The 57671-nt window shown below is 35.2% G+C and carries 43 protein-coding genes and 3 riboswitches; of the genes, 13 read left to right on the forward strand and 30 right to left on the reverse strand.

Annotation, left to right across the window (positions count from 1 at the left end):
• Window positions 1–545: 545 nt before the first annotated feature.
• Window positions 546–1862, reverse strand: a complete 1317-nt coding sequence (locus ACQKM9_RS15750; RefSeq protein ID WP_427735306.1) for an NCS2 family permease — start codon at window positions 1860–1862, stop codon at window positions 546–548.
• 126 nt (window positions 1863–1988) lie between these two features.
• Window positions 1989–2090: riboswitch (purine riboswitch) on the reverse strand.
• Window positions 2091–2289: 199 nt separating this feature from the next.
• Here ACQKM9_RS15750 and ACQKM9_RS15755 point away from each other — a divergent pair.
• Complete coding sequence (locus ACQKM9_RS15755; RefSeq protein WP_427735307.1) at window positions 2290–2913, forward strand: pentapeptide repeat-containing protein; 624 nt, start codon at window positions 2290–2292, stop codon at window positions 2911–2913.
• 53 nt (window positions 2914–2966) lie between these two features.
• Here ACQKM9_RS15755 and ACQKM9_RS15760 read toward each other — a convergent pair whose 3' ends face one another.
• From ACQKM9_RS15760 to ACQKM9_RS15800, 9 genes are all read right to left on the reverse strand, one after another.
• Complete coding sequence (locus tag ACQKM9_RS15760; protein WP_427735308.1) at window positions 2967–3641, reverse strand: YqeB family protein; 675 nt, start codon at window positions 3639–3641, stop codon at window positions 2967–2969.
• A 21-nt stretch (window positions 3642–3662) separates the two neighbouring features.
• Window positions 3663–4250, reverse strand: coding sequence for a TetR/AcrR family transcriptional regulator (locus ACQKM9_RS15765; RefSeq protein ID WP_427735309.1), 588 nt, complete (start codon window positions 4248–4250; stop codon window positions 3663–3665).
• Window positions 4251–4772: 522 nt separating this feature from the next.
• Entirely contained in the window at window positions 4773–4922 is a 150-nt protein-coding gene (locus ACQKM9_RS15770; protein WP_427735310.1) for a hypothetical protein, read from the reverse strand.
• 399 nt (window positions 4923–5321) lie between these two features.
• The gene (gene guaA / locus ACQKM9_RS15775; protein ID WP_427735311.1) at window positions 5322–6878 is read right to left on the reverse strand and encodes a glutamine-hydrolyzing GMP synthase; all 1557 of its coding nucleotides are present in this window, start codon (window positions 6876–6878) and stop codon (window positions 5322–5324) included.
• 139 nt (window positions 6879–7017) lie between these two features.
• Window positions 7018–7119: riboswitch (purine riboswitch) on the reverse strand.
• 33 nt (window positions 7120–7152) lie between these two features.
• Window positions 7153–9381 carry a DUF4129 domain-containing transglutaminase family protein gene (locus ACQKM9_RS15780; protein WP_427735312.1) on the reverse strand — a complete coding sequence of 743 codons (2229 nt, stop codon included), beginning with the start codon at window positions 9379–9381 and terminating at the stop codon, window positions 7153–7155.
• A complete protein-coding gene (locus tag ACQKM9_RS15785; protein WP_427735313.1) occupies window positions 9378–10547 on the reverse strand; it encodes a DUF58 domain-containing protein in 1170 nt (389 codons plus the stop codon). Before ACQKM9_RS15785 ends, ACQKM9_RS15780 begins: the two co-directional genes overlap by 4 nt.
• Window positions 10548–10591: 44 nt before the next feature.
• On the reverse strand, window positions 10592–11542 hold the full coding sequence (locus ACQKM9_RS15790; protein WP_427735314.1) for an AAA family ATPase: 951 nt from the start codon (window positions 11540–11542) through the stop codon (window positions 10592–10594).
• Between the two features lie 398 nt (window positions 11543–11940).
• Window positions 11941–12768 carry an ammonia-dependent NAD(+) synthetase gene (gene nadE / locus ACQKM9_RS15795; RefSeq protein WP_427735315.1) on the reverse strand — a complete coding sequence of 276 codons (828 nt, stop codon included), beginning with the start codon at window positions 12766–12768 and terminating at the stop codon, window positions 11941–11943.
• Window positions 12769–12781: 13 nt separating this feature from the next.
• Window positions 12782–14251 carry a nicotinate phosphoribosyltransferase gene (locus ACQKM9_RS15800; protein WP_427735316.1) on the reverse strand — a complete coding sequence of 490 codons (1470 nt, stop codon included), beginning with the start codon at window positions 14249–14251 and terminating at the stop codon, window positions 12782–12784.
• A gap of 423 nt (window positions 14252–14674) precedes the next feature.
• On the opposite strand from ACQKM9_RS15800, the gene ACQKM9_RS15805 reads away from it, so the two are divergent.
• Entirely contained in the window at window positions 14675–15220 is a 546-nt protein-coding gene (locus ACQKM9_RS15805; protein ID WP_427735317.1) for a phosphoribosyltransferase family protein, read from the forward strand.
• Between the two features lie 258 nt (window positions 15221–15478).
• Here ACQKM9_RS15805 and ACQKM9_RS15810 read toward each other — a convergent pair whose 3' ends face one another.
• The gene (locus ACQKM9_RS15810; protein ID WP_427735318.1) at window positions 15479–15976 is read right to left on the reverse strand and encodes a methylated-DNA--[protein]-cysteine S-methyltransferase; all 498 of its coding nucleotides are present in this window, start codon (window positions 15974–15976) and stop codon (window positions 15479–15481) included.
• Window positions 15977–16344: 368 nt separating this feature from the next.
• Between ACQKM9_RS15810 and ACQKM9_RS15815 the strand changes: the two genes are divergently transcribed.
• Both ACQKM9_RS15815 and ACQKM9_RS15820 read left to right on the forward strand, forming a co-directional pair.
• Window positions 16345–17076, forward strand: coding sequence for a phosphate ABC transporter ATP-binding protein (locus ACQKM9_RS15815; RefSeq protein WP_427735319.1), 732 nt, complete (start codon window positions 16345–16347; stop codon window positions 17074–17076).
• A complete protein-coding gene (locus ACQKM9_RS15820; protein ID WP_427735320.1) occupies window positions 17073–17828 on the forward strand; it encodes an ABC transporter permease in 756 nt (251 codons plus the stop codon). Before ACQKM9_RS15815 ends, ACQKM9_RS15820 begins: the two co-directional genes overlap by 4 nt.
• Before the next feature lie 76 nt (window positions 17829–17904).
• On the opposite strand, the gene ACQKM9_RS15825 is transcribed toward ACQKM9_RS15820, so the two are convergent.
• From ACQKM9_RS15825 to ACQKM9_RS15860, 8 genes are all read right to left on the reverse strand, one after another.
• Window positions 17905–18459: an NADPH-dependent FMN reductase gene (locus ACQKM9_RS15825; RefSeq protein WP_427735321.1), complete on the reverse strand. Its 555-nt coding sequence runs from the start codon at window positions 18457–18459 to the stop codon at window positions 17905–17907.
• A 348-nt stretch (window positions 18460–18807) separates the two neighbouring features.
• Window positions 18808–19413, reverse strand: coding sequence for a response regulator transcription factor (locus tag ACQKM9_RS15830; protein ID WP_193737584.1), 606 nt, complete (start codon window positions 19411–19413; stop codon window positions 18808–18810).
• Window positions 19406–20545, reverse strand: a complete 1140-nt coding sequence (locus ACQKM9_RS15835; RefSeq protein WP_427735322.1) for a sensor histidine kinase — start codon at window positions 20543–20545, stop codon at window positions 19406–19408. The genes ACQKM9_RS15830 and ACQKM9_RS15835 overlap by 8 nt, the downstream gene beginning before the upstream one ends.
• 99 nt (window positions 20546–20644) lie before the next feature.
• Window positions 20645–21697 (reverse strand): fatty acid desaturase, encoded by a 1053-nt coding sequence (locus ACQKM9_RS15840; protein WP_427735323.1) that lies wholly within the window; start codon window positions 21695–21697, stop codon window positions 20645–20647.
• A 279-nt stretch (window positions 21698–21976) separates the two neighbouring features.
• Window positions 21977–25408, reverse strand: coding sequence for a methionine synthase (gene metH / locus ACQKM9_RS15845; protein ID WP_427735324.1), 3432 nt, complete (start codon window positions 25406–25408; stop codon window positions 21977–21979).
• Entirely contained in the window at window positions 25389–27248 is a 1860-nt protein-coding gene (locus ACQKM9_RS15850) for a bifunctional homocysteine S-methyltransferase/methylenetetrahydrofolate reductase (protein WP_427735325.1), read from the reverse strand. Before ACQKM9_RS15850 ends, metH begins: the two co-directional genes overlap by 20 nt.
• Before the next feature lie 74 nt (window positions 27249–27322).
• Window positions 27323–27429, reverse strand: a riboswitch (SAM riboswitch).
• 167 nt (window positions 27430–27596) lie between these two features.
• Window positions 27597–28289 carry a class A sortase gene (locus tag ACQKM9_RS15855; protein ID WP_427735326.1) on the reverse strand — a complete coding sequence of 231 codons (693 nt, stop codon included), beginning with the start codon at window positions 28287–28289 and terminating at the stop codon, window positions 27597–27599.
• A 111-nt stretch (window positions 28290–28400) separates the two neighbouring features.
• The gene (locus tag ACQKM9_RS15860) at window positions 28401–29792 is read right to left on the reverse strand and encodes a protoporphyrinogen oxidase (RefSeq protein ID WP_427735327.1); all 1392 of its coding nucleotides are present in this window, start codon (window positions 29790–29792) and stop codon (window positions 28401–28403) included.
• 262 nt (window positions 29793–30054) lie between these two features.
• Between ACQKM9_RS15860 and ACQKM9_RS15865 the strand changes: the two genes are divergently transcribed.
• The gene (locus ACQKM9_RS15865) at window positions 30055–32088 is read left to right on the forward strand and encodes a Na+/H+ antiporter (protein WP_427735328.1); all 2034 of its coding nucleotides are present in this window, start codon (window positions 30055–30057) and stop codon (window positions 32086–32088) included.
• A gap of 83 nt (window positions 32089–32171) precedes the next feature.
• Here ACQKM9_RS15865 and ACQKM9_RS15870 read toward each other — a convergent pair whose 3' ends face one another.
• Window positions 32172–33251, reverse strand: coding sequence for a M24 family metallopeptidase (locus tag ACQKM9_RS15870; protein ID WP_427735330.1), 1080 nt, complete (start codon window positions 33249–33251; stop codon window positions 32172–32174).
• A gap of 181 nt (window positions 33252–33432) precedes the next feature.
• Here ACQKM9_RS15870 and ACQKM9_RS15875 point away from each other — a divergent pair, with 181 nt between their 5' ends.
• A complete protein-coding gene (locus ACQKM9_RS15875; RefSeq protein WP_427735331.1) occupies window positions 33433–35094 on the forward strand; it encodes a peptide ABC transporter substrate-binding protein in 1662 nt (553 codons plus the stop codon).
• Between the two features lie 96 nt (window positions 35095–35190).
• Here ACQKM9_RS15875 and ACQKM9_RS15880 read toward each other — a convergent pair whose 3' ends face one another.
• From ACQKM9_RS15880 to opp3b, 4 genes are read right to left on the reverse strand one after another with little or no spacing between them, the layout of a single operon-like run.
• The gene (locus tag ACQKM9_RS15880; RefSeq protein ID WP_427735332.1) at window positions 35191–35562 is read right to left on the reverse strand and encodes a DUF3899 domain-containing protein; all 372 of its coding nucleotides are present in this window, start codon (window positions 35560–35562) and stop codon (window positions 35191–35193) included.
• Complete coding sequence (locus ACQKM9_RS15885) at window positions 35562–37547, reverse strand: dipeptide ABC transporter ATP-binding protein (protein WP_427735333.1); 1986 nt, start codon at window positions 37545–37547, stop codon at window positions 35562–35564. Before ACQKM9_RS15885 ends, ACQKM9_RS15880 begins: the two co-directional genes overlap by 1 nt.
• A 12-nt stretch (window positions 37548–37559) precedes the next feature.
• Window positions 37560–38594: an oligopeptide ABC transporter permease gene (gene opp3C / locus ACQKM9_RS15890; protein WP_427735334.1), complete on the reverse strand. Its 1035-nt coding sequence runs from the start codon at window positions 38592–38594 to the stop codon at window positions 37560–37562.
• Window positions 38594–39520: an oligopeptide ABC transporter permease gene (gene opp3b / locus ACQKM9_RS15895; protein ID WP_427735335.1), complete on the reverse strand. Its 927-nt coding sequence runs from the start codon at window positions 39518–39520 to the stop codon at window positions 38594–38596. The genes opp3C and opp3b overlap by 1 nt, the downstream gene beginning before the upstream one ends.
• A gap of 309 nt (window positions 39521–39829) precedes the next feature.
• Here opp3b and rpoN point away from each other — a divergent pair, with 309 nt between their 5' ends.
• Entirely contained in the window at window positions 39830–41122 is a 1293-nt protein-coding gene (gene rpoN, locus ACQKM9_RS15900) for an RNA polymerase factor sigma-54 (protein WP_427735336.1), read from the forward strand.
• Window positions 41123–41243: 121 nt separating this feature from the next.
• On the opposite strand, the gene ACQKM9_RS15905 is transcribed toward rpoN, so the two are convergent.
• From ACQKM9_RS15905 to ACQKM9_RS15925, 5 genes are all read right to left on the reverse strand, one after another.
• On the reverse strand, window positions 41244–42737 hold the full coding sequence (locus tag ACQKM9_RS15905) for an aldehyde dehydrogenase family protein (RefSeq protein WP_427735337.1): 1494 nt from the start codon (window positions 42735–42737) through the stop codon (window positions 41244–41246).
• 114 nt (window positions 42738–42851) lie between these two features.
• Window positions 42852–43745 (reverse strand): 4-hydroxy-tetrahydrodipicolinate synthase, encoded by an 894-nt coding sequence (gene dapA, locus ACQKM9_RS15910; protein WP_427735338.1) that lies wholly within the window; start codon window positions 43743–43745, stop codon window positions 42852–42854.
• Between the two features lie 22 nt (window positions 43746–43767).
• Entirely contained in the window at window positions 43768–44670 is a 903-nt protein-coding gene (locus ACQKM9_RS15915) for a proline racemase family protein (RefSeq protein ID WP_427735339.1), read from the reverse strand.
• Entirely contained in the window at window positions 44671–45711 is a 1041-nt protein-coding gene (locus tag ACQKM9_RS15920; protein WP_427735340.1) for a proline racemase family protein, read from the reverse strand.
• Window positions 45711–46883 carry an NAD(P)/FAD-dependent oxidoreductase gene (locus tag ACQKM9_RS15925; protein ID WP_427735387.1) on the reverse strand — a complete coding sequence of 391 codons (1173 nt, stop codon included), beginning with the start codon at window positions 46881–46883 and terminating at the stop codon, window positions 45711–45713. The genes ACQKM9_RS15920 and ACQKM9_RS15925 overlap by 1 nt, the downstream gene beginning before the upstream one ends.
• Window positions 46884–47223: 340 nt before the next feature.
• On the opposite strand from ACQKM9_RS15925, the gene ACQKM9_RS15930 reads away from it, so the two are divergent.
• The 5 genes from ACQKM9_RS15930 to ACQKM9_RS15950 all read left to right on the forward strand — a co-directional run bounded on the left by ACQKM9_RS15930 (window position 47224) and on the right by ACQKM9_RS15950 (window position 52804).
• The gene (locus ACQKM9_RS15930; protein WP_427735341.1) at window positions 47224–48927 is read left to right on the forward strand and encodes a sigma-54 interaction domain-containing protein; all 1704 of its coding nucleotides are present in this window, start codon (window positions 47224–47226) and stop codon (window positions 48925–48927) included.
• A 92-nt stretch (window positions 48928–49019) separates the two neighbouring features.
• Window positions 49020–49274: a (2Fe-2S)-binding protein gene (locus ACQKM9_RS15935; RefSeq protein ID WP_427735342.1), complete on the forward strand. Its 255-nt coding sequence runs from the start codon at window positions 49020–49022 to the stop codon at window positions 49272–49274.
• Window positions 49271–49609 (forward strand): (2Fe-2S)-binding protein, encoded by a 339-nt coding sequence (locus ACQKM9_RS15940; protein WP_427735344.1) that lies wholly within the window; start codon window positions 49271–49273, stop codon window positions 49607–49609. Before ACQKM9_RS15935 ends, ACQKM9_RS15940 begins: the two co-directional genes overlap by 4 nt.
• Entirely contained in the window at window positions 49602–50825 is a 1224-nt protein-coding gene (locus tag ACQKM9_RS15945; protein WP_427735345.1) for an NAD(P)/FAD-dependent oxidoreductase, read from the forward strand. The genes ACQKM9_RS15940 and ACQKM9_RS15945 overlap by 8 nt, the downstream gene beginning before the upstream one ends.
• A gap of 425 nt (window positions 50826–51250) precedes the next feature.
• Entirely contained in the window at window positions 51251–52804 is a 1554-nt protein-coding gene (locus ACQKM9_RS15950; protein ID WP_427735346.1) for an alanine/glycine:cation symporter family protein, read from the forward strand.
• Window positions 52805–52956: 152 nt separating this feature from the next.
• Here ACQKM9_RS15950 and ACQKM9_RS15955 read toward each other — a convergent pair whose 3' ends face one another.
• Window positions 52957–54891 carry an acyltransferase family protein gene (locus tag ACQKM9_RS15955; protein ID WP_427735347.1) on the reverse strand — a complete coding sequence of 645 codons (1935 nt, stop codon included), beginning with the start codon at window positions 54889–54891 and terminating at the stop codon, window positions 52957–52959.
• A gap of 1020 nt (window positions 54892–55911) precedes the next feature.
• Here ACQKM9_RS15955 and ACQKM9_RS15960 point away from each other — a divergent pair.
• Complete coding sequence (locus ACQKM9_RS15960) at window positions 55912–57534, forward strand: SH3 domain-containing protein (RefSeq protein WP_427735348.1); 1623 nt, start codon at window positions 55912–55914, stop codon at window positions 57532–57534.
• The last annotated feature ends 137 nt before the right edge of the window (window positions 57535–57671 follow it).

Raw genomic sequence — 57671 nt, forward strand, 5'->3', positions numbered from 1 at the left:
GCGTTCGTCCTGAGCCAGGATCAAACTCTCCATAAAAGTAGTTTGAAAGCTCATTAGCTTTGCTAGCGTATCATCCGAAGATGATATCTATTTTTTGTTTTGATCCACCAACAGAGTTGATGTTCAAAAACATTTATTGATTAACGTCTTGCATGTTCAGTTTTCAAGGTTCATTATGTTACCGCTACATTAGCGACTCACTTATTATATCAGGATAACTTTTCGTTGTCAACAACTATTTTAAAATTTCTTTTTAAGTTGTTTTCCTGAATCTATTACCATTGCTTAATCAGCAACTTTTATATCATAACAACTTACTACCTTGTTGTCAACATCTTTTCAAAAAGAGTTTTAACTAAGTGTTTAGGTTGTAATTTCATTGCCTCAGTGACAACGTTACTTACTATATCATCCTACGTGATATATTGCAATAGTTTTCTGTTAGAAAGTTTTATTAATTAATAAAAGACTCTTTAACTCTCTTTATATATAGAAGAAGCTCCCTACCATTTGGAGGGAGCTTCTTCTATATAATAGCGTTTTAATTATCGTACCCAGATGAAGTACGCAAGGAAGACAAAGAACAATACATACATCAAAGGATGAATTTCTTTCTTTCTACCTGCTAGTAACATCGTAATAGGGTAGAAGATGAATCCTACTGCAATACCCGTTGCGATGCTGTAACCTAATGGCATCATGATCATTGTTAAAAACGCTGGCACTGCAATTTCGAATTTATCCCACTCGATTAAACGTAATGATGAAACCATCAATACTCCAACTATCACCAACGCCGGTGCAGTTACTGCCGAAGTAATTACATCTAATAGCGGGAAGAAAAACATTGCTAGCAAGAATAATACTGCTGTGACAACTGCCGAGAAACCTGACCTTGCTCCAGCAGCTACACCTGATGAAGATTCAACGTAAGCAGTTGTTGTCGATGTACCAAATAAAGAACCGATTGTTGTTGCAATTGCATCCGCCATTAAAGCACGGCCTGCACGCGGTAACTTATCGTCTTTAACTAAACCTGCTTGATTTGCTACAGCCATTAATGTACCTGCTGTATCAAAGAAATCTACGAATAAAAATGTTAGTACAACGATTAAGAATTGAACATTGAGTAATTCTTTAAATCCATTTGAGAATCCTTCTTTAATAGGATCTAAAGCTACCCCGAATGTAGAAGATACATCAGGAATACTTGATACAATAGCAGTTGGTACAGCGATTAAGTTAAAAATCATACCAACAATTGCTGTAATAATAATTCCTAGGAAAATTGATCCTTTAATATTTCTAGCCATTAAGATGACTGTAATAACGATACCGAAAACTGCTAATAATGTTGTACCTTTAAACTCTCCTAAAGTAACAAGTGTAGCTTCATTAGCAACAATGATTCCTGCGCCTTTTAAACCAACAAATGTTACAAATAATCCGATACCTGCTGATACTGCATATTTTAATTGTGTCGGAATAGCATTAATAACTGTTTCACGAACACCAGTTAAAGATAAGATAATGAAAATAATACCTGAGAAGAATACACCAGTTAAGCCTGTTTGCCATGGAATACCATATGTTAATACTACTGTGTAAGCGAAGAATGCGTTAAGCCCCATGCCCGGTGCTAATGCAATCGGAAACTTCGCAAAAATCCCCATCACCAATGAACCAGCTGCTGCTGCTAATGCTGTAGCTACGAACACAGCACCTTTATCCATACCAGCGTCCCCTAAAATCCCTGGGTTCACCGCCAAAATATACGCCATTGCTAAGAATGTTGTGATACCACCTATGATCTCGCGGCGGTAATTTGTTCCAAGTTCTTCAAATTGGAAATACTTTTTCATGATAATCCTCCGTATGTCGTCTCATACATTTTTGAGAATAAAAAAGACATGCAACTAGTTAAAAATAGTCGAATGTCTACGATTCCTTGCTAAGTATTCATACTCACAAGTTAATAAAAGTATCGGCAAAGCCAATTCTTTAATCGTAGTCAAGTTTTTTAAGGTAACTTGGTAGATACTCTCGGGCCATATTCCCGTGATTATACGACGACGTTATTTATTTATAGTAGTTAATATATCACTCTCGCTCATTACTTTCAATACTTTTTCCGAACATTTTTATATTTTTCTTTATTATAGTTCGTGTATAAGACGTTTTATTCCTCATCACTTGATTATTACAATACATATTTCAGCAGTTTATTATGTGTTTATCTAGAGTATTATTGATAAAATGATACAAAGTGGATTGGAGAGGATTTATAACATGCCTAAAATAATAGAACCTTCGCAACATTATTTATCAACTATCGAAAATGAAGAGATAATGCTAGAGGAAATTGAAGCAAATTCATTACTTAAAGGCTGTCAAATTGATTGTCGGTTTGGTACTCGCCAATTAAACGAAGTTAAATTCGAGAACTGCGTGTTCCTTACAGATGATTTTACTAAAATGGAATTTTTAGATGTCATTTTCGCAAAATGCGATTTATCAAATTGTAATTTCGCCGAATCCGTTTTTTATAGAGTCAAATTTGATACTTGCAAACTAATCGGTTCTAGCTTCTTCCGTACACAGCTCAAAAATGTTGAATTACTCGATTGCCTTTTAAATTATGGCACATTTTCCGAATCGAAAATGAATGCAGTTGCTTTTAAAGATGGCCAATTAAACGAAAGTACTTTACAAGATGTAAATTTAACTCAAGTAACGTTCCAAGGAATGGAACTAAACGCAGCTGACTTTTCTGATACAAATTTAAAAGGAATCGATTTATCTTCTTGTTTTTTCGAACAAATCAATTTAGATCCAACATTAGTAAAGGGTTTATCTATTCGCCATGATCAAGCTACTGCTATCGTTGCTATTCTCGGCATTAATATTCAATAAGAATTGTAAAATAGCCGTACCTCCTTCGATTAGGAGGTACGGCTATTTTTTTCTTACACGACTCTATAATATTGCTTCGATTCAATCTCTTTTACCGAAACATGGAGCTTCCACAATTCAAATACAATTTGCAAAGCCTCTTCACTATCATCATTTTTAAGCGCCACATCTCTTGCCTTTAACAACGCATTTGCTTCAAGCGGTAAATCAGTTAATCCAGGTACCCATTTCTTAAATTGTTCCTTATATGGATTTCCATCCTTAAAAAGATAACCCCGTTCACCGAGTTCTTCTTTTAATATTTTAGTGCTAAGTTCTTTTTTATATCTGAAAAGTTCATGACCATCATGCCCAATTACAACTAAATCTTTGTGATCTACATATATATAACTAATATTATCTTTGTCATAACTCATATCAATTTTCCCAATTTTAAAAGCTAATGTATCTTCGCTAATATAAATATTCAATATTTCATCATAAATGAATAGAGTCAAAATAATGCCCGCGACTAATCCAAATGCCATCGTAGCAAAAATAACCCACCCCGCATTGAGACCAGCGACCAACTTAAACGGTCCTTGAAATGGAATCCACTCTAACTTACTTGCCCATTCTGATATTGGAGGCAAAAAATAACCTATTACTAAACCAATGAGCGGCAAAATCAACCAAAGAAATAATTTATCACCTTTAGAAAAATTCAAATGCACGGTTGAACGATTCATCCCTTCACCTTCACACTCCTCTTACTTCATTACATCTGTAATTGTTTGACTCCAAATTGCCGATTCCACTATTTGCATATCTAGCATTTTATAATTCAAAAGGTTATCTAGCATTAAAGCTAAGACTCCAGCCTTTGCTTGAAGGTTATTTTCCTCCATTAAGCCAAACTCTGTAGCTTTCTGTAATACATGAACAAAGCCATCAATAAACATTTTCTGTACTTCTTTTATCTTTTGAATATAAGTCTCGTCTACTGCTTTAATACGATTTGCATACAAAGTATATTCACTTAATAAGTTCAACAATACTTTCTGCTCTTGAATCTCATTTAAATACTTCATACCACCTGTATATAGCTGCTCCATCAAATTATCTTTTGTCATATCTTCCACTTTAAAATAATTCTCAAATGCATAGTCTTGAAAAATATAAACAAAAACCTTTTTAATCAGTTCATCCTTCGATTCAACATAATAATAAAGAGACGGCTTTGTCATTCCCAACTCTTTAGCAATCATTGCAAAACTTGTTTTATGTATTCCATCTTTCGCAAATAGATAAATAGCCGTATCTATTACCCTTTGATAAGTTTCTTGACCTTTATTCATACCGCACCCCTTTTTACCTTCCGTAAGGTAGATTAAACATTAAAATGCGTTAATTGTCAATTTAATATTAGGTTGATTCGTGTAGCGAATGCTGACAACGCTAGATATACCGTTTGATGAAAATATGTTTTACCACTTCAACATCAGCTATAGCAAACTCCTTAATTCATGTAGATGTACCATCTATTAAACCTGTATATGGATTGGTAAATCAACGTACTCTGGCTTTCATCCGTTAATCTATTTATGTTTTATTTCAATAATCCATATAATCTTAATAATGGTTTTACTGGATTCAGATGTATCTTTATACTAAATTATTCCTTTTCATTATGTCAATAAGTATCTAGAATTCTTTAATATACGCAATAAAAATACAGATACATAAAATATTTACATACGTATACTACGCGGTACGATTTTTACGCTATTTATCAAAAAGGGATATTTCGTTTAATTCATGTAATTCTTTAATAAAGAAAAACATAGGGAGATTTTAGCCTTCCTATGTTTTCATTCATATTATTTATCTGTTTGTTTTTGCTTTTTTTTCAAATACTCCGCACGTATTTTTTCAAGTTGCTGCTTTTTATCAAATTTTCCAGGCTTGTGTTTTTCATGATACTTTGCCACAGCCACCTGACCTTTGGTATCCAATTGATATTTCCCCACTTTGTTCACCTACTTTTCTTGACTTTAAAGAGAATCTATTCAACAAATATAATATACCTTATTTTACTGAAGTAAACCTTTTTACTTTAATAGTGTACTGCCTAACCTTGCATATATCAGTAAAAACTTAGTAAAATAATTCATAACCAAATGGTATTCATTATACTTATCTTTACGACCTTAAATTTGCTGATTCATTTTAAAGTCATAAATCAAGTCGCTAATTTTAACTAAAACAAAAAACCTCTTCCAGTTATTTGTTATAAATAACTAAAAGAGAGTTTAATTTTTGAAATATAAATAGTTGTACGTTAATCATTGATTTAGTTCTTAACAAAATACGTTAGACATTGATATGACTGCGTTTATAACCTGTTTAGTTTATATTACTGAACAGTCCTATTCCCACTCAATAGTTGCTGGCGGCTTAGATGTAATGTCATACAGTACGCGGTTGATATGATCAACTTCGTTTACTAAACGTACTGAGATTTTTTCTAAAACTTCCCATGGGATACGTGCCCAGTCAGAAGTCATACCGTCGATTGACGTTACAGCACGGATACCGATTGCATAATCGTAAGTACGTTGGTCACCCATTACACCTACGCTTTTCAGATCAGGAAGTACTGTGAAGTATTGCCAAATGTCGCGATCCAAACCATGTTTAGCGATTTCTTCGCGTAAGATGGCATCTGATTCACGTACAATGTTTAATTTTTCTTCTGTTACTTCACCAAGTACGCGGATTGAAAGACCAGGACCTGGGAATGGTTGACGCCATACGATTTCATCAGCTAGTCCAAGTTCAGAACCTAGTGCACGTACTTCGTCTTTGAATAATGTTTTTAATGGTTCGATAAGTTCGAACTGCATATCCTCAGGTAATCCACCTACGTTATGGTGAGATTTAATTGTTTGTGCAGTTGCTGTACCAGACTCAATAATATCAGTGTAAAGAGTTCCTTGTGCAAGGAAATCCATACCTTCAAGTTTTGAAGCTTCTTCATCGAATACGTAGATAAATTCGTTACCGATAATTTTACGTTTTTTCTCAGGATCTGAAACGCCAGCTAATTTGCTCATGAAGCGTTCACGAGCATCAATTTTGATAACGTTCATGTTGAAACCTTCTGTGAAAGTTTTCATTACTTGTTCAACTTCACCTTTACGGTTTAAGTTGTGGTCAACGAACATACAAGTCAATTGGTCACCAATTGCTTTGTGGATAAGAACAGCAACAACTGATGAATCTACGCCACCAGAAAGTGCACAAAGAACTTTTTTATCGCCAACTTGCTCACGGATTTTTTGAATTTCAATTTCCACGAAACTTTCCATTGACCAATCGCCTTTAGCGTTACATACATCGAATACGAATTGACGTAATAAGTCATTTCCGTATACTGAGTGACGTACTTCTGGGTGGAATTGAACTGCGTAGAATTTACGCTCAGCGTTAGCCATTGCCGCAATTGGACATGAAGCACTTGTCGCAATTGTTTCAAAGCCTTCAGGAGTTACAGTTACTAAATCGCCATGGCTCATCCAAACAACTTGCTCTTTTGGTAATTCGCCGAATAAAGCATTGTCATTCAATACTTGAATTTCCGCTTTACCATACTCACGGTGTGCAGCTTTTTCAACTTTCCCACCTAAAGCATGTGTCATTAATTGCATTCCGTAGCAAATCCCTAAAATAGGAAGACCTAAATTAAAAATTTCTTCATCGATAATGAATGCATTTTCATCATAGACAGAGTTAGGGCCACCAGAGAAAATAATCCCTGTAGCATTCATTGCTTTTAATTCTTCTGCAGTAATAGTATGTGCATGCAATTCACTGTAAACTCCGAATTCACGAATACGGCGAGTAATAAGCTGATTATATTGGCTACCAAAGTCAAGAACGATAATCTTTTCTTGATCTTGTAAAATTGAACTAGCTGACAACATTTCCACCTCTTCTAATATTAATATAACTGTTTACCTACTCATTTTAACATTTCTATACGAAAAGAACGCGTCTGAAATTACATCCTACGCGTCCTTATGCTCTATATCAAAAAAGGTGAATGCTAGTACATGGATTATCCACACTGTCATTCACCTTCATAGTCAAGTCATTTACGGTAACCTGGTAGAGACATCCGAACCTTATTTTCGAACATATATGAGGGTAATCAATATATTTAATTTTTCTCAATTTTACATGTTGTAACGCTTAAAATCAACCGCTTGTACGATTGATTAAATATTCCCAACTTTCTTTAATATCTAACCAATCTAATTGAGTGTAATTATTACTATAAATTTGCTGCTCATATAAAGCGGTTATTTTACTCATATGTGTAGTACTTAAGCGTTCATCTACATACTTCGCAAAGTCTTGTAGGGTCTGCCCATTCCCCTTTTTCAAACCAACATGCTCTAATTGTTTCAACAATTGGTGGTAAGCATGGTCTATGGAAATATTCTCAGGTTTTTTCATACGATAAAAAGCAATTATTGCTTTTGGTATCCACTTTCTACGCAATAATACTAGAATTAAAGCTAGTACTGTCAAAGCTCCTATAATTATTGCTATCACTATTGCAGATTCCTTACTTATAACAGGTTCTTTTGTTTTTTCTTTTTGAGCTTGTTTGTTATCTTTTTCTTGCTTTTGCTTCTCTTCTTTTGGTTTTTCTTCTTTTTTCTTTTCAGCTTTTTGTTTTTTTTGCTTTGCTTCCTTGTCTTCTTTTTTGGGATTGATCGGTGTAGGTTGTTGTTGATTTTTTACATCATCTAACACATTATCAAAACCTTCAAAGCCTATAGTAGGTTCAAAAGACATCCAACCTATTCCAGGTAAATATGCTTCTACCCATGAATGAGCATTATTATTTGTGATGACAAATGCCTTCTGTTCACCTGCAACATTCTGTATTTCTTCACCTTCAGAAAAACCTTTTACCCAGCGTGCTGGAATACCAATAGAGCGCAACATGACAACCATTGAACTTGAGAAGTTATCACAATAGCCCATTTTTGTATCAAACAAAAATTGATCAACATAATCGTCATTTTTCCCTGGAATCGCCACTTTGTCACGACTATAGACATAATTGTTATATTTAAAATAATCTACAATTGCATTAGCCTTACCGTATAAACTCTTTTCATCTTTCGTAATTTCTTTTGAAAGTTTCCTCACTCGTTTCGGCAAAGTTTTAGGTAATTGTAAATAAGTATCATAATCCTTCGATAACTTTTCCAAATCGTTTGCATTTGTTTTCTTGAGTGCCTTCAAACTATATTTTGGTGAACTATAGGATACCGTATACGCCTCTAATGCAATTTCATTTTCATCCTTTAAAGAGCGAATCTTTTCACCATCTATTTCTCGATAGAAAGACACATCTGGTTCTACATTACCAACCGTCATCAAACCATAGGGCTGCATAATGAATTTAAAATCTTTCATCATTTCAATTTTTGCAGTAGTTTGATCCTTTTTACTTCCTGGTTTAATAGTTAAGGGGATATTCTCATTTTGATTAAAGACCTCGACATAAACATCACCCTTTTTACGTTCCCATCCTTTAGAAGTATAAATATCCTTTGTTTCAATTCTCCAATATTGTTTACTATCAGCCTTTGCAACAAAGACGATGCGAGCATCCATTTCAAATGGGCCACCTAGCTTTTTATCATCCTCTACATAACCAATTTTCCCAATAGCAGAACTACTTTTACCTTGTTGATCCATTAAAGTAGAAAGTGATTTCGGCAAAGTTACCATTGGGCCTTTTTTCGGCATGGCATAGGCAAATACAGTACTCGCAATAAGCATAACTGCTAACGGAATTAGAACACCTATATACTTAATACCTTTTCTTTCTACTGCATTTGTCTCAAATAAATGATTAGCATATAAAGCACCAAGTAAAAGTAATCCTAAAAACATCACTCTTATAATGGCAAACTTTGCATTATATTCACTAAAGGTATCTAACAATACTAAAAATATAATCGTTACGAATAAGAAATGAATAATAGTATGCTTCACCGTTACCCAATAGTGAATTAAATAAATTGTCATCCAAAGTAAGATAAAGAATAAGATACTTCGAAATGAATTCTCCACACCGTTCCAATCTCTTTGCATCAATGCTAACCAACTATTTTGAAGATCACTGCTTAATGTTAGTACACTCTCAATTGAAAATACTTTCGTTCCTGTATAAACGTACATTAAAAACCAGAGTATAAAGGCAAATTTTATAACTGCCGATATCCAACCATTTAAATGGACTATATTTGCCAGTAAACAGATAGCTACGAATAATAAGAATAAGTTTAAATGACCTGTATTAGTCAAAACAACGATAGGTAGCAGCCATTCTCTTAACATGAAAAAAATCACTATATAGAGTGCCACTAATCCAATCTTTCTCTTAATAGGGTGATCTGTCATTTCAACACCCCCGAAAAAGCTTCTGTAAATTGTTCCTTAGCAAGCGTAATAACTCTTATTCCACGTGTACAAGCCAATTTCTCCATAGCCTGCTCTTGGGTAGACATGACTTGCCCCTTACTTCGAATAACAAAACAAAGACAGGCACGAGATGATCTTGATGCCTTAGTTAAAATATCAAGCCACTCTGTTGTAAGCTCACTTGTCACAAAAAGAATTTGAGCCGCATTCGCTAATGTACGATCTTGTCCATACAAACGATTGACTGAATCTCCTAAATCATCTTGTACACTCGCCAAATGGAACATCACCTCTTGCAATTGGCTTTCTGTTTGCATTGCTTCAAAAAACACACGATTTCTACCTGCCGACAAAAACGCCATCGTTATTTGCTGACGAACACTTGCATTCAAGATAGAGGCAACAAATTCAACTTGCTCTTCAAATAATGCTGATGGCGAACAATCTAGCACTAGGCATAAATCTTGTGATTGTTGATCTTCAAATTCTTTCGTCCGAAGCTCTCCCGTTTTCGCAAATGTCTTCCAGTGAACCCAAGACATCCGGTCTCCAGGTTGATACTCGCGCAACCCTGACACAATCGTCGTATCCCGTACAATTGCAGAAGATACCGGTCCATTTCCTGTTTGCACGCTCAAATCAAGTGGTCTGAAAATCATTTTCGTCACATTTGGATACACAACAACCGTACGTTTCGCAGGGATGATTCGCGTTTTTTTAATCCATCCAAAGAAATCACTTACTGTTATTTCAACACCTTGTAAATTGTGCTCCCCGCGTGGTATTTCTTCAATCTCATATGTCCACTTAACTTCCTTTTTAAATCCAACTAACAATAACCTTTGCATTGGTTGCGTCGTTGCATTTACCAATACTTCACTTGGCATCGCTTCACGAATAACTGCATATACAATAGGCCATCTATTATTGCGCTTTAGAGTCATTGTCATCTTCAATGAATCACCATTTCTCATATGTTCCTGTTCAATACTGCGCTCTATTTTTATTTTTTTTAAAGGTGTAAAAAACAACAGCAATGAGTACGTTGAGAAGGGAAGTAACATAAAAAAGACAAACCAGATTACAAAACCGCCTTCTATGATGCCAAATGCTAATGTACTAAGCAGTAGCAAAACGACTAGCATCAGGCGTAGGATTCTCCCTGAAACATATCGTAATCTACTTATTGTCATTGATTTGCAGACCTTTTAATGGGCACAACTGTATTAATTAAAATGCGTCCAATAATTTCTTCAGGTGAAACGCCATCATAACGAGCTTCAGGTCTTAGCATTATACGGTGTGAGAATACAAATGGTGCTAAAAACTGTACATCATCAGGTGTGACAAAACTACGCCCACGAAGTAATGCATATGCTTGCGAAGCTTTCATCAATGCAATCGAGCCTCGTGGACTAACACCCAAATATACATATTGGTTTTCTCTCGTTGCACGAGATAAATCAACTATATAACCTTTCACAACTTCATCAACAAAAACATCTTTCACCTGTTGTTGCAAAGTAATTAACTCTTCTAATGTAATGACAGATGTTAAAAAATCGATTGGCTTACCTTGTTCAGCACGACGCAATACTTCAATTTCATCATCATAAGATGGATAACCCATTTTCATCTTTAACAGAAATCGATCGAGTTGTGCTTCTGGCAACGGATAAGTACCTTCATGTTCTATCGGATTTTGTGTTGCCATTACAAAAAAAGGTTTTGGGATACTGTAAGTTTCACCATCGATTGTCACAGCAGCCTCTTCCATACCTTCAAGTAAAGCAGCCTGGGTTTTCGGAGAAGTACGATTAATTTCATCAGCCAATACGATATTACCCATGATTGGCCCCGGTCGAAAATGGAATTCCATATCTTTTGGATTATAAATGGATACACCTAGAACATCAGAAGGCAATAAATCCGGTGTAAATTGAATGCGTTTAAATTGTGCTCCTACTGATTTTGCTAAAGCACGTACCATCATCGTTTTACCAACACCAGGTACATCCTCTAATAATACATGCCCTTGAGCAAGTAACGATACTACACTCAATTCAGCTATATGCTTTTTACCTATCATGACCTTTTCAATATTACGTACGACCTCTTGAAGCTTTTCTTGTGTTTCCATCAATTGAACCTCCACTTTACAAAGTCTATCATTTTACTCCATTAGACAAAAAATAAGTCTTATGAACCGTATTTTTCAATATAACCGGACTTATTATACCATGACCATTAGATTTCGTTTGATTACAAACCTCTAACAAAACAAAGCGTAGAATAATTATTAGCTCAATTAATCTTTTTAGTTCCTTACTATTATTGCGCCTTACTGCTCTTTACTAACCCCTTTTTTCTTTATAATTTTAAAATATACTTTAGAGCAGAATTTTAATTAATAATAGGTAACATTTTTATTAATTAATTTTTTGTTCCTAATATATTTCACCAATGTACGTCCTTCGGTTGGGGTAATAAAAAAAGCCGAATTCCCACTTTAGGATTCGGCTCATCTATGTTATTTAATTACTTCCAAAAATCATCATACACAGTTATTGGTAGGTGACGTTTATGTTGCGAACGTAAGTAATACCCTTCTAAGACTTTACGAGCCTCATCAGGAATTTCTTTACCTTCCAAATAATCATCAATTTGATCATATGTCACACCTAGCGCAACCTCATCGGGTAACGAAGGTCTTTCCTCTTCTAAATCTGCTGTTGGTGTTTTCCCGTACAAATGCTTCGGACATCCAAGCTCCACAAGTAATGCTCTACCTTGGCGCTTGTTTAAACGGAATATTGGCACAACATCTGACCCACCATCACCGAACTTAGTGTAGAATCCCGTTATGGCTTCTGCCGCATGGTCTGTCCCAATGACAATCCCGGCATTTGTTGCTGCAATTGCAAATTGAACTTTCATACGTTCGCGTGCTTTTTCATTCCCTTTTACAAAATCAGAAAGCACAACTCCCGCATCAGCCAAAGCTTGTACACCAGCATCTACAGCTGCTTTAATATTCACAGTATAGACTTTTGTAGGTTGGATAAAATCAATTGCGTCTTGGCAATCCTGTTCATCAGATTGTACTCCGTATGGAAGACGCACTGCCCAAAAAGAGTATTGATCTTTACCTACTTGTGCATTTAGTTCGTCTACTGCCATTTGCGCTAATTTACCACTCAAAGTGGAATCCTGACCACCAGAAATACCTAAAACGAAACCCTTTACGAAAGAATGCTTAAGTACGTATGCTTTTAGGAAATCTACTGAACGACGAATTTCTTCTTGTACGTCAATTATTGGTAAAACTCGTAATTCTTCAATAATTTGTTGTTGTAAATTTGACATACTACTCACCTCCTTAACCAAGCTCGATTTGTTCAACCATATCTTTCACTTCTTGAATGTTACGCATTTTATTATCCCAGCATTTTTGGCTTAAATCGACTGGATATTCCTCTGGATTTAAAGAGCGCTTATATTCATCCCATAATAAGTCTAAATTTTCGGTCGCGTACTCTCTCATTGCTTGTACAGAAGGACTTTCGTAGATTACTTGTCCATTTTCTACTACTTTCGTGTGTAAATTTTTAGCTTCAAAGTTAGTGACGAATTTGGAGATGAATGTATGAACTGGATGGAACATTTTAATACGTTCCTCCAATTGTGGATCCTCATCAAACATCGTAATGTAGTCACCTTCAGCTTTACCGTTTTCACGATCAATGATGCGATATAATTTTTTCTTCCCAGGCGTAGACACTTTTTCAGCGTTAGCAGAAATTTTAATGGTATCTTCCATTTGCCCATTTTCTTTTTCAATAGCTACTATTTTGTACACTGCACCTAAAGCGGGTTGATCGTAACCAGTAATTAATTTTGTACCAATGCCCCACATATCAACCATTGCATTTTGAGCTTTTAAATTCAAAATAGTATATTCATCTAAATCATTTGATACAACGATTTTGGCATTTGGGAATCCAGCGTCATCTAACATTTTACGTGCCGCTTTTGATAAAAATGAAATGTCCCCACTGTCTAAGCGGATACCCATAAAGTTAATTTTATCGCCCAGTTCTTTTGCTACTTTGATTGCAGTTGGAACACCTGATTTTAGAGTATTATACGTATCAACTAAAAACACACAGTCTTTATGACGTCTTGCATAAGCATGAAAAGCCTCGTAGTCGTTTTTATAAGCTTGTACAAGTGAGTGAGCATGAGTGCCCGCAACTGGCAAATTAAATAATTTACCTGCACGCACATTACTTGTTGATTCCAATCCACCTATAATTGCTGCACGTGTACCCCAAATGGCTGCATCCATCTCTTGAGCACGACGTGTTCCAAATTCCATTACCACATCGTCTTTTACAATTTGCTTAATACGACTTGCTTTTGTAGCAATCAATGTTTGATAATTAACAATGTTCAGTAGAGCAGTTTCAACTAATTGTGCTTCTACTAAAGGCGCTTCAATACGGACAATCGGTTCATTACCGAAGACTAGTTCACCTTCAACCATTGAATACACATCTCCGGTAAAGCGTAAATCTCTTAAATACTCGATAAAATCTTCGCTATATCCTAAATCATTTTGTAAATACTCTAAATCGCTTTCACTAAAACGGAAATCACGTAAATATTCCAGCATTCTTTCTAGACCAGCAAAAATTGCAAAACCGTTGCCAAATGGTAATTTTCTGAAATACAGCTCAAACACTGATTTTCTATTATGTATACCATCCGCCCAATAAGATTCTGCCATGTTTATCTGATATAAGTCTGTATGTAGCGCTAAGCTATCATCTGGATATTTCGACTTCATACTTAGTCCCTTCTTCCACCATCGTAATTAGTCATAGTATACACTATATAACGTTAAACATGTTTTGAAAATCGCTATTCTACCTCGTGAATCTTATATTTCTTCATTAATTTCACTGGAGATTTCTAAATCTTCTCAGTTATCCATTAACTATAAATTTGAACAATAGTTTTAAAGATGATAACATTGTTTTTGAATCGAACAATTTCGTATACTTCCAGTAAAGTGTATTGAAAATATTTAGGTATTCATCGTGATATTGCTATATTAAGGAATATGTCACGTTATTTTTTGATGATGCGCATTATTACGACTTAAATCATCTGAAAATGTAAAGGCTATTAGAGACCTATTTATATAAACCATCGGGTATTTTTTGAATTTGTCTCATTAGTTATTTTGTAAATCGGAGGATTTTATGCAATGAAAACTTATGAATTACATGTCGCAGGTTTAAAGCGACATTTACCCATTATTCAAATTAAAGAGAATCTCTCTATAGCTAGCTTTGTTTTATTAGGTGATATAGAGATGGTGGATGCAGCAGCTACTGCCCTTGCTGAAAAGCTACCTGATGTAGATCTACTCATTACAGCAGAAGCAAAAGGGATTCCATTAGTATATGAACTTTCAAAGCGGATGAAATTACCACGTTATGTCGTAGCGCGTAAATCATTAAAAGCCTATATGCTTGAACCACTTATCCATGAAGTGAAGTCCATTACGACAGAAGAAAAACAAATCCTTTGTTTAGATTTCCATGATGTTGCCTTTTTAAAGTATAAAAGGGTTGCAATAATTGATGATGTTATTAGCACGGGTGAGTCTATTAGAGTTTTAGAAGAGCTTGTGACAAAAGCCGGTGGTCGAGTTGTTGCAAAAGCTGCTATTATAGCAGAAGGTGATGCTATTAAACGGGATGACATTATTTTCTTAGGAGAATTGCCACTCTTCCCTCATAACCAATAAACTGACAAATTCACAAGCCAATTCAATTTTGAATTGGCTTTTAATTTTGTCAAAATTTAATCTACGCTAATAAAATATACGATTTTCACACTAAGCTGATTAAGGAGTTCAAGTATTAATTGAAGTTGTTTTATTATCCGAAACGACTTTAATGCAGACAAACATTATTAATTATTTTATACTTACTATTTATATAGGAAGAAACTCGATTTTTTTGCATCAAATTGGTAAAATAATTTATCTATTTTCATATCTCATTTACATCATTTTTTCTAATGCAAGTAGTGCTTTTTTCATCGGTATACCGCTACGAAAACCTGTAAGTTGACCATCTTTTCCGATAACACGATGACATGGTACGATAATCAAAATTGGATTTGCACCAATTGCTGTACCTACAGCTCTCACTGCCTTTGGATTATTTATTTGATTGGCGATTGCTGAGTAAGTTGTCGTTTCGCCATAAGGTATTCCTTGTAATGCTTTCCAAACAGCTTGTTGAAACTCTGTGCCACCTGTATCTAGAGGCATCACAAACCCCCTTTTTTCACCTTTAAAATAGTCTAGCAACTCTTTTTTATGCGTTTCTAATTTTTCATCAGATTCTATTAAGGTATACTGTTTAAACCTCTTTGCAGACATCGTTTCCAACTCCTCCTTACTAATGCCTACATAACTAAGCCCATGGTCTGTTGCAGCTAAATAAATTCTCCAATCCTCATATTGAAAACATGTCCAATAAATTTCATTTATCATATTAATATTCCCCTTTTTTCGTTAAGACTTTGCTGTTTCACCAGTCATTTTTATTAATAATGTAATAAAATACGATGCATTTGATTCGCACCTATACAAGATATAGCACGCTAATGTAGTTTGTTCTTCGGTAATACAAAAACTCAGCATATCAAACCTTACTTTTTGGTGTAATTATAATATACCCAATATTGTGGAATGAAAGGGTAGTGTTGGGAAGTAAAAGTAATATCAAAAATCTGACTCCTTGATTACAAAAGGTTAACGTCACTTGCTTAACTATTGAGTGCTCAACCGACTCTTATATAGAAGATTATTCTTGAATTATGGTACATTTATAGTAAAGACTTTTTTTAGGAGGCTTACAAATGGATACTGTATACGATCCCGCCATACATTTTAGCCATGTTGATTTTCAAATTGGTGACTCTAAAATAATTAAAGACGTTACAGGATCTTTTCCTAAGGGAAAAATCACAACGCTTGTTGGTCCATCTGGTGCAGGTAAGACTACTTTACTCAAAATGTGCAACGGCTTAATCTCCCCTACTGCTGGCGATATTTTTATTCACAATAAACTCATTACTACTTATGATCCAATTGATTTACGTAGAAATGTTGGAATGGCATTGCAGGCTGCTCCTATGATTAAAGGCACAGTTTTTGAAAACTTAGAGCTTCCGTTAGCATTGCAAAATAAGAAACTAGCTGAAGAAAATGCTATTTCATATTTAGATGATGTTGGTTTGGAACACGATTTTTTACATAAAGATGCAAATAATTTATCCGGTGGGCAACGCCAAAAAGTATCGATTGCAAGAACCCTTGTCAATCAATCCGAAATTTTGTTACTAGATGAAATTACATCAGCACTCGATCGTGCTTCATTAAAAGAAATAGAAGAACTAATCGTCAAAATCAACGAAAAATATAATGTGACTATGATTTGGATTACACATAATCTTGAGCAAGCATTAAAAATTGGTCACTATACTTGGGTTTTAATGAAAGGTGAAGTCATTGAGACTGGAGAGAGCAAACTATTAGAAGACCCTCAAAGTGAGCTTGTAAAACGCTTTGTACAAGGAGTGATTAAGTGAGCTATTTGGCGTTATCCTTAACATTGATTTTCGTACTTATTCCATTATTTTTATCAAAAACTTTAAAACTCGGATTAGAAAAAGATACATTTATTGCAACGATTCGCTCAATTATTCAGTTGCTTGCTGTCGGCTATGTATTAAAGTTTGTTTTTGATTCCAACCATTTTATCTACATATTCTTAATGATTGCTTTGATGATTGGAACTGCTACATTAAACGCACGTAAAAAAGGGAAGTCCATTGACGGGATTACGTGGAAAATTGCTGTTACTTTACTGACTGTAGAAGTATTGACGCAATCCATACTACTAGGCTTTCACATTGTACCCGCAACTGCACAATATATTATTCCAATTAGTGGTATGATCATTGGGAATTCCATGGTACTATCCATTTTATTCTTAAATCGTTTCACAGCTGAAATGCACGCTCATCGTGATCAAGTAGAGCTTATTTTATCATTAGGTGGAACACCAAAGCAGGCTATTCATCATCAATTAATTAGTGCGATAAAGGCAAGCATGATTCCAACGATAGAAAGCCAAAAAACTATTGGACTTGTACAACTTCCAGGCATGATGAGTGGTCAAATCATTGCTGGAGCTGACCCTATTCAGGCAGTTCAGTTTCAATTACTAATCGTTTTCATCTTGCTTACGACAGCGGCTGTATCAAGTATTTTCCTTGGATTTTTGTCCTATCCAACATTGTTTAACAGTCGCATGCAAATGTTGAAAGAAAAATTTTAATTAAAAAGCTTCTTCTCCATACGTCTTAGAGAAGAAGCTTTTTTTTGCCATAATGATTGTACAGGTGAGCTATATATTATTTAGAATGTTTGTCGTAAAAAACTATAAAGTTGTCTACTACAGTATCAAGGAATGCAATCGTACTTTCATCTGTTAGTTCGCCAGCTTCGTTTAATTTCGTATGAACCGCACCTATATATACTTCATTACCTGGCATGATTACCGGCGCTAAAGCTGGATTTGAAAGTATTTCACGTAAATGGATTTGTGCACGCACACTTCCTAAAACACCCATTGATGATCCTACAATGAATCCTGGTTTATCTTTGATTGTATAGTCACCACCACGTGATAACCAGTCAATTGCATTTTTTAATGCTCCAGGAATTGAATAGTTGTATTCAGGAACAGCAAATAATACTGCATCAGAATCTTTAACATCCGCTTTAAAAGCTGTTGCACCAGCTGGTGGATTGTTTTCAATATCAATTGAGAACATTTCAACATCATTAATTAATACTGGTGTAATATCCAATTTGTTTGCATATCGTTTTTTCATGAAATTTACAAGTTTTAAATTATTTGAAGTTGAGCTAGTTGAACCTATTATTGCTTTTACTTTAATAGTCATTTAATGTCTACTTCCTTTTCTATTTTAAAATTTTGTACCACGTAAATCATATACCTTAAAAATAGAATATTCCAACATTTTAACTCGTTGAAGAAAAATAACTTATTTAGCATGCGCATTTATTAATGAATCTTCGTTAATTTTTGGGGGCATTGGCTAATACTCGAGCTTCCTTTTAACCTATTCGCTCCTCTTTTTGACTCACTCGAGTTTCCTATTAACCTACTTGCTCTTCTATTCAACTCTCCTACATTTGTAGTCTTTCCAACAAAAAAGCACCTCACAAAGAGATGCTGATTAATTTACAATATGAATTTATATAGAATTTACTTAGCCATGCCTTTCGCTCTATTTGTTCCATCCTTTTTCCTTAAAACGAGCGATAGCTTCAATTCGATTGCTTACTTCTAGTTTGTCTAAAATGGTTGAAATATAGTTTCGCACGGTACCGGGCGAAAGAAAAAGCTCCCCCGCTATTTCCTTCGTCGTTTTACCCTCCGCTACTAGCTCAAGTACTTCACTTTCACGTTCTGTGAGCGGATTTTCAATCGTCTCTTCATAGACAATATCGATTAATTCAGGTGCATATAGCCGTCTGCCTTCCATAATTACACGGATAGAATTTACAAGTTCTTCAATGGGGCTGTCTTTTAATAGATAACCACGCACACCCGCTTTACGAGCGCGTTCGAAATAACCTGGACGTGCAAAAGTAGTCAAGATGATAATCTTACAAGGATGATCTTGTAATTCTTCAGCAGCATCTAATCCTGTTTTCAAGGGCATTTCAATATCCATAATACAAATATCGGGATTATGCTCCTCTACAAGCGCGACAGCTTCAGCACCATTTTTGCCAATGCCGACTACTTCCATATCATCTTCCATATTGAGTAAAGATTTCATAGCACCTAGAAGCATACCTTGGTCTTCAGCTATGACGATTTTAATCATGTTGGTCACTTCCCTTTTGATGTGTGATGACGACAGGTACAGTAATGTTAAGCACTGTGCCGTTTTGTTCAGCAATTTGCAGATTGCCGTTGACGAACTCTAATCGCTCTCGCATGCCATTTAAACCATTACCTTCTGATCTCTCTTTTTGGGCTGATAGGCCAACGCCATTATCTGCAATGATAATTTGTAATTCATTTTTATTTTGGACAAATGTAATTTCACATTTCGATCCATCACTATGTTTTACTATATTATTAACAGCTTCCTTTAAACACATGCTTAGGACATTTTCAACGATTGTTGGGACCTTATCAAAATTAGGATCTCCTACAATCGTCAATTCCATTTCTGCTGCATCTAAAATTTGCTGGATACGGACAAGTTCATCACGTAACTTCACTGTACGCATATCTGCGACAAGTTCACGTACTTCCTTCAACGCAATGCTCGCTGTTTGGCGAATATCTTTTAATTCCAGCACTGCAGCCTGTGGATCCTTTTCCACTAAACGTGCAGCTAAATCACTTTTCAAACCAATCATGGAAAGCTTTTGTCCAAGGGTATCATGCAAATCGCGCGCAATACGCTGGCGCTCTTCATAGATACTAAGCTCAGAAATACGTTCTTTTGCCGACTCTAGTTGTCCCTCAAGCTTTTCACGTCTATTCCAGTTATATAAATTAAAAGGTAATAGGACCGTTCCAATAACCGAAATAATGATAAAGTGAATTTGTGGAAGAAACAAATCAATTTCAATGAAAAATCCTGCTACTATCGCGCCAATTGTAAAAGCGATATGTAAGCCATACATAATATAAAATCCTACAGTATTACGGATATTCCCGATAAAAAACGCCGTAAATAATGATAGATAAACATAACCAAAAAGTAATGTCATTGCAACATTAATTAGCATTTCAAAGGATACCCACATATATACAAGTCCATTGTGTGATCTATGTGAAAAACGATACGAAACAAAATATAAAAGTAAAATTGAAATCCCTATCGTTATTTCTAAAAATGAAGATGCCCTAAATATGAAGAAGAACGGTAGTAAACAAAAAATAACCCAAGCATAGATACTTAGCCAAGGACTTTTCGGAAAAATACTAAACCAGCTCAGCATAAATTCATTCACCGCCCCATCTAATTGCCCCTATTATATCAAATGTCGTACAAACAAAAACAGCCATCTCTGTTTAAAGAAATGACCATTTTTTCATACTTAGCTAGCTTTTTTCATAGGTACATCTTGGTTTTTTGACAAACGATCATGATCATCTACTAACCTTTGTACAGATTTGAAAGTCACAAAGGATTTATGTGATGGATCATATAATTTATAACGTAATGATTCTAAACTCGTTTTGATAGTTATTGTTGTCGCTTTTTGAAGTGGTGGTACTTTTTCATGTGCTTCTTCTAATAAGTAATTTGGTACACGTGGTGACAGATGATGCACGTGATGGAAACCAATATTGCCTGTTACCCATTGTAAAACTAGTGGCAATTTATAATATGAACTTCCTTCAATCGCTGCTTTTACATAATCCCACTCAGATTCTTCTTCAAAATAAGAATCTTCAAATGTATGTTGAATGTAAAATAACCAAATTCCTAACGCCCCAGCTACAAACATCGTCGTACCATGTACAATTAAAAATGCAGTCCATCCTGCAGTCATAACAAGCGTAGTTGCTAATGCTACGATAATAATATTTGATAGATACGTATTCATACGCTCTTTTCTTTTTGCATCTTTACGATTAAAACGACTTGAAATTAAAACTAAATAAAGTGGTCCAAAACCGAACATTACAAGCGGGTTACGGTAAGCGCGATATTTGAATCGCTCCATTTTTGATGCTGCAATGTACTCATCAATTGTCATCACCCAAATGTCACCAACACCACGTTTATCTAAATTTGAACTTGTTGCATGGTGAATTGCGTGTTCACGTTTCCATTTTTCATAAGAAAACAATGTTAATACTCCTGTTATTGTACCAACGATATCTGTTGCTTTTTTATTTTTAAAAAATGACCCGTGAGTACAATCATGGAATATAATGAATGTACGAACAACAAAACCTGCTGCGATTATACTTAAGCCAACCGATGCCCAAACAGAAACTGGAACTAATAGATACGCTGCTGTCCATAAGATTATTAGTGGTAGCAAAGTGTTAACCATTTGCATGATACTTTTATTCAAATGAGACTTAGCGAACGGTGCGACGTCCTTACGTAATTGCTTCGTCTTTTCTATATTATTCATGTGATGTCCCTCACTTTTCTTCGCTTTATATATTCTCATATTAAAACTTATAGTTACATGATAGTAGATATAGTTGTCATGATTAACATATGACATCTGTCATATAGCAAGTCTTAATACTTGGTAACAAGATTAAAATACACTTGATAATAGTTACTTCGTTTAATAGTTATCATTAAATGATAGGAATGGATTTTGTTTTCTTACTCGAAATAACACCTATAATCTATCTAAAAGAAATGCAAAAAGCGAGATGGCTTAAAACCATCTCGCTTTTTCTCATTCTACATTGAAATATCTTGCATCAGGATGTGCAAAAACAATTGCTGATACGGATGCTTCTGGCGACATCATAAATTCCTCTGTAAGATGTACACCTATATCTTCTGGTTTGATCAAACCAAATAGTTTCGATTGATCTTCTAAATTCGGACACGCTGGGTAGCCAAATGAAAAACGCTGTCCTTGATATTTTGCTGCAAAACGATCACGCATAGTGCAATCGGTGGCATCTGGGAATCCCCATTGGTCTCGAATTTCTTGATGGATGCGTTCTGCAAAACCTTCTGCTAATTCCAGAGCTGTTGCTTGGAATGCATGACTTTCAAGGAATTTCCCTTGCTCTTTCAAACGTGCTGCAGCCTCACGTACACCGTGCCCAGCCGTTACTTGCATAAAAGCAACATAATCCATTTCTCCACTATCAACTGTTTTCAAGAAATCAGCTAAACATAAGTACGGCGTCTTATTTTGGCGTGGGAAAGTAAAGCGTTCAATAACGGTCTGACTATCTTCTGGATCATAAATGACAACATCATCTCCGTCCGCTTGTGCAGGGAAAAATTGATACATACCTGATGGATTTAACATACCTGATTCCAAGAATTCTGTTACTAATTCGTATAACTCAACTGCTCGAGAGTCACCTTTTCCAAGCATTTCATCACTATACCCTCTTAAACCTAAGTGATGGCCAATCAATGTTCGCATATTCACATATGGATACAAATGGGATACTGAATAGTCTTTTAAAACGTGACGTCGTAAATCAGTCGGTACAAAAACAGGTGCATCAGAACTTACTGTTTTAATCGGTTTTTCTGCTACAGCAACAGCTGGTCTTGCAGCGCGCTTTTCTTCTGATGCTGCACGTTTTTCAATTGCGTCTTCTAACTCATGTAGCAATTCACCTTTATCTTCACTTTGCAGTCTGTTAGCTAACTCAAGCCCATGCATTGCGTCTTTTGCATACATAACTGGACCATCGTATTCGGCTGCAATTTTTGTTTCGGTAAAGCGTCTTGATAATGCCGCTCCACCTACAAGCATTGGAGTGATGATGCCTGCATCCTTGAAATCTTGCGCAGTAATAACCATCTGCTGTGCTGATTTTACGAGTAATCCCGATAATCCAACGATATCTGGATGTTCTTTTTTAATAACTTCAATTAATGCTTGTGGTGTAACTTTAATACCAACATCAATTACCTTATAACCATTATTACTTAAAATAATATCAACAAGGTTTTTTCCGATATCATGTACATCACCTTTAACCGTTGCTAATATTACTTTCCCTTTACCAGTGTCATTTTCATTTTTTTCCATGAATTGTTCTAGGAATGATACAGATGCTTTCATAACTCCAGCACTTTGTAGTACTTCTGCTACGATTAGCTGGTTGTCATTAAACAAACGTCCAACTTCAGCCATCCCAGTCATCAAAGGTCCATTAATAATTTCTAACGGTGAATCGTACATGTTCATCGCAGCTTCTAAATCAGGAATTAGTCCTTCTTTCGTACCTTCAATAATGTAATACGCTAGTCTCTCTGGTACTGTTTTCGGAATATCATCTTCGGTTTTTTCTTTCTTTTTATCACGATAGAAATCCGTAAAATCAGCAAGTGTTTTGTCGTTTGTTTTATAGATTAAATCATTTGCTAAGTTAATCTCAGCTTCTGGAATTGAAGCATATCGCTCTAATTTCTCTGTATTTACAATTGCATAATCTAGACCGGCTTGTGTACAGTGATAGAGATACACAGCGTTTAATACTTCCCGTCCAACTGGAGGTAAACCAAAGGATACATTACTAACGCCTAGAATAGTTAATACTCGAGGCATTTTTTCTTTGATTAAGCGAATACCTTCAATCGTTTCTTCAGCAGCTCCTATATATTGCTCATCTCCCGTACCAACCGGGAATACAAGAGGATCGAAAATAATGTCTTCTGGTGCGATTCCCCATTTGTTCACTAGCAGGTCATAAGAACGTTCAGCAACTTTTAATTTACTATGGCGGTCAACAGCCATTCCTTTTTCATCAATTGTTCCGATAACGATAGATGCACCGTATTTTTTCACTATTGGTAAAACAGCATCATACCGTTCTTCTCCATCCTCTAAATTGATAGAGTTAATGATTGCTTTACCTTGGGAATATTTCAATGCTTCTTCGATTACCTTTTCATCCGTTGAATCGATTACAAGGGGAACTTTAACCTTCTTTACCACTTCTGTCATAAAATTTTTCATATCTTCAAGTTCATCACGGTCAGGGTTTGCTAAGCAAATATCCATTACGTGCGCACCATTTTTCACCTGGGCACGAGCAATTTCTGCCGCTTCTTCAAATTTACCTTCTATAATTAAACGCTTAAATTTCCGTGAACCAATAACATTTGTACGTTCTCCAACAAATAGCGGGCGCATTGAGTCATCATAAATAAGCGGTTCAATTCCTGCTACGGCATGCCCATGCTCTACAGGGATTTGACGAGGCTGCTTATTCTCTACTACTTTACGAATTGATTTAATGTGCTCAGGCGTCGTACCACAACAACCCCCAACGATATTTAACCAACCTTTACCTGCAAAACCTTCAAGCTTTTTAGACAATGATTCTGGAGTTTCATGATAATGCCCTTCTTCATCTGGTAATCCTGCATTCGGATAACAACTAACATAACTTGTTGCTAATTCTGAAAGCGAGCGTAAATGATCTGTCATAAATTCAGGTCCTGTAGCACAGTTCAACCCTACTGATAACGGTTTAATATGTTCAATTGAAATATAAAAAGCTTCAATACTTTGCCCTGCTAGAGTAGTTCCCATGGGTTCAATTGTTCCCGATATCATCACAGGCAGCTCTTTACCAAACTCTTCAAATGCTTGTTTAATACCTAAAGTACCAGCCTTAACATTCAGCATATCTTGACTTGTTTCAAGTAATAATACATCCGCTCCGCCTTCAATTAATGCCTTTGCTTGCACGTAAAAGTCATGTAATAGCTCATCAAATGTTATACCACCCGTTACTGATAAGGTTTTAGTCGTTGGTCCCATTGCGCCAGCAACATATCGAGGCCATTCAGGTGTTGATATTTCATTCACTACTTTTTTAGCAATTTGCACTGCTAATAAGTTAATTTCATGCGCTTGATCACCCAGAGCATATTCATTTAACACAACAGGAGTCCCACCAAATGTATTCGTACTAATAATATCTGAACCCGCCTCTAGATAAGCGCGGTGTACATTTTCAATCACGTCAGGTCGTGTAATATTCAAATATTCATTACAGCCATCATATTCATCCCCACCAAAATCCCCGGGTGTTAAATTAGCATTTTGGAGCATAGTCCCCATTGCACCGTCTAATATAAGAATATGTTGTTGGAGTCGTTCTTTAATTGGTTGTTTTAACATAGTTGTGATCCCCTACTTTCTGTTTGTCTAGCTCTTGAATATAATGAATCAATTCTACTGACATGTTGTAACGTGTAAATGGCGTAATGATATATATGCCGTTGAATAACTCTGCGGCTGTATCAATTAATTCCTTAGCAATAGCTAGACCTTCTGCTATAGCAAGGTTTTTATCCTCTCCCGTTGCACGCATTCTTTCAAGTACTTCATCAGATAGCTTAATCCCCGGTACTTCATGATGTAAAAACTCTGAATTTCGAATACCAGTTAGTGGCATGATTCCTATGAAAATAGGGGTTTCTAAATGTTTCGTAGCTTCATATATCTCTATTATTTTTTCCTTCGTATATACAGGCTGTGTGATGAAATAATCTGCTCCACACTCAATTTTCTTTTCTAATCTTTTTACAGCTCTATCAAGTACTCGTACATTAGGATTAAATGCAGCTGCAATAGAGAAATTTGCCTTTTTACGTAAAGGTTTACCTGAAAATGATATTCCTTCATTCAACTGTTTGATTAATTGAAGTAACTCTAAACTTGAGACATCATAAACGCTAGTTGCACCTGGGAAATCACCCACTTTTGTAGGGTCTCCAGTAACCGCTAAAATCTCATTAATACCTAGTGCATCTAGACCCATTAAATGCGATTGTAAGCCGATGAGATTGCGATCACGACAAGTAATATGAGCAAGGGACCGAATATTATTTTGCGTTTTCAAAATTGAGCCCATTGCCATGTTACTAATACGAGGGGATGCCAATGAATTATCAGCCATAGTAACAGCATCAACACCTGTTGCGTTGAGTATTTGCGCACCTTCTATAAAGGCAGTCGTATCAAGATGGCGGGGTGTATCAAGCTCTACAATTATTGTACGTTCTCTTTTCGCCTTTTCGTGAAGTGGCTCATGATGATCAGGAGTCGCTTCTTTAATCTCGATTGCTTTTTTCTTCTTTACAATTTTATTTTCAATTGGGGGTAGATCAGCAATACGTTTTTTCACTGCTTCTATATGCTTCGGTGTCGTCCCACAACATCCACCAATTAAGCGAACACCTTGGTCACGTAGTAAAACACCAGCACGACCAAAATAATCAGCTTCTGATTCGTAAACAATTTTGCCATCTTCTACATCTAGCAAACTAGCATTTGGATATGCAGATAAGAATGCTTTGGATGGTAATTCAACATCTTCAAACGCTTGGATTGTATGATGGGGGCCTAATCGGCAGTTTACTCCGACAATATCTGCACCCAAAGCTTCTAATTGGTGCAGTGCATCATTTAACAATAAGCCATTTTGTAAAATACCTGGTTCATGCATTGATACTTGTGAGATGATAGGTACATCAGTTAATTTTCTCAAATGTTTCACTACAGATGAAAGTTCCTCAAAATCATAGTACGTCTCTAGTAATAAACCATCAGGATTACCAGCTAATAGATACCCCGCCTGCTCTTCTAATGCAGCAATAATCTCATCTAGTGTTGCTTCACTTTTACGAATACCGCGAATACCACCAATTGTTCCTAAGACAAACTGGCCACCTGGTGCTGCAGCACGTTTTGCAATGGCGATTGCAGATTCATTAAACTCCTTTACTGAGCTTTCTAAACCATAACGTTCTAATTTAATGGCATTCGCTGTATACGTATTAGTCTGAATAATGTCAGCGCCTGCTTTAATATATTGTTGATGTATATTTTCAATCACTTCAGGCTTGGTAATATTTAATTCCTCATAACAATAGTCAATTCCGTATGAATATAATAAAGTGCCCATCGCACCGTCAGCTGTTAACACTTGTGTATGCAATTTTTCAAGTAATCCCATTAAAATCCCTTCCTTTCTACATAAAAAAAGCCTTCTTATGGATAAGAAGGCTTGACGATTACGCTGTTCGCTCCTTCTTATCTTTTCGGACAATCTGTAAATCCGCTGGAGTTAGCACCTGACCAGTTGGCTGGTTGCTGAAGCTTCAAAGGGCCAGTCCCTCAGCTTCTCTTGATAAGAAATATTTATTTAATTGTTTGAATAATTAAAAGAATCATAACCCTAGAAAAGAATATCGTCAAGGGTATTTTTGCAATTGTAGAAAAACTCTGTATTATAAGAGTATTTTAACTACAAAACAAAAAAGAGGATTTTTGGCGATTACGTATTAAAACATCAATCTTTCTTTCATGACTGTTTATTTGCAAAAATGTTATTGGCTAACGTCTTATCATAACGCATTGTTTCAACCCATTCACCTTGAATAATTAGTCGCTTAGAACCATCATAATTACATGTAACAAGCGTTATCATTTTTTCATTTGAATCATTTATCACATCAACTTGCTCCGGTTGTACAATATGCATTTTATTAATTTTATATTCATAGATTTTTTTAAAATCAGTCACATAAACTTGCATACCTTCCTCTGCATTAGTAAGAGGACTAAAGAGTGCCTTTCCATTATTCATATTATGACCTGCTAAGGCATAATTAGCTTTTCCCATCTTTTGTTCAGGTTTCATCGTACCAGCACCAATGGCTAAGTTTGTATTCGATACACCATATAAAATAGGTAATCGCATATTCACTTGAGGTACACTAATAGCGCCTATGGCATTTAGTTTCTTTTGATTGAATTGTGCCTTTACAACATCTTTGATATTTAAATCATCCACTTGCTGAAAATCAAATGATGCATCTTGATTCTTCATCGCCAATGCTATGTCTTGTTGCTCAATCGTTGCCTTCGACATATTAGAAATGAAATACCCCATGATTGGTTGATAGAAAATAAATACTAAACCAATTACTAACAAGAGGATGCCTAAAATCAAACTTCCCTTTTTCCGCATGTTACCCACCTTCTTTTTACTCATTCATTTTATAGTAACAATTCATTTAGCATTTTCAAGCAGTTTGACATACCGTTAATATATATCCTAAAAGAAAGAGCTAAAGAAATGGGTATCTCCTCAGCTCTTTTCTATCTACCTTGATAATTTCGCTAGAATTGATTCTGCTGTTTCTTTCCCGTTCTTAATACAAGGACCAATACCTACACCGTAATAAGAACAACCTGCAAGTAATACATTTTCATATGAAGAAGCCAGTTTAGTTGATAAAGCTTCTACTGTTTTTGCATGACCAAGATGGTAAACAGGCATTAAATCATTCCATTTTGTCACGTCAACAACAGTTGGCTCTGCTTCTATATTCAAGCTTTTTGCAATATCATCTAATGCAATTTCAGTTAATTCTTCTTTACTTAAATGCTTCATATTCTCAAAATCCGGGTTTGAATTTTTATAAAATAAACGCACAAGCAATTTGTCATCTTTTGAAGTATGGCTCCACTTACGACTTGTCCATGTACAAGCATTACATTTGACGTCACTGTTTTCAGACACAATAAAACCTGTACCGTCTGCAGGTAATTGACTGTCAGGAATGTCAAATCCTAAATAAATCGTGATTAGTGAGGCGTTGCTAAATTCATTGAAGTCCTCATCCAAATTGGGATCTTTTAATAGTTTTTTAGTTACATCATGTGGTGTTGTTAACACGATAAAATCAGCTTCAATTGCTTCATGATTATCAAACATCAGTTTATATTTGTCGTCTCTTTTTTCAATATGACTTGTTGAAACGCCTTTTAGTATTGTAATGTCTGCTAGCTTCTCCTCAAAACGATTAAATAAAGAAGATAATCCATTTTTAAAGGATATGAATTTTTTATTTGCTGCTTTTTGAAATTCTTCTTTATGTGCGCCAAACCCTTTAATAATACTTCCGTACTGCTCTTTATAATCGAGTAAATACGGTAATGTTGAAGCCATTGTTAGCGTATCTAATTTCCCTGAATATACCCCTGATAACACTGGAGCAATTTGCTTTTCAACAAGCTCTTTTCCTAAAAAATACTCTAAGAAAGAACCGATAGAGCTATCCTTAGTAAAATGTTCATTAGGTAATTCTAAATCCTTCAACGCCGCTTTTTTTCCTGCTGCCGAAACTAATGTGCTACTTTCAAGGGACTCTACGCTTGTAGGAATGCCAAAAACGCTGTCTACTGGAATCGCGTGCAATGTATTATTTGTGTAAATATACGAAATTCCTGTACCATTATATACAAGGTCTTTTTGTAATCCTAAGTCTTCTACTAAAGGCATAACACTTGAATGACGTGCAACAATCGAATCTGCACCTGTCTCCAAAATAAAGCCATCATTTTCTACAGAGTGCATTTTACCGCCTAAATAGTCATTTTTTTCTATCAATACTAAATTTATATCTAAGCCTTTTCCCTCTTTTTCCTTTTGTAAATAATGCATAGTAGAAAGACCTGTTATACCGCCACCAACTACAACAACTGTTTTCAATATATTCACTCCTCAAAGCGGATTCTGTTTTATTTTAATTGATTGTTTGTAGTTCTAGTATAAACTTTCATTTTTGAAAGTGTCATGATATCCATCACATATTCACGTACTTATTTGCGAACGTTTACATCTTTGTCAAATTTAACGTGGTCGTTTCATAAATAGTCTTGAAAGTTTCTATTTACAGTACATTTATTTCTGAAAAAGAGTAATGAATAAATACTTACTTTTCTATCGATACTTTTTTTGAAGGGAGTTTTTTATGGATTTATTAATTACAATCCTCTTACTATTAGTGTGCCTGTTATTATCGAATGTAATTGGACATTATATTCCATTTATACCGACAGCACTAATCCAAATAACACTTGGCGTTCTACTAGCTATATTTGCTAATGACATGACGCTTCAGCTTGAATCTGAATGGTTTTTATTACTTTTTGTTGCCCCACTTTTGTATAATGATGGACGCAATTTTCCGAGAGAAGAACTATGGAGAATGCGCGCCCCTATTCTTGGAAATGCCATTATATTAGTTCTTCTAACGACACTTGGCGGTGGTTACTTTATTCATTGGCTAATTCCTGATATACCACTTGCTGCTGCATTTGCACTTGCAGCTATCTTATCACCAACAGATCCAGTAGCGGTAAATGGTATTGCAAAGCGTATCCAAATACCTGAGAAGATTTTAAATCTTGTTCGTGGTGAATCACTTATTAACGATGCTTCTGGCTTAGTTGCTTTCAAATTCGCCGTAGCAGCTGTTGTCACAGGGTATTTTTCAATTAAGGAAGCTCTTTTTGAATTTACTTATACATTTTTAGCTGGTGCTATTCTTGGCCTAATCTTAGGCATCGTAATTACACAGCTGCGCTTTACCCTTCGGAAGAAGGGCATCCATGATGTCGTTTTCCATTCACTATTACAGCTATTGACACCTTTTATTATTTACTTAATTGCTGAAGATGTTTTCCATGCATCGGGGGTTATTGCAGTTGTTGTAGGTGGTATTGTGCATGCACTTGTAAAAGATCATACGGAGACTTTAATTGCAGAAGAACAGCTAATTACAGAAAACACTTGGTCTATCGTACTGTTTATCTTAAACGGGGTCGTATTCTTGTTACTTGGATTGAATATTCCGTTGTCTATGACAGAAACATTAGAGAATCCATCTATGAATAACTGGAAAATCATCGGTTACTCTATTGCCATTGGCTTTGTTATTTTAGGCATTCGTTTCATTTGGTCATACGCTTTTTCCAACTATGAATATAAAAAAGACGCAATTCAAGAAATTGAAAAGCCTAGTCTGAAAACAAGTTTACTAACAAGCTTAACAGGCGTGCGTGGTGCTGTTACAATGGCAGGGGTCTTATCCCTTCCTTTACTAGTAGATAACGGTGATTTGTTTCCAGAACGCTCCTTGATTTTATTTTTAGCATCAAGTGTTATTTTATTTACATTGCTGATGGCTACAATTTTCTTACCTCTTTTAATTGATGTAGAAGAAGTTTTAGAAATACGTGAAGGAAAACTCACTTTTAATGAGGCAAAGAAACGCTTGCTGATTGCTTCAATTCGTAAAATCAATACAGTGATGACTGAAGAAAACCAAACTGTCGCTTTTGAATTAATAGACGAATATAAATTAATGTTTAATCAAATCGATATAGAGCTCAATGCAGAGAAGTTAGCTTCTAAAGAACGCAAGCAACAGATAAAGAGCCTGCGTTTACTAGGCTTAAAAGCAGAAAAGGAGTATATAGAAAAGACTCAAAAAGAACAAAACTTAGACCCTGATATTTACTCTGCCTGCCAAGCTGCTTTTAAAGAACGTGAAAAAAGTATTAGTAATCCAAATCGTCCTAAAGTAATCGCCATCCTCTATAGAATATTACTTCACTGGCGAACTACTCGAAAAAGATATAGTTTAAATAAAGATAAACGCAATGAATATTTCCGCCAAAAGAAAGAGTTACGTATGCATGCTTTAGGTGCAGGTATTAATGCTTTAGAACAACATGCTGAATTGGAAGAAAATCCTGATCTTGCAAATTCAATTATTTACGAATATCGCAAAATCATGGATAGGATGAAACAATCCGTCATTCAAAATTCCGAACACCGAGATGAAATAAAAGAAGAATTACGGGCTCTTTTAATCGAAACTGAACGTATGGAAATTCAAAAAATGTACGAAGCTGGTGAAATTGAACGAGCAGAAGAAAAAGAGCTGCGAAGATTTGTAAATTATATTGAGAGCATTTCATTGTATGAAGTGATCGAATAACATAATAGAAAATCATAAAAGAAAGAACGACTGACAATATCAGTCGTTCTTTTTTGTACTGTATAGATCTTTTGACAACTGTCTTACTTTATAGACATAGATAAAATGATTAACTCTTTTGGAGAAGAAGTCAAAATTTCTATTCCATCCTTTTTAATTAAAACATCATCTTCAATACGAACTCCACCTATATTAGGTAAATAAATACCAGGTTCAACAGTCAACACCATTCCTTCTTGTAATACATCTTCCGAAACTGTAGACATGAAAATGTCCTCATGAATATCTAACCCTATCCCATGTCCAGAACCATGCCCATATTGTTTTCCGAATCCTTTTTCTTCTATATATTGTCTAGTCAAAGCATCAGCTTCTTTGCCAGTAATGCCTGCCTTCATATGAGCCAGTGCATTTTCTAGTGCGCCATGAACAATATTATAGATTTCTTTCATTTCTATTGTTGGTTGTCCAATAGCAATTGTGCGTGTCATGTCTGAACGATAGCCATCATAGTACGCCCCAAAATCAAGCGTTATGATATCCCCTTCTTCTATTAACTTATTACTAGCGACACCATGTGGTAATGCTGATCGATGCCCTGAAGCTATAATCATATCAAAAGCAGACGAAGTAGCTCCTTTTTTTCGCATGTAAAACTCTAGTTCGTTGGCAATATCAATCTCTGATATGCCTGGTTTTATATAATCCAATATATGTGTAAATGCCGCATCTGAAATACTTGTCGCTATTTTAATCTTTTCAATTTCTTCAGGCAATTTAATCATACGTAATTTTTCAACTGCACCTGTAACGGGTACAAGCTCTGCTTGAATATGCTTAGCAAACAATGCATGTGAGTAATACGTAATATTTTTTTCCTCAAATCCAACTCTGCTAATATTTTCTTCCTGTAATGTATTAGAAATTACTTCATACATAACAGCGCGGTCAATTTCTTGCACAGTAAAGTCCGTTGTTTGATCTTGTGCTTGTTGAACATAGCGGAAATCTACAAATAAAAATGCTTTGTTTTTTGTTACCAACACAGTTCCTGCACTCCCTGTAAACCCTGTTAAGTAACGTCGATTTTGATCATTTGTCACAATTAAACTTTCCAACCCTTGCTCTTCTAATACGGCTCTTAGCTTTTCTAATTTCCCCATTTTTAACCCTCCAATAATTTAATATTTAACATGTTGCAAGTATTATGCCAGTCTTCCACTAAATTCGTGCCTAATTAAAAATATAGGCACGAATATTGCATACTATTACTACGACTCACATTCAGAAGGAAGATAAGATTCCTTTCGTTTGTTGAGATTTTAAAATAGGGGGGCTTATTTTATGAAGAAGAAATTATTGTTTTCTTTCATGTTATTATTTTCTTTTATGATTATATTAACAGGCTGCTACGGTAAGGATGAGACTACTAAAGGGGATGGTGAAAAGGCTAGTGATCCTAACAGTTCAACTACTGAACAAGTATTAAATCTATCTGCGTCAGGGGATTTAACAACGATGAGTTCTCTCGGTAGCTTAGATTCGCTAGCAGTAACTGCTATGAACTCTGTTTATGAAGGCTTGTATCGCATTGGGCCTGAAAACGAAGCAGTTCCAGGTATCGCTGAGTCATATGAGATATCCGAAGACGGTAAGACTTATACTTTCAAACTTCGAAAAGATGCTGTTTGGAGTAATGATGCTCCAGTAACTGCACACGACTTTATTTACGCTTGGTCGAAGGCTATTAATCCCGAAACACAAGCTGTCTATTCTTACCTAATGCTAGACATTAAAAATGCTGTGAAAATTCAAGATAAAAACGACCCGCTGTATGGTAAAATTGATCAGCTTGGAATTAAAGCAGTAGATGACTATACTTTAGAAATCGAACTAGAAAGACCAATTCCATATTTCTTAAGCTTAACAACTTACGCACCATTCTTCCCTCAAAACGAGGAATTTACGGAAGCACAAGGTGACCAGTATGCACTTGAAACTGACAAAATGATATACAATGGTCCCTTTGTATTGGAATCATGGAAACAAGGTCAAGGTTGGACATTTAAAAAGAATGAAAAATATTGGGATAAAGATACTGTAAAACTAACTACAATTAACCAAAAAATCGTTAAGGATACGGCAACTGCTATGAACCTATACGAGGCAAATGAAATTGATACAGCTACTTTATCAAGTGAATTTGTTGATCAACACAAAGATAGCCCAGAATTCTCAACTTTCTTAAAACCTAACACATACTTTTTACGTATTAATCACAAAAATAAATATCTATCTAATCAAAATATCCGTAAAGCTATCGATATGGGTTGGGATAAAGAAGCTATGGCAAATGTCATTATGAAAAACGGTTCTATAGCTGCCTATTTCCTAGTACCAAAAGGTTTATCTTCAGGCCCTGATGGTAAAGACTTCCGTGACGGCAATGGTGATATGAACAAAACTGATATTAAAAAGGCTCAAGAATATTGGGCGAAAGGCTTAAAAGAATTAGGTACTGACAAAGTGACTCTAGAATTACTAAGTTACGATACTGCACAAACTAAAAGCGCAGTCGAATACATTAAAAATCAACTTGAAAAAAACTTAAAAGGTATTGAACTAACTATTAATATGCAACCTAACAAACAAAAATTAGCTTTAGAAGCTAAAGTCGATTTTGACTTAGACTTTGGGGGCTGGGGACCTGACTACCAAGATCCTATGACGTATATCGATTTATTTGAGACAGGTGCACCATACAATCAATCTAACTACAGTAATAGTAGCGTTGATAAACTAATCAAAGAAGCGAAAGTAACTGTCGACACTAAAAAACGTTGGGAATTAATGCAACAAGCTGAGAAGTTAATGCTAGATGATGTCGCATTCGCACCAACTTACCAAATAGGTATTAGCCGCTTGACGAAACCTTATGTAAAAAACCTTTATGAGCATCCATTCTCTGCAGATATAAGTTATAAATGGGCCTACATCGAAAAATAGAGAGTGATTAACTAACGAAGCCATTTCGCATAGAGAATACAATCATAATAGGAAATACAATAAAAGAGATGTGAGCAAATTGCTCACATCTCTTTTTTAAAAATAAACAACTGAAATTAACAATACGAGTATAGATTGAATACCCCCTGCTATTAATATGGGATACGTGTAATCACTTGAAAAAACTGAAGTATATTCAACACCTCCGTCAATTGCTGTAGCATACTCTCCTAATCTAGTTGTTCGACTAAAAAATCGTTTAAAACTATAAGTAATACCATTGAAGAATCCCCCTTGAAGAACAAAAAACCCTCCACCGATTATTAACAATATAGATGCTATGATAAACAAATTGTTTAATATACTCAGAAATACATTTGTTTGTCCAAAGACATAGATAAATACGACTGATAAAACAATAGAAATCAACATACAAATTACAATTCTATAAACATCTTTAAAAGACATTAATGAACCACCACCTCAACATTTTTGTTATACTCTTCATATTCTTGTTCGGTGCACATCACAAAATGCCCTTCTCTAACTTCTCTTAGCATCTCATTATCTCGATTTCTACCTTCATGAGATTTATCATCAAAGATGATTCGTTTACGCTTTCTTTCTAACGATGGATCTGGCAGTGGTAATGCCGATAGTAATGATTTTGTATAGGGATGTATTGGATTTTCATATAATTCTTCACTTCTAGCCATCTCTACAATTTTCCCTCTATACATTACGCCAATTCGATCACTAATATATTTCACCATTGATAAATCGTGAGCAATAAACAAATAAGTTAGACCTTTTTCTTTTTGTAACTTCTTTAGCAGATTTACTATTTGCGCTTGAATTGAAACATCTAGTGCAGAAATTGGTTCATCCGCAATGATAAAGTCTGGTTCCACCGCTAGAGCTCTTGCAATACCAATACGTTGGCGCTGACCACCACTAAATTCATGAGGGTAGCGATTAGCATGCTCTTTATTTAGGCCGACAGTTTCAAGTAATTCATGTACTTTTTCTTGGCGCTGCCCTAAATTTAGCTGATGAATATCAAGCCCTTCTGCAATTATGTCACCGACTTTCATCCTCGGATTGAGAGAAGAATAAGGATCCTGGAAAATCATTTGAACTTTACGATTAAACTCCAGTAACTCCTCCTTAGACTTCACTTTTCTAATATCCTTACCATCTATTATTACTTCTCCCTCTGTCATATCATTTAGTTTAATGAGAGAGCGACCTGTCGTTGATTTTCCGCAGCCTGACTCACCTACTAAACCAAAAATTTCGCCCTTATATATATTAAAACTGATATCATCGACTGCTTTTACAGTATTATGCTTATCCAATTTAAAATACTGCTTTAATCCTTTAACTAAAATCAGATTTTCCTTTGTAATACGATCCTTTTCCAGTACATGATTACTAGGGATTGTATCTACAGATTTATTTTCCAATGGCTCTGTTTTTGGTGCAAGTTCATGCAATAGCCATGTCGCAGCAAAATGCGTATCTGATATCTGAAATAGAGGAGGTTCTTCTATAAAATCTATTTTCAACGCCTGCTTATTGCGCTCTGCAAATGCATCACCTTGAGGTAGATTTAGTAAATCTGGCGGAGAGCCTGGGATTGAATAGAGTTCATCTGACATCATATTTGGTCTAGGCATGGCCGCCAGTAATCCCTTCGTATACGGATGTGTTGTTTTATAAAAAACCTCATCTACTAAGCCAATTTCAATAATCTTTCCTGCATACATAACTGCAACACGATCAGCCATTTTTGCTACAACACCCAAATCATGTGTGATAAATACAATAGATAAACCCATTTGCTGTTGTATATGTTTTAAAAGTTCCAGTATTTGCGCTTGAATTGAAACATCTAATGCGGTTGTCGGTTCATCCGCAATAATAATCTTAGGTTCACATGCTAACGCCATTGCAATGACAATACGTTGTCGCATCCCTCCAGAAAATTGATGTGGATATTGCTTTAAACGAATTTCAGCATCTTTTATTCCGACCATTTGAAGGAGCTCAATTACTCGCTCTTTAACCTTGGAACCGCCCATATTAGTATGTTTTCGGATACTCTCCGCAATCTGTTTTCCAATCGTCATCGTTGGATTTAATGCAGTCATCGGATCTTGAAAAATCATTGCAATATCTGCGCCACGTATTTTACGCATTTCTTGCTCAGTAATATTCAAGATATTTTTTCCTTCAAACAGGATTTCACCGTTCTTTACCCTAGTAGAATCAGGGGGATTTAATCGCACCAAACTTTTTGATGTTACAGATTTCCCCGAACCTGATTCACCTACAATCGCTAGTGTTTCACCAGCCTTCAAATCAAAAGAAACACCTCGTACAGCTTGTACTTCTCCTGCATATGTATCAAAAGATACATGAAGATTTTTCACTTGAAGTATATTATCCATGTTTCATCCCCCTTATTTTCTCATTTTAGGGTCAAACGCATCCCGTAAACCATCACCTAATAAATTAAAGCTAATCATGATTAAACTAATAATGATTGACGATACGATCATTCCATGTGGATACATGCTCAATAATTTAAAAGAATCATTCACAATGGTTCCTAAAGAGGCCACGGGCGGCTGTAATCCTAAGCCAATAAAGCTTAATAAAGCCTCTGTAAAAATAGCACCTGGAATAGTGAAAGTTGTAACCACAATAATCGGACCAAATGTATTTGGTATCAAATGTTTCCATATTAAACGCTGGTTGCTCGCGCCTAAAGTTTTAGAAGCTAATACATATTCTTGGCCTTTCAGCTTTAGTATTTGTGCTCGAACAATCCGGGCCATTCCTATCCAACCTACAATAACCATTGCTAATGTAATAGAAAGAATCCCTGGCTTTAATATTAAAATCAATAATATATTGACAATTAAACCAGGAATTCCGACTAGAACTTCAATAATACGCTGCATCAATGTATCGAGTCTTCCTCCATAAAATGACGACACTGCTCCATATGCCACACCAATAATTAAATCTATAGTCGCTGCTAAAAAAGCAATATATAACGAAATCCTAGTCCCTTGCCAAACTCTCGTCCATAAATCACGTCCCAATTCATCTGTACCAAACCAAAAGAACTCATCAACGTTTTTAGAAGTATATTGATCGACATTACGAATGTCCTTGCCATCAACTCCTAAGAATGAAATATTCTCTAGCACCGGAATCTTCGGTGGCAAATTAGTGCGGGTTAAATCTTGTTCGTCATAACCATGACTGTTCATATAAGGTCCAAATATCGCCAATAAAATGACACCTACAATAATCAGTAAACCTAAGACAGCGGCTTTATTTTTTATCAGCCTATGCCAGGCATCCTGCCAAAAGGATTGCTCAGGTCTCATGATTTGTTCTCTTTTTATTGCATCTTGATTGGATGGTTCAAATAAATCAGGTGTATACTTTTTCACTTTTAAATTTTCATCATGTTTTATTACCATTATCGGTTCCCCCCCGCTACTCTAATACGCGGATCAATAAAGCCGTATAAAATATCTACAATTAATACAACTACTACGAAAAGAACAGCATAAAAAATAGTGGTTCCCATAATCAGTTGGTAGTCATTCGTAATGATTGAATTAACAAATTGTTCGCCCAATCCTGGTATACTAAATATCTTCTCAATAACAAGTGAACCCGTAATAGTATTAACAATAAGTGGACCGATAATTGTAATAATAGGAATAAGTGCGTTTCTTATTCCATGCTTACCTATGATTTCGAAACTGGATAGCCCTTTTGATTTTGCAGTTATAATATACTCTTGTCCTAAGACTTCTAACATTTCGATACGTGTAAATCTAGCAATTGTTGCAACAACACTTACGGACAGCGCAAATGTTGGCAAAATTGAATATTCAAATCCTCCCCAAAAGGCAATTGGTAACCACTCTAGTTTGACCCCTACCCAATATTGTAAAAAACCTGCAAATACAAAAGACGGAATTGAAATACCCAATACTGCTATTAACATGGCACCATAATCCCAAAATGAGTTATGCCTTAATGCAGCTAAAATACCTAATAATAAACCTATCATCGTCCCTAATAGAATCGCTTGTATCCCTAAAACGACTGAAGCGCCAATACGTTCACTAATAATCTTCGTTACTGGACGATTATCAAAGGTAAAGGAAACACCTAAATCCCCTTGTGATAAATTTTTCAAGTAAATTACAAACTGTTCGGCTACCGGCTTATCTAATCCATACTTTTCGTATAATAATTCTTTTTGTGTAGGTGGCAATTTTTCATCATTAAAAGGTGACCCAGGTAACGTCTGCATTAATACAAACGATAATAAAATAATGATAAACAATGTAACAAACATATAACCAATCCTACTCATAATATAACGAAACATAAAATACCCCCCATCTCTCTTTAAATTGAAATTTATCATTTTCATAAATTAATATATGCAATCTTCATGCCAATTCGAGTTTCTACCAACACAACACGACATATTTTGATTTTAAATTCAAAATAATCTATCATTAGTAAATAACTACATTAACAACAATTTTATTTACTTTAAATAGAAAAATATCGAAATTTTAAATCCGAGCGAATTCTTCTATAATATATTTTCATAGCAATACTTATTTTTGAAGAAATGGAACATGTGCTACAATAATTAAATAATGGTTGAATTAGTTTAGAGGGGGATTATATGGAACTTGTAATTCAACAACGCCAGGAATTGAAAATGTTAATGACAGTTCAACTTAGACAGTCAATCGAGTTACTTCAATACTCTAATGATGATTTAGAACAATTTATCCGGCAACAAGAATTAGAGAACCCTTTAATTGAACTTCAAGAAAAAGCAGATGCTCAATACGTCGAGAAGTTACCTATGTACACTTTTTCAAATCACTCAAGAAAAGAAACTACAGATTTTACATATAAGGCTGAAATGGATTTTAGAGATTATTTATATAAATCAGTAAAACTTAATTTCAATGATGACTTCATACAAAAACAGTTAAAATACATTATTTATAATTTAGATGATCAAGGCTACTTCCAAACGGATCACATACATACCACTTCTGAAACAAAAGAAATTACTGAAGGAATACAACTATTACAACAAATCGGTCCTTCTGGTATTGGTGCCCGTACATTAGAAGAATGTCTAACCTTACAAGCTCGTGATCGATATCCTGAACACCAACAACTTACTATACTTATTAATGAACATTTAAATTTATTAGCAGAGAAAAAATGGCAAGTTATCGCCAATAAAATGCGTATTTCACTTGCAGAAATAAAAGAATGTAATGATTTGATTAAAACTTTGAATCCGAAACCCTGTGCTGTTATGAGTCATGAAACAACGGAATATTTGCGTCCAGATATTATTGTGGAAGAACATAATCATCAATTACTATTCCATTTAAATGATACCTACCTACCAAATATCCATTTAAATAGTTTTTACATGAACTTACCAGTTACAAATCGTAATGAAAAAAAATACATTAATGAGCATTATAAAAACTATAATTGGCTCATTAACAGTATCGAACAGCGTCGTAATACAATTATTAAAATCATGCAGGTACTTATAGGAAAGCAACAGGAATTTTTCCTTAAAGGTTTTTCTGCTTTACAACCACTTACTTTAAAAGAAGTAGCAGAAGCTATAGAAATGCATGAATCAACCGTAAGTCGAGCAACAACCAATAAATTTGTTCAAACACCAATTGGTACATTTGAACTTAAAAACTTATTTACATCCAAACTCGAAACAAAAGATGGCCATACGATTTCACAAGAAAAAGTAAAGACTCTTTTGCAACAGCTCATTGCTGAAGAAAATAAAATAAAACCTTATTCCGATCAAAAAATGGCAGAATATTTCAACTCCGAATATGGCATCACAATCTCTAGGAGAACTATCAATAAATACCGGGAGGAAATGAGGATTCCTTCTGCTAGTAAGCGTAAGGAGCTATAACTTCAACTACAAAATGCTCGATACCCTAAATAGGATATCGAGCATTTTCTTTAATACTAATATTGAAATGTTAATCTTATTTTTACGATGTCTTAAAGCATTTGATTTAAAAGTCGATTTGTTATGAACGTTTAATATTCACAAATACACTCTTAACCTCAGTGTAGTTTGCTAGACCATATTCTCCGCCCATTTCTCTACCAACACCGGATTTTTTATATCCTCCAAACGGCATTGTTTCCCATTCAAGACCAAAATCATTAATCCATACTGTCCCAGATTGTAAACGATTGGCGATATAATGACCTGTTTTAATATTCTCAGTCCACACACTAGCAGCTAAACCATAGTCACTATCATTTGCACGTCGAATAACCTCATCAACTGTATCAAATACAAATACAGCAAGTACTGGTCCAAAAATCTCCTCACGAGCAATGGTCATATGATCTTCAACATCAACAAAAATAGTAGGTTCTACAAAATAACCTTTATCAAATGGCTTGCCACCACCTGCAACTAATTTTGCACCTTCTGCTTTTCCTTTTTCAATATAGCCTAAAACAGTATTTTGCTGTTTTGCAGATACTAATGGGCCCATCTCTGTTGAAGGCTCTAAACCACTCCCTAGTTTTAAGTTATTAGCTCGTTTCACTAATTCCCCAACAACATAATCATGATGTTTGCGGTGAATAAATAAGCGTGAACACGCACTACAGTTTTGACCGTGGTTGTACATAATCCCATTGAAGACACCTTCAATAGCTTCTTCCAAATTAGCATCTTCTAAAATGATGCTTGGTGATTTACCACCAAGTTCTAATGTCACACCTTTAATTTGCTGTGCAGCTGTTTCCATTACTTTTTTACCCGTCGCAGTAGATCCTGTAAACGCCACTCTATCAACAAGAGGATGTGCTACAATTGCTCCCCCTGCGTCTCGCCCTGAGCCAGGAACAACATTAACAACACCATCTGGAAAGCCAGCTTCTTTAAATAATTTAGCCGCGTATAATAAAGACAATGGCGTTTCTGAAGCTGGCTTAATAACAACCGTACAACCTACTGCCAGTGCAGCTCCAAGTTTCCAAGCGGCCATCGCTAACGGGAAATTCCATGGAATTATCTGCCCTACAACACCTACTGGCTCGTGAACCGTATAAGTGACGTAATCAGGAGATACTGGAACGGTATTACCTAAACTTTTTGTTGCCCATCCTGCATAATATCTGAAATGCTGAATTGTACCATCAATATCATCGGACAAAGCCACCTCATACGGTTTACCATTATCAAGCGATTCTATCTGTGCAAGTTCCTCACGATGTTCCTCTAACAAATCTGCAAATTTGTACATAAGACGTGATCTCTCTGCTGCTTCTAATTTCGTCCATGCACCTTCGTCAAAAGCTTTGCGAGCCGCAGATACTGCTACATCAATATCTTCTAATTGAGCTTTACTTACTTGTGTAATAACCTCTTCTGTTGCCGGATCAATAACGTCAAACTTTGATCCATTAATTGATGGTACATATTCACCATTAATATATAACCCTGTAGCTTCTTTTAAAAATTCTTGTACTTTTTCTTTTAAATCATAACTAATTGTTGTCATTCTTCATGCTCCCTTCATAAGTATATTCATTGAAAACGGCCCTCTATTTAAATTATTCATCAAGAGAGGACCATTTACTTTTTTACGATAGATTCTAAAAATTTTTTGACAGAATTATTGTTGTACAGTTTCTACGCTTTTAATAAGTTCTTTTAATTGTGCATCCTCTTCCTCTGTCAATGGTAAGCGTGGCTTACGTGCCGGACCACCCGCTAATCCTTTAATCTCCATTGCTCGTTTAACGATTTGCACATACTTTCCTGAACCCTCTAGGAAGTTACATAATGGTAATAAGCGATCATATACTGACCAAGCATTATCTAAATCGCCATTTTGCACACTCTCATATAGTTCTACCGCTAATTTTGGCGCGATATTACCTGCTACTGAAATCCATCCTGTCGCTCCAACTAGAAATGATTCTAATACTAAATCATCTGCACCACAGAATGTTTTGATAAAGCCTTTACCTTGGCGTGTAATATCACGTACTTTACGGATTTCACCACTTGATTCTTTAATATGTGTAATATTCTCTACGTCACGACCGACTTGTAAAATCGTTTCTTGGCTAATATTTACGCCAGATGTGAACGGATTATTATAAATCATGATTGGTAATTTCACAGATTCTGCGACTTCTTTGAAATGCTCATAGATTTCATTTTCTTTTGGATGAGCATAGTATGAATTGATTAATAATGCTGCATCAGCACCTGCTTCTTCAGCTTGTTTTGTAAACTCAATTGCATCAGCAGTCGTTTCTGCTGCTGTACCAACAATTAAGGGTATACGACCATTTACTTGTGCAACAGCGATTTCTACAGCTTTAAATCGTTCTTCTTTTGTTAAACTAACAAATTCTCCAGTACTACCATTAATCGTTATACCACCTACATTTTGTGCAACAAAATACTCAATATTATTTTTGAATCCTTCCCAATTCACTTCACCATTGTCGAACATAGGTGTGATTAATACTGGAAAAACGCCTTCTAATTTTGTCATGTTATTTCCTCCTCAAATTTGTTTAAGCTAATATAAAACCGTTTTCTAACGGATCTTCCTGATCGAATATAAACTGATGTATACCTGTCACAAAAGCTTCTGTTGAAATAGTATAAAGCGCTTCACTTGAATCCTTTTGCACTATAAATGTACTATTAAAAATACTTGAGTTTTGTAATACTTCTTTCTGATAAACTTTTGCAATCGCAAGAGTACTATCGATACCTGGTGAGCGTAAAATATAACCATCACTCTCAAATGTTACTGAGCGTACTTGAGAAATGTCTTCAGCATCTGGCTCTATTAAAATGACACCCGTAACATTTATACCTTTTTCCACTAAGTTACGAATTTTTTCCTTGCCCCATTTACTAAGTGAAGCTAAATTCTCCAAAGTAATTTCTTGAGCTTCATTTACCTTCTCGAATAATGCATACTGTCTCTCTTCATCTATTACTATTAGAGGCGTATCCTGAGAATTCTCAACTATTAAATCACTTGAGTGACGAAGTGTTACAGCAATAACTTCACCATCATCTATTTCAGCATGTAACTCAAAAATCCCGTTCACTGTTTCAATGGTATAAAGATGTGAAGATTTTTGTTGTAGATTCCCTGTTTCTAATAGTCCTGTTAAAGTCGCAATTAAAGACTCGAATTTAAAATTACTTACTCCTTCATGAGTAAAGAATAGTAGGCTAAAATCTGCTACAACCGAAGGTAGAACGATGCATCCGTGCATACCTCGATGGCCTCTAGGTTCTTTTAGCAGCAGATTTTTAGTGTTTTCAAATTGTGATTGTAGTTTTTCGTGATTCATTTTAATGTTATTTTCTGCAAAGGTGATTGGTGATTGAATTACGATACGGTATGCTTCGCCCGCAACATGCGCATCAATCGTGCTAAACATTTTCTCAAACTTCATTTAGACACCTTCTTTCTCTGTTTCATGTTCCATAGGTGGAATAAGTAGGAACCCTTCTTTTAAAGGATCACGTTCATTATAAAAGAAGCGGTGCATGCCCATAAGCCAAGCCGAACCAGTTACTTCAGTAATCACTGCATCTAATTGTTTAACTTTCGTTTTTTCTAATACTCTCGCTTTAAATAGAGTCCCCACAATACTTTCATGTACAAAGAGCTCATCTATGCCAATTTCACCTTTACTAAACAATGTAGCCAGTTTTGCAGAAGTCCCTGTTCCACAAGGTGAACGATCAATTCCCCCTGGAGGAACAATTACTGTATTTTTCACATCTGCCGTTGGATGAACCGGATCTGTAAAAAATTCAATATGTGTTAGACCACGAATAAACGGAAATTCAGGATGCACAATTTCTTCACGCTCATTTATAGCGTTACGAATTTGAATACCTTTGTCGATAATGGTAGATGCATTGTTTTCAACTAATGGTAGATCCAATGATCGAGCATCTATAATTCCATAAAAATTCCCACCATAAGCAATGTCACATTTCACTTCCCCAATATCCGCCACATCAATTTCAATAGACTTCAATAAAAATGCTGGAACATTAGCAAAAGTTACTTCTTTTGCTATGCCTTTTTCTACCATCACTTGTACATCTACTAATCCTGCAGGTGTATCTACTTTAATATTTGTATACGGTTCTACAACCGGCACCATTCCCGTTTCAATCAATGCTGTACACAGACCAATTGTATCGTGTCCACACATTGGTAAATAACCGCCTGTTTCTACATAAATTACGCCAACATCTGCATCTGGATGACAAGGATCTGTAATAAAAGCACCGGACATCACATCGTGTCCACGGGGTTCATTCATCAAAAATTTTCTAATCCAATCATAGTTTTGTTGCATGTAGAGCATTTTTTCAGACATAGTTTTACCTTTTAAAGGTGGTAACCCACTAACTAATGTTCGTGTTGGATTCCCTCCTGTATGAGTATCAACGGTTGTAAATAATCTTTGCAGATTCATTAGGTCAACATCCTTTCCCTAAAACGTTGTAATCTTAAAGGTTCAATTGGAACAGAAGTAACTTTTTCAGTAAGCATTTCTTCAATTAATTTTCCAGTCACAGCTGCTAAACTAATACCATCACCCTCATGTCCTGCTGCAATATAAAATCCAGGAATATGTTCAACTTCAGAAATTATAGGTAAATGATCCTCTGTCCATGGGCGTAATCCTGCATAAGTTCGAATTACTGTCATATCAGCCATTTTAGGATAAAAACGAACTGCCCTCTTTGCTATATACTTCGTTACTTCATGGTCTACTCTTGTATCAAATCCAGCAAATTGACGGCTACTACCAATTAAAAAATTTTGACTCTCTGTTGGTTCAAAAACTAAAGCAACACCATATTGTTCAGTCGCTTTATCCACCTGTCTTTCTCCACCGAATTTCGATATTAAATAACCAAATTCCATCACTTTACGCAGACCAACCGGCTCTTGACGAGATGCCACAATAAGCTGACCTTTCCTTGGTAAAATGGGGATATGTAAATCTAACATTTCACCAATTTTTGGAGCCCAAACTCCGCATGCATTAACTACTTTATTTGCTGAAAAGATGCCATTAGACGTTTCGATTGTAAAGTGACCATCAGGATCTTTCTTTATATGCTTTACTTCAATATTTTTATGAATTCTTGTACCTTGCTTTTCTGCACTATGGAACATAGAAAACGTCAGCATATATGGGTTTACAGTTGAGTCAGTTGCACACTCTAGCCCCCCATATAAATCATCTGCAAAATACTTTGATTCGTTACGTAAATCTTGTCGATCTAACATTTTGAAATCTAGACCAGCTTCTTGTTGCCTTTTCACCCATTGATTTGCTGCTTCCATTTCAGCATCATTTTCACAAACTAAAATACTACCAGGATTCCTATATTCAAAAGGTATTTCTAATTCATTACTCAATTTATGAACAAGTTCCTGGCTTTTTAAAGACATTTGGCTATCAAAACCCGGATCTTTATCTATTGCTAAAATGTTGCCGTCGCATCTTGAAGATGTTCCACTAGCCAGTTCATTTTTTTCAAGTACTGTTATATCTAGACCTGCTTTAGAGCCATAATACGCGATTGCTGCACCAATGATCCCCCCACCTATCACAACAATATCTCTATGTTGTATAGCACTCACTATGTCTCCTCCTTTTTCTTTTCGTCAACAATATATAATGCAGGAACCGTGCCAACTTTTAATTTTGCCCAGAAGATCTCACTTATTTAATAAAATTAGATAAATTAATTAGTATTAAAAACCTCTCAATATCTGTTTTATTGAATTATCTATTTAGCGTTCAGCTTATAAAATATAAATTGATTGCTAAAGTACAGTCACTATAAATATAAAACAACCAATTTTTAGAGATATTTTCAGAATAGTTGGATTAACTTTCTATTTTTTCTTATATTGTGTAAAATAAATTAGACAATTCTAATTTATTTAACAATTGAGGTAGGGGATATTTATGAATAATGAACAAAAATTACTTCTTAAGCTCTTATCAAAAAACTTTTCAATACTTGATTCAAAAGAACTTTTAACTTCTTCATTACAAAATAATTCATCAGAACAAACTTTTTATCGTAATGATACTGGGGAAATATTTATTAAATTTGATGATGCACAGATTTTTTGCGATATCTTTTCTTTTGATACTCCGATGCCAACTATTCTTAATGCTTGTGAGCATAATAAGCCTTTTTTATTTACTATGGATGGTGACATTATCGGCTATACTACTAGCACTCTATTGCTTTCTAATTTATTTACAGAGCACATAAAAGCTAATATATTTTTTGATACGATTTTAAATACCATTGATGAATCTTGCACAGTTATTGATGAAAATCAGAACATATTATATTGGACAAAAGGTGCAGAGGAGTTATTTACGTTAAAGGAACGTGATGTATTAGGTCGACCTATCACTGATTTTTTCCAGGCTGAACACCTCGAAATTCTAAATTCATTGCAAAAAGGGACATCTATTCAACATGCTCAGCATCAGCCACGAGAAGATTTAGTTGTACGAATTAATTCAAATCCAGTAATTTGGCAAGATACTATTATTGGAGCAGTTGTCTCAGAAACGAATATTACAAATCAAATTCGTTTAAATAATGAGCTTTACGAGACATCAGAAAAATTATTCTCTCTAGAAGAAGAAGTAAGAAAAGTAAAAAACGCTGATAATCCCTTCACTTACATAAAAGGAAATAGCCCAACACTAAAAAAGACATTAGAGAGAGTAAAAAAGGCTGCTACAACACATGCCAATATTTTGATAAATGGTGAAAGCGGTGTTGGAAAAGAGTTATTTGCTAAAGCCATTCACACTATTAGAGAAGATGATAAAGCTCCGTTTATAGCTATTAACTGTGGTGCCATTCCACCAGGACTATTTGAAAGTGAAATCTTTGGTTATGAAAAAGGAGCATTTTCTGGAGCAGATCAAAAAGGGAAAAAAGGAAAAGTGGAACTTGCAAAGGGCGGAACATTGTTTTTAGATGAAATCGGTGAAATGCCACTCGATATGCAGGTTAAAATCTTACGGCTTCTGCAAGAAAAGAAATTCTATCCTGTTGGGGGAACTAAGGAAATTGAAGTTGATTTTCATGTTGTTGCAGCTACTAACCGTGATCTTATGGAGCTTATAAAAGAAGGAAAGTTTAGAGAAGATTTATATTATCGCTTAAACGTAGTCAATATTAAAATTCCTGCTCTACGTGAAAGAATCAGCGACATTATCGAATTAACCCATTATTTCTTATATGAAATTTCTATTAAGTATAACCGCCCTGTTCACGGTATTTCTCAAGACATACTACAAAATCTAATGAACTACTCATGGCCAGGGAATATTCGTGAACTAAAAAACGTTGTTGAAAGACTTGTTGTATTCTCTGATAACGGAATAATAAAATCTGAGGACTTACCAATCGAGTTACACGCTCACGCTCCCTCCCTTACCAATAATAAAAAAGAAGAGAGCGATTCTTTGAAACAATACGATTCCCTCCCCTTGAATCTCCAATTACAAGAATACGAAAAAGATATATTACTTAAAGAGTTACATAAAGCCGAAGGGAATAAAAATACATGTGCAAAAAACCTTGGTATCACCCGCGCTACACTTTACAACCGTCTAAATAAATTAGGCATAAAATAACTACAGTTGGCTTTTGGCATAGTTCTTGCATTTATTTTAAGAATAGATTGCAAACATTTTTGAAAGTGGTGAGCGTATTGTCAGAAAATAACATGATAATTTGTAGATGTGAAGAAGTAACTTACGGGCAATTAGTCGAGACAGCAACAACTTACGATTGCACAGCCCGCGAACTAAAGCTTCGCACTAGAGCTGGTATGGGCTACTGTGGAGGTAGAACATGCCGTAATTTAGTCGACAGTATAGCTAATAAAGTTCAACCGAGAAACGAGAAACAAGTTTCCTTAAAATATCAGCCACCCATTCGTCCAATTCACTTTGGTGACTTAGGAGGTGTAAATGAATGACAATGCGTATTATAGATCACCCGGTATTAGGGCGATTAAATGACTTAAATACAATTTCATTTACTTATAACGGTGAAACACTAACAGGTTTATTAGGAGAATCTATTGCTGCTGCTTTATTGGCAAACGGTATTCGTACAATCCGTTATCATGAGGAGAGCGGGACACCAAGAGGTATTTACTGCAATATTGGACATTGTTTCGAATGCAGAGTACATGTTAACGGCCAACAAGGCGTCCGTGCATGTTTAACACCATTAGAGGAGAATATGGACATCATAAGTGGTGGCAAATTACCAACACCCGTTCGTGATTGGAGGGCTAATAATGAATAATGCTATCGTAATCGGTGCAGGGCCAGCAGGCTTATCTGGAGCTATCTCCATGGCACAACAAGGATTAAAAGTAACTGTCATTGATGAATATATGAAAGCAGGTGGTAGATTACTTGGTCAATTATACGAAGAACCAACAGGTGGCTGGTGGAATGGCGTCAAGGAATCCGCAAACCTCTACAATAGCGCACTAACATTAGGTGTTGATTTTAAATTAAGTACTCCAGTCTCTAATATTGAAAAAATTGATGACCAGTGGGTTGTATATACTAATGAACATACCTATACAACACCAAATTTATTATTAGCGACAGGTGCTGCTGAATCGCCAATCCCTATACCTGGGTGGACGCTACCAGGTGTAATGTCTGTAGGCGCTGCTCAAGTCATGACAAATGTTCATCGTGTTAAACCAGGGAATAAAGGCGTGATTGTAGGTGTTAATGTACTTTCTTCTGCGATTGCAATGGAATTAAAAATAGCAAATATAGAAGTTGCATGTATTGCCTTGCCTAAGCTAACAAAGGTAACAGAGGAAACTGGGAATCCTCTAGCCGTTATGAACTCCTTATTAAATGTGGCACATATGGCTCCTTCCCAATTAGTAAAAATGGGAAGTAAATTAATGAAAAATGATTTTCTAAAAAAAATGGGAATCACCTTCTATCCTAAAAAAGGTATGAAAATGTGGGATATTCCAATTATGCTTCGCAAAGCTGTTATTGAAATTTATGGTAATGATTCTGTAGAAGGTGTTGTCCTAGCAGATATTAGTCCATCAGGTGAAATAATCCCTGGGACAGAAACAAAAATTAGTGCTGATTTCGTCTGCATCGCTGGTGGCTTATATCCATTAGCAGAATTAGCCGCTTTAGCAGGCTGTCCATTCCATTGGATTGAAGAACTTGGTGGCTATGTTCCCCTACATAATGAGACGATGGAAACAACTCTAGATGGCCTTTACGTAGCTGGCAATATCACAGGGATTGAAGGTGCTAAAATTGCTATTAAACAAGGACATTTAGCGGGTTTAACAATTGCCAATAGAAATAATAATGGCAAACTAGAACAAGAGATACAAGATGCACTTAAACAATTGAACTCAACTAGAGAAAATGCATTTATTCAATTCCACCCGGATATCAACATTGGAAAGCAAAAATTACAGCAATACTGGATAAAACATCATCAGGATATAAACCTAGTAAAAAATTAAAAGAAAAAGAGCTCCTCCATTCAAGTTTAGCTTAACTAATGGAGTGGCTCTTTTTTATTTTGAGGTATTTTTTCATTTTCAAAGTAATCCCAAAAAATCTTGGCACAAAAATTGCATTAACTATATCTCAAGTAAGAATTATTCATTTTGATTAAGAAAGGAGCGTGAATATATTACATCAGTAAATCTTAACCACTACTATCCTATGTCAACTGAACTTATTTTTACAAAGGAGGCAATTTTGAATAAGCACTTTATTCCTTTATCTATTTTATTACTAAGAAATATCTAGTTCACCAAATAACTATTTAGGGTTATACAGCATGATGCTTCGATCATATACGCCACTGAATTATGCAATCATTGAAGGTTTATCAATTAATTATTGTTATAAATTCTATTTGCAATCATGAGGGGGAGTCAAGATGGAGACTATCGTAACTTGGTTAGTAGATCAGGTATGGAGTACAGGACTAGTTGTTTTTGCTTTAGGAGCAGGTTTATTTTTTACGGTTATGACAAAGTTTGTACAGTTTAGATACTTCAAAGAAATGATCATGCTACTATTTGAAGGTAAAAATTCTGACCATGGAATATCTTCTTTCCAAGCCTTCTGTCTAGCTTTATCAGGAAGAGTTGGTATTGGAAATATCGCAGGAGTAGCTACAGCAATCGCGTTTGGTGGACCAGGTGCAGTATTCTGGATGTGGGTTATGGCTTTACTCGGGGGTGCCAGTGCTTTTATCGAATCTACACTTGCTCAAGTTTATAAAAGTAAAATAGGTACTCAATATCGCGGAGGGACACCTTACTTTATTGAAAAAGGATTAAAGATAAAATGGTTTGCTATATTAGTCGCTATTGTTGTGACAATATCTTATGGTATCTTACTGCCAGGTGTTCAATCAAACAGTATTGCATCAGGTTTTGAAAACGTTTTCGGTATCAATAAAGATGTTTCTGGTCTTATTATCGTAGTGCTTTTAGGATTTATCATTTTCGGTGGTGTGAAACGTATTGCAACAGTTGCTGATAAAGCAGTTCCTTTTATGGCTATCGGCTATGTAGCAGTGACACTTATTGTATTATTTGCTAACTTTTCAGAAATTCCAGCTATGTTCTCTCTTATCATCTCAAGTGCATTTGGTGCACATGAAGCATTTGGTGGTATTGTAGGAGCGGCCATTTCATGGGGTGTCCGTAGAGCGGTATTCTCAAACGTAGCAGGTGTTGGTGAGGCAACTTATAGTTCTGCAGCAGCTGAAGTATCTCACCCTGCTAAGCAAGGCCTTGTACAAGCATTTTCTGTATATATTGATACAATTGTCGTCTGTACAGCAACTGCCTTTATGATATTAATTTCAGGTATGTATAGCGTAACACCTGAAGGTAAGGCACCAATTGTTGATAATATGAAAGGAATCGATGCAGGCCCTATTTATACACAATCGGCTGTAGAGGCCGTATTACCAGGGTTCGGAGGCATATTCATATCAATTGCAATATTCTTCTTTGCTTTCACGACTTTAATGGCCTATTACTATATCGCTGAAACAACATTAGTATATTTAGACAAACACACAAAATTCCGTTGGCTAAATTTTGTGTTGAAAATTGGATTATTAAGTATGGTCTATATTGGAAGTGTAGAATCCGTTTCCTTCATTTGGGCATTAGGTGATTTAGGTATCGGAAGTATGGCTTGGCTTAATTTAGCCGCTATTTTGTTACTTTCTAAACCCGCCTTAAAAGTATTGAAAGACTATGATAGTCAGAAAAAAGCTGGTTTGGATCCGATTTTTGATCCTAGAAAAGTTGGCATTGAAAATGCTGATTTTTGGATTAATAAATGTGATGAAATGAATAATAAAAATGGATTGACTGCAATTCTCGATCCTAAGGAGGCTGTTATTGAGCATGTCCATTCATTAAGTAATAAAGAAGATAAAGCAAAAAGTAAAACACCTCTCAACAAATAATGGATTGATTCAAAAACATGTGTAGTTTATAACTCAACGTACTAGTATTGAATATTTACATCTATTTTTGCAAAAAGCCTCCAAAAGTTAGAACTTCAACTTTTGGAGGCTTTTTAATAATTTTGATATGCAGTTTTTTCATTTGTTAATATTCACTTATCATTCATAGATTGCGCTATAGCTTCGCGAACAATTGTGGCATAAAATTCCCCACCCTTTTCATTTGGATGAATCATATCAGGATAGAAAATGTCTTTATCATTATTTGTTTCACTATACCAATCTACTAATATTACATTACTATTTTTTCTTGCAGCTTCACTTAATTTTTTATTTACCCCGTCTTGCCAATCCCTTGGCAACCTTGTATTTATCAAGTAAATTGTACGGTCCTTGCCGATTGCTTTTAATAATGTGTCTAATTGTGTTGTACTAAAATCACCATTAGAGCCAAGACCTATTACAACAACTTGTCCTAATTTGCCTTGATTTTTTAAGTCCGTCACTACTTTTGAAGCATCATATACTTGACGTCCTATTTTTGCGTCAACAATAATTTGTGGTATTTCCTTCTGTAACTCCGTAGCAGCACTTAACATAACCGAATCACCAATGGCGCTAACTGTTATATCGTTTGGTATTTTTTGTTCCTTTTTAGCCTTTTCCTTTTCCTTTTCTAAAGCTTCAACTTGTTCTTTTGCTGCTTCAGCTTTCGCCTTCGCTTCTTCGCGTCGCTCTCCTTCCTCTTGTTTCATTTTCTCTTCATTAGCTTTCTTTACTTCTATATTCTGTTCTTGTTGTACTTTTTCGAGTTTTTTTTGTTCTGCTATTAAATGTTCTTCCAATTGTTCACTCGCAGACTGCTTAGTTGGCGTGAAAATCATCCCTAGAATGAAAATAATCAGTACACAGCCACCTATTGCTGATCCAATACGATAAGGTAATTTCCACTGAGACCAAGACCATGACCATTCTTTCGATTGAAAATTTTTTAGCCATATTCGCCATTGACCTCTGCGTATCGGGTCCTCCACATATCTCCAAGATAAACCAGCAAATAGTAATGTTAAGCCAATAATGACTATCACTTTGATAAAGCTAACATCCTCATATCCAACCCCTGCTCCCATTAAAACAACAATTGGGAAATGCCAAATATATATTCCGTAAGAGCGTACCCCTATCCAAATAAGAGGTTTAAAACTAAATAGATTTCCTATAAAACTTGCCTGATGCACTATAACTGCAATTAAAATAGCAGTCACAAGGGAAGCCAACAACATACCGCCCATATACAAGAATGAACCTGTCTCATCCATCGTCATCATCATCAATACTAATAAAGCAAAACTAATGATTCCTACAATGTTAAGAATTTTTTTTGCATCATCCGTGACATTTTTAGCAAGCTTTCTACTTGGCCATACAAATGCCAATGCTGCTCCTATTAAAACTGAAAATGCTCGAGTATCTGTGCCATAATAAACGCGACTAGGATCCACACCTGGTTCATACATTACTAACATTAAAATAGCAGATACAAGTGCCCCTATGAAAATACCTATTGCCAGAGTTCCTCTATTCTTAACTACCTTCAAACCAAGCATCATAATAATTGGCCATAATATGTAGAATTGTTCCTCTACTGCAAGTGACCACATATGTTGCAACGGGGATGGCGGAGCAAACGATGTAAAATACGAATGATCTTGTGCTATGTAAAACCAGTTGCTAACATATAATGCTGCCGCTACAATTTCTGAACGTAGCCCTACTAAAAACGTTCTCTGGAAAAGAGTAATCCATGTACCAACTAGGATCAACATGATAAATAATGCTGGGATTAACCTTCTAAATCGCCGAATCCAGAATCCTTTCAGATCAATTCTACCTGTTTTTTCCCATTCATTTACTAGTAAATCTGTTATTAGATAACCTGACAAAACAAAGAAAATGGTTACACCTAAAAATCCACCGTCTACTGACTTAAAATGTAGATGATACAAGATGACCGCCAACACTGACAAAGCCCTTAGTCCGTCCAAACCACTTATATATCTGCGATTATCTTTCACTGGCTTTGACATTATACTTCCCCCTAAATACGCACTACTGTCTTCTATTTATATTTGACGATTTAATCAAAAGAATAGTTTTTAAAATATAGTTTTTTTCGCAAAAAATATAATTATTTATTAGTTAAATCTTGTTACTTCTATACTACTCCTAGCATTTTATAGCAAATTCTCTATTTATTCATAAATATAACTACTTAATTTCAAAAAGTACTTTCTCCTATTTATTTTCAAATTAAACCCAATAAAAAACTACCTTCTCGAAGTACATCAAAGTAAATATAAAAGGCAGCTTTTTATAGTTTTAGAGCTCGTTTTTGTATGTTTTTTTAAATCATAATATGTATACAGTCCAAACCCGGAATAACTTACCAATAATAATATAGTGTGAATTCATCTGTAATGTAGTATGGTAAAAAGTAACGTATGTAATCTACATGTTAAATCTCAATTCACAATTATATATAGTCTAAAAACCCATTACAGTTTCCATATTTCACTAGCAATTCCATAGATTCATTGTACTTTTGCTTATACCCTATTATTAAACTATTTCCTTTTCGTGTTAAAGTACAACCGCGATATTGACTCTTGTTGAACATATCTCTCTTTTTCCCATGCACTACACTTTGATTTTATAAGCCCAGATACGATACCTTAATACCTCTACTACCAAACTATTTTCATATATTTTTCCAGGTGCCTTAAATACCTCAGAAAGCCTCTCAAACCTTCTACATCATTTCAGAAAAATAGACATTTTCATAAAAAATATTTAAATCAAATGATTCTATTTACTCACCAAAAATACCATCTTACTAACAATACTTTAGTCACTTAAATATAATAAATTGGTTATATAGATTCATTTTCACATATCATATTTGAAAATGTTTTAACAGTTATATATAGATTAATTTTATTAAAAAACTATTACATTTAAGTAACAAATAATATAAAATTCTCACGATTCATTTAAAATACGCCTTTTTTACTAAATAAGCATTAATATAGCGAATGAGGAGGTATAGAATGAAAAATACTAGATTCAAATTCATGTTTTTACTTCTCCTATGTAGCATATTAATCATTCCTTCCTTTGTCGGTGCAAAACAAGCAAACGCTGCATCAACCGTCACTATGAAAGTGAATGCTGAATCACTCAATATGCGATCAGGTCCAAGTACAAACTACAAAGTTGTGAAAGTTTTAAAAAAGGGCAATAAGGTAACAAAGATTTCTACAAAGGGTTCTTGGACAAAAGTGAAATCGATCAATACAACAGGTTGGGTTTCTTCTAAGTATGTTGAGAATGTCTCAACGACAGCAACGTCAAGTACTACGAAAAAAGCCGTCGCTACTGTAAGTAATTTAAACATTCGTAGCGGAGCTGGTACTTCGTATAAAAGTCTTGGTAAGTTATCTAAAGGAACATCAGGAACAGTCATCGCTGAAAAAAACGACTGGGTACAAATCAAAACGAGTAAGTATACAGGATGGGTTAGTAAATCGTATGTTTCTATTACGACTAATAAAAACACATCTACTGGCAGTTCCAATGGTTCAACAGTAAAACCAGCAGCAACTTCAACTGCTAATGTTGGTAAATATTTTACCGTAAAAGTTGATTCATTAAATGTTCGAAAAAGTTCTTCAGCTAGTTCCACAAAATTAGCGGTAATTAAAAAAAATAGCTCATATAAAATTCTTGCTCAGTCTAGTAATAATTGGGTTAAAATTACATACGCTACAGGCAAAACAGGTTGGGTTTCTGCAAGTAATGGCTATGGTAAAATCACAAAAACAAAGCCAACAACCACTTCATCAAATGGTAATTCAAATACAGGGACAGTAGTACCTTCAACTGATATAGGAAAATACTTTACTATTACAGCTGATTCTTTAAACGTGCGTAAAAGCGCTTCCGCAACTGCAACAAAATTGAGTGCTGTTAAATATGGCAGTTCATTTAAGATTTTGGATAAATCAAGCAATAACTGGATTAAAATTACATACGCTACAGGTAAAACAGGTTGGGTTTCTGGTAGCTACGGTAAAATCACAAAATCTAAACCTACAAAACCAGTATCAAATGATGGGACAAATTCATCAGGTGGCTCTTTAAGTGGTAAAATTATTGTAGTTGATGCAGGTCATGGAGGATCAGATTCTGGTGCTGTATCTAACGGCGTACTAGAAAAAGATTTAAATCTTCAAGCTGCATTAGCTTTACGATCAAAATTGCAAGCTGCAGGCGCTACAGTGAAAATGACACGAACTACGGATATTTTCCCAACATTATATGACCGTGTTGCCTTTTCAAATATGATGAAGCCTGATGCTTTTATAAGTCTTCATCATGATTCTGCTACAGCTTCAGCTCGTGGTTTCAGCGTCCTATATACAAAAGGTAAAGACAGTACTCTTGCCTCGTATATCAAACAAGGAATGAGCAACTCTCTACCGAACATGGTTAATCGTGGACACAAATATCAAAATTTATATGTACTAAGAGAAAATCCACAAATCGGAGTCCTTGTTGAATTAGGTTTCATCACGAATCTACAAGAAGTACAAACTTTAAAAACGGCTACTTTCCGTAATTCTGCCGCAAACGGAATTACAAATGGTTTGATAAATTATTTTAACAATTAAAATGAAAAAGAAACGCCTTTTTAATCAGAGGCGTTTTCTTTTTTGTCTTATTATTTATTTTTCTGTTTAAATGGCGATGTTTTATAGATAAAAAATGTAATCCCTGCAATGATGAAGATAATAATAAAATACTTATA

The organism is Viridibacillus sp. NPDC093762, assembly GCF_050279675.1.
Classification (GTDB): Bacteria; Bacillota; Bacilli; order Bacillales_A; family Planococcaceae; genus Viridibacillus.

Bases quoted from the DNA above. Each gene is read 5' to 3' on its own strand.
- ACQKM9_RS15750 (WP_427735306.1), bottom strand. From the start codon at position 1,862: ATGAAAAAGTATTTCCAATTTGAAGAACTTGGAACAAATTACCGCCGC.
- ACQKM9_RS15755 (WP_427735307.1), top strand. From the start codon at position 2,290: ATGCCTAAAATAATAGAACCTTCGCAACATTATTTATCAACTATCGAA.
- ACQKM9_RS15760 (WP_427735308.1), bottom strand. From the start codon at position 3,641: ATGAATCGTTCAACCGTGCATTTGAATTTTTCTAAAGGTGATAAATTA.
- ACQKM9_RS15765 (WP_427735309.1), bottom strand. From the start codon at position 4,250: ATGAATAAAGGTCAAGAAACTTATCAAAGGGTAATAGATACGGCTATT.
- guaA (WP_427735311.1), bottom strand. From the start codon at position 6,878: ATGTTGTCAGCTAGTTCAATTTTACAAGATCAAGAAAAGATTATCGTT.
- ACQKM9_RS15780 (WP_427735312.1), bottom strand. From the start codon at position 9,381: ATGACAGATCACCCTATTAAGAGAAAGATTGGATTAGTGGCACTCTAT.
- ACQKM9_RS15785 (WP_427735313.1), bottom strand. From the start codon at position 10,547: ATGCTAGTCGTTTTGCTACTGCTTAGTACATTAGCATTTGGCATCATA.
- ACQKM9_RS15790 (WP_427735314.1), bottom strand. From the start codon at position 11,542: ATGGAAACACAAGAAAAGCTTCAAGAGGTCGTACGTAATATTGAAAAG.
- nadE (WP_427735315.1), bottom strand. From the start codon at position 12,768: ATGTCAAATTTACAACAACAAATTATTGAAGAATTACGAGTTTTACCA.
- ACQKM9_RS15800 (WP_427735316.1), bottom strand. From the start codon at position 14,251: ATGAAGTCGAAATATCCAGATGATAGCTTAGCGCTACATACAGACTTA.
- ACQKM9_RS15805 (WP_427735317.1), top strand. From the start codon at position 14,675: ATGAAAACTTATGAATTACATGTCGCAGGTTTAAAGCGACATTTACCC.
- ACQKM9_RS15810 (WP_427735318.1), bottom strand. From the start codon at position 15,976: ATGATAAATGAAATTTATTGGACATGTTTTCAATATGAGGATTGGAGA.
- ACQKM9_RS15815 (WP_427735319.1), top strand. From the start codon at position 16,345: ATGGATACTGTATACGATCCCGCCATACATTTTAGCCATGTTGATTTT.
- ACQKM9_RS15825 (WP_427735321.1), bottom strand. From the start codon at position 18,459: ATGACTATTAAAGTAAAAGCAATAATAGGTTCAACTAGCTCAACTTCA.
- ACQKM9_RS15830 (WP_193737584.1), bottom strand. From the start codon at position 19,413: ATGATTAAAATCGTCATAGCTGAAGACCAAGGTATGCTTCTAGGTGCT.
- ACQKM9_RS15835 (WP_427735322.1), bottom strand. From the start codon at position 20,545: ATGCTGAGCTGGTTTAGTATTTTTCCGAAAAGTCCTTGGCTAAGTATC.
- ACQKM9_RS15840 (WP_427735323.1), bottom strand. From the start codon at position 21,697: ATGAATAATATAGAAAAGACGAAGCAATTACGTAAGGACGTCGCACCG.
- metH (WP_427735324.1), bottom strand. From the start codon at position 25,408: ATGTTAAAACAACCAATTAAAGAACGACTCCAACAACATATTCTTATA.
- ACQKM9_RS15850 (WP_427735325.1), bottom strand. From the start codon at position 27,248: ATGGGATTACTTGAAAAATTGCATACACAAGTGTTAACAGCTGACGGT.
- ACQKM9_RS15855 (WP_427735326.1), bottom strand. From the start codon at position 28,289: ATGAGTAAAAAGAAGGTGGGTAACATGCGGAAAAAGGGAAGTTTGATT.
- ACQKM9_RS15865 (WP_427735328.1), top strand. From the start codon at position 30,055: ATGGATTTATTAATTACAATCCTCTTACTATTAGTGTGCCTGTTATTA.
- ACQKM9_RS15870 (WP_427735330.1), bottom strand. From the start codon at position 33,251: ATGGGGAAATTAGAAAAGCTAAGAGCCGTATTAGAAGAGCAAGGGTTG.
- ACQKM9_RS15875 (WP_427735331.1), top strand. From the start codon at position 33,433: ATGAAGAAGAAATTATTGTTTTCTTTCATGTTATTATTTTCTTTTATG.
- ACQKM9_RS15880 (WP_427735332.1), bottom strand. From the start codon at position 35,562: ATGTCTTTTAAAGATGTTTATAGAATTGTAATTTGTATGTTGATTTCT.
- ACQKM9_RS15885 (WP_427735333.1), bottom strand. From the start codon at position 37,547: ATGGATAATATACTTCAAGTGAAAAATCTTCATGTATCTTTTGATACA.
- opp3C (WP_427735334.1), bottom strand. From the start codon at position 38,594: ATGGTAATAAAACATGATGAAAATTTAAAAGTGAAAAAGTATACACCT.
- opp3b (WP_427735335.1), bottom strand. From the start codon at position 39,520: ATGTTTCGTTATATTATGAGTAGGATTGGTTATATGTTTGTTACATTG.
- rpoN (WP_427735336.1), top strand. From the start codon at position 39,830: ATGGAACTTGTAATTCAACAACGCCAGGAATTGAAAATGTTAATGACA.
- ACQKM9_RS15905 (WP_427735337.1), bottom strand. From the start codon at position 42,737: ATGACAACAATTAGTTATGATTTAAAAGAAAAAGTACAAGAATTTTTA.
- dapA (WP_427735338.1), bottom strand. From the start codon at position 43,745: ATGACAAAATTAGAAGGCGTTTTTCCAGTATTAATCACACCTATGTTC.
- ACQKM9_RS15915 (WP_427735339.1), bottom strand. From the start codon at position 44,670: ATGAAGTTTGAGAAAATGTTTAGCACGATTGATGCGCATGTTGCGGGC.
- ACQKM9_RS15920 (WP_427735340.1), bottom strand. From the start codon at position 45,711: ATGAATCTGCAAAGATTATTTACAACCGTTGATACTCATACAGGAGGG.
- ACQKM9_RS15930 (WP_427735341.1), top strand. From the start codon at position 47,224: ATGAATAATGAACAAAAATTACTTCTTAAGCTCTTATCAAAAAACTTT.
- ACQKM9_RS15935 (WP_427735342.1), top strand. From the start codon at position 49,020: ATGATAATTTGTAGATGTGAAGAAGTAACTTACGGGCAATTAGTCGAG.
- ACQKM9_RS15940 (WP_427735344.1), top strand. From the start codon at position 49,271: ATGACAATGCGTATTATAGATCACCCGGTATTAGGGCGATTAAATGAC.
- ACQKM9_RS15945 (WP_427735345.1), top strand. From the start codon at position 49,602: ATGAATAATGCTATCGTAATCGGTGCAGGGCCAGCAGGCTTATCTGGA.
- ACQKM9_RS15950 (WP_427735346.1), top strand. From the start codon at position 51,251: ATGGAGACTATCGTAACTTGGTTAGTAGATCAGGTATGGAGTACAGGA.
- ACQKM9_RS15955 (WP_427735347.1), bottom strand. From the start codon at position 54,891: ATGTCAAAGCCAGTGAAAGATAATCGCAGATATATAAGTGGTTTGGAC.
- ACQKM9_RS15960 (WP_427735348.1), top strand. From the start codon at position 55,912: ATGAAAAATACTAGATTCAAATTCATGTTTTTACTTCTCCTATGTAGC.